Source organism: Shewanella sp. 10N.286.52.C2, from assembly GCF_002874545.1.
In the GTDB taxonomy this organism is placed as follows: domain Bacteria; phylum Pseudomonadota; class Gammaproteobacteria; order Enterobacterales; family Shewanellaceae; genus Shewanella.
In genome coordinates this window covers 972-58642 of sequence record NZ_MCTV01000012.1, presented here as the reverse complement: position 1 = coordinate 58642, position 57671 = coordinate 972, and the positions used below count along the sequence as shown (strand labels likewise).

Genomic DNA, 57671 nt, shown 5'->3' with positions numbered 1-57671 from the left:
AACGGAAAATTACCAACAAGGCCAACAACACAAAAAAATACCGCTAAAAAGTGCCATTTTTTGCTTAAACCTTGAGTGATTATGTACATGGGCCCCCCCTGCACATCACCATTTTCATCCTTGCCGCGATACATAATAGCTAAGGTACAGGTGAAAAATTTAGTCGCCATTCCCACAATAGCGCTAATCCACATCCAAAAGATGGCCCCCGGTCCACCCACCATAATAGCCACTGCAACACTACCAATATTACCCATACCAACGGTGCCGGCCATGGCACTGGATAACGCCCCTGCGTGGCTAATATGCCCCACAGCGCCTTTATCAGGATATTTACCACGGACAATATTTATAGCGTGGCCAATGTAGCGAAAAGGAATAAAACGTGAATAAATCAGGAAGAAAAGCCCACCACCTACCAGTAAAACCAGCATGTGAGGCCCCCATGCTAAATCAGCCATTTGAGCCGTAATTGAAACCAGAGACATAATAAAAGTTAATTTTTTGTTAATTGTAATTATTGAAAATACGGATAAAAACCACTTTGTGCAATGCTAAATAGGCGTAAACTAACCCTATAAGTAGTGTTTAACAGTAATCATCTAGGATAAAACATGGCAAAAATAGATATTTTAGTGGGCTCAACTCAAGGCGGAACCGAATATGTGGCCGACGATATGGCGGCTCAGCTTAACGAAATAGGCCACCAAACCTGCATTCATTTAGCCGCAAACTTGGATGATCTTGACCCTAAATCACTGTGGATCATTGTCAGTTCAACTCATGGCGCAGGCGATCTTCCAGACAATTTAGCACCCTTTTATCAGCAATTATTGACCTCAAATAGCGATCTAAGCGAGTTAAAATTTGCTTTGTGCGCAATTGGCGACTCAAGTTACGACACTTTTTGTCTTGGGCCTGAAAAAATAATTTCAAGACTCGATCAGCTCGGTGCAAAACAGTTTGTGAATAAGATCCAAATTGATGTTCAAAAGGATCCTGTCCCAGAAGATCCGGCACTAGCTTGGCTTTCAGAGTGGCAATCCTCCATTTAGATCCCCAAAAAGCCAGAGAGCTTGGTTAACATCTTTATTTATACCCACAATAACAACCTATCTTATCCACAAAAAGCAAAATACGATCATAACTTTGTGGATAAGCTATTATTTTCACCGATCATAACACTGTACAGATCTTAAGGTGATCTACTCGAAGATCACCCCTGTGGATAACTAGCCGATCTATCCCCAAGTTATATTGAGTTTGATCCTTCATTGATCACAGGATCGTTTTGTCGTTAACCTATGAAAATAAACAAATAAATGAGTTACCCACAGAAAAGTGCGATCCTAATAGTAATAGTAATAAAAAGATCTATTTAAAGATCTTAAGATCTATTAAGCGAAGCCCGTTAGATCGAAACTAGAAAATTGATCATTCCCGAAAAGCAAACCAAGTGCTAAAATACTCGGCTCAAGCAAGCCCTAGATTTGAAATCTAGTTAAATTTTGCAATATCGAATTTACTTTTATCCAAGGTCACAAAATGCATTTTCATGAACGGTTTGATGTAATTGTTGTTGGTGGTGGTCATGCCGGAACTGAAGCTGCCCTAGCAGCCGCAAGAATGGGGTCAAAAACATTATTGTTAACACATAACATTGATACTTTAGGTCAAATGTCTTGTAACCCTGCCATCGGTGGTATTGGAAAAGGTCATTTAGTTAAAGAAATTGATGCTCTTGGTGGTGCAATGGCTACTGCAACAGATTTTGCAGGTATCCAATTTCGAACATTAAATTCCAGTAAGGGCCCAGCAGTCAGAGCGACTCGAGCTCAAGCTGACAGAGCGCTTTACCGTCAAAAAATCCAACAGATTTTACAACACCAGCCTAATTTACGCATTTTCCAACAAGCAGTAGATGACTTAGTTGTTGAAAATAATACAGTAATTGGTGTAGTCACTCAGATGGGACTCGCTTTTGAAGCGCCAAGCGTAGTGTTAACTACAGGCACATTCCTTAGTGGTAAAATCCATATTGGTTTAGAAAACTACAGTGGTGGCCGAGCAGGTGATCCGCCAGCGATTGCCTTAGCAAATCGACTAAAAGAATTGCCAATTCGTGTTGGCCGCTTAAAAACCGGTACCCCACCACGAATTGACGCTAATAGCATTGATTTTTCCAAGATGGCTGAGCAAAAAGGTGATTCACCTTTGCCAGTTATGTCGTTTATTGGTGATGTTAGTCAACACCCTGAGCAAGTATCTTGTTATATCACTCATACCAATGAAAAAACTCACGATATTATTCGTGGAGGTATGGATCGTAGCCCAATGTATTCAGGGGTGATCGAAGGTATTGGACCACGTTATTGTCCATCGATCGAAGATAAAATAAATCGCTTTGCAGATAAATCATCGCATCAGATCTTTATTGAGCCTGAAGGCTTAACCACCAATGAGATCTATCCAAATGGGATCTCAACCAGTTTGCCATTTGATGTGCAATTGAATTTGGTGCGATCGATTCAAGGCATGGAAAATGCTGAAATCATTCGTCCTGGTTACGCTATTGAATATGATTATTTTGATCCAAGAGATTTAAAAAATTCACTTGAAACTAAAAATATCAATGGTTTGTTCTTTGCTGGACAAATTAACGGTACTACCGGTTATGAAGAAGCCGGTGCTCAAGGATTGCTAGCTGGTATGAATGCGTCATTGCAAGTTCAAGGCAAAGAGGCTTGGTGCCCACGCCGTGATCAAGCTTACCTAGGGGTGTTAGTTGATGACTTATCAACCTTAGGTACCAAAGAGCCATACCGTATGTTCACCAGTCGTGCTGAATATCGTTTGCTACTACGTGAAGACAATGCTGATTTGCGCTTGACAGAAAAAGGTCGTGAATTAGGTTTAGTTGATGATCATCGCTGGGCATTATTCAGTGAAAAAATGGAATCGATTGAAACTGAGTTGCAACGTTTACGCAGTAATTGGGTTCATAATAATTCACCTTTGCTTGATGTATTAAACCCAGAGCTTAATACCCCAATTTCTCGTGAAGCATCATTTGAAGATCTACTTCGTCGTCCAGAAATGGATTATAAGAAATTAATGAGTTTAGAAGGTTTTGGACCGGGGATTGAAGATCCACGTGCTGCAGAGCAAGTTCAAATTCAAGTGAAGTATTCTGGTTATATTCAAAGACAGCAAGGTGAAATTGATAAAGCGATTCGTAATGAAACCACAATCTTGCCGCTTGATCTTGATTATCAAGAAGTTCCAGGCCTTTCAAATGAAGTGATCGCTAAGATGAATGAGCATAAACCTGAAACCATTGGTCAAGCATCAAGAATTTCAGGAATGACGCCGGCAGCGATCTCAATCTTGCTGGTTCATCTTAAAAAGCGTGGTTTATTGCGTAAAAGCGCATAAATCCCAGCAAAAAGTTGTCTTTTGACCAATAAGGGAAGCTTTGAGGCTTCCCTTAGTCATTTTCGCCATTCATAATACCCGATGATTTTATTATTCCCATTGCTTTTCGAGGTCACCCAGCGTGCTAGCAACTCAACTTAAAACCTATTTAGCTGAAACAAATATTTCAGCCACAGATACACAGCAAAAACAACTGGTTGATTTTGTTGCCATGCTGAATAAGTGGAATAAAGCCTATAACTTGACCTCGGTTAGAGATCCTGAACAGATGTTAATCCGACATGTGATGGACAGTTTGGTGGTTTCTCCTTATCTTAAGGGGCAACGCTTTATTGATGTCGGAACTGGACCTGGTTTACCAGGGATCCCATTAGCCATTTTAAATCCGGATAAAGAGTTTGTATTACTCGATAGTTTAGGCAAACGGATCCGTTTTCAAAAACAGGTTCAATTTGAATTAAAAATAAATAACATCACTTCAATTGAAAGTCGTGTAGAAGCGTATGAGCCTGAGCAAAAATTTGATGGCGTCATCAGTCGCGCTTTTGCATCAATCGAAGATATGCTCAGCTGGTGCCATCACCTTCCTGCTGCAGATGGTATTTTTTACGCCCTAAAAGGTCAGCTTAGTGATACGGAGTTAGCGACAATTCCTCAGGGTTTTGAAATAGCAGAAACGATAGTGCTTAATGTGCCAAAGTTAGATGAACAAAGACATCTATTAAAGCTGGTTAATAAAAAATAACCATAGCTAATAATTTATATTATCGGACATCGTAAATCAGTCATTAGGGTGAACTTGTGGGTAAAGTAATTGCCGTTGCCAATCAAAAAGGTGGCGTAGGAAAAACAACAACTTGTGTAAATTTAGCAGCATCACTTGCAGCCACAAAGCGCAAAGTGTTGTTAATTGATCTTGATCCACAAGGTAATGCCACTATGGGCAGTGGCGTCGATAAATACGACGTTGAAAACACCGCTTATGAATTATTAGTCGAAGAAAAGCCCTTCGATGACATAGTGATCAAAAATACCTCAGGTAAATACGATCTGATCGCAGCCAATGGTGATGTTACTGCTGCCGAAATTAAATTAATGGAGTTTTTTGCCCGAGAAATTCGTTTAAAAAATGCCATTGCAGCTGTTAAAGATGATTACGATTACATTTTTATTGATTGCCCGCCTTCATTAAATATGTTGACCGTCAATGCTATGTCAGCTGCTGACTCGGTACTGGTACCAATGCAATGTGAGTATTATGCATTGGAAGGCTTGACCGCCTTAATTGATACCATCACTAAACTGGGGGCTATGGTTAATCCTAGCCTTAGCATCGAAGGGATTTTACGCACCATGTACGATCCGCGAAATCGTTTATCCAATGACGTGTCTGATCAATTAAAACAACATTTTGGTGAAAAAGTGTATCGCACCGTGATCCCCCGTAATATCCGTTTAGCTGAAGCGCCAAGTTTTGGGGCGCCAGCAATGTATTACGATAAATCCAGTGCAGGGGCGAAAGCTTATTTAGCACTGGCTGGTGAAATCATTCGCCGTGCTGAGCAACAAACAGAATCTAAGTAAGTATTAAGTGTAAGGGAATAAAATGACGTTAAAAAAACGCGGTTTAGGAAAAGGCTTAGATGCATTATTGAGTAACAGTAGTGCTGCGAGTCGCAAAGCTGAACTTACACAACCTAAAGCTGAAATCAGTGAGCCACAAGTGGTTACTGAAGACGGTTTACTGATGCTTGATCTCGACTTACTGCAATCAGGTAAATATCAACCTCGTAAAGATATGTCACCTGAAGCACTTGATGAACTGGCTGAGTCGATTCGCTCACAAGGGGTTATTCAACCGATTGTTGTGCGTAAGGTTGATGATACCAAGTATGAGATTATTGCCGGTGAACGCCGCTGGAGAGCCGCTCAAATTGCTCAATTAAACAAAGTACCTTGTATCGTTAAACAGGTTGCTGATGAAGCTGCCGTTGCCATCGCTTTGATTGAGAACATTCAACGTGAAGACTTAAATGCCATGGAAGAAGCCATTGCATTACAACGTTTACTCGAAGAGTTTGAACTGACTCATCAACAAACGGCTGATGCCGTCGGAAAGTCGAGAGCAAGTGTGTCTAATTTATTACGCTTAAACAGTTTAAATGAGCCTGTAAAACGTTTACTGGAATATGGCGATATTGATATGGGTCATGCCAGAGCCTTGCTTGCCATTGAAGGTGAGGAGCAAACTAGCTTAGCTAGATTGGTCGCATCTAAAGAAATGACAGTTCGTGAAACTGAACGATTAGTCAATAAAGCGCTAAATCCGGCTAAAGAGCCTGAAAAAGTAACTCAAGACCAGGATGTAAGCCGCTTAGAGCAACAGTTAATTGAACGATTAGGCGCAAAAGTTGCCATTAATCATGGCAGTAAAGGCAAAGGTAAGATTGTAATAAACTACCAAGATCTTGCTGAATTAGATGGTATTCTCAGTAAAATTCACTAAATTCCTCAACAAAATCATTTCAAAGGTAACTTAGCAACAAGGCGTATTTTTAACTTTTAGAATATTAAACGTTAAATATCAGCTTATATCACTGATAAACCACATATCAAAGTTGCAAACAAGGTGTGAAAAGGTATACTTTGCATGCTTTTTTTTCCCAATAGATTTGTTAATAAATACATTAATAAATTAAGGGAAAATTAAGTATTAATGCGGAGATAAAAAATTGAGTAAGGTTTTAGCGCGTCGTGGCCTATGGTCAGCCTATCGGATAGTGTTGCTACAGGCGGCGATAGCTGGGGGAACTTCAATTTTCTTTTTCGCTCTGTGGGGAGCTCAGTACGGATTTTCTGCTTTAGCAGGAGGTCTCATTGCTGTACTCCCTAATTTTGTATTCGCAACCCTTGCTTTCTCTCATGCGGGAGCTAGAGCATCAAGAAAAGTCGTTTGGTCGTTTTTCTTGGGGGAAGCGGTAAAGTTGCTGCTAACCATAGTGTTATTTGCCTGTGCATTTGGCCTGTTAAATACGTCATTTATGCCGTTATTCATCAGCTATCTGTTGGCATTATTAATACCTTGGACGGCCCCTTTATACTTCAAGCAAAATTAAGTGAGATTAATCATGGCGACAACTGGTGAAGCATTAAATGCTTCCGAGTATATCCAGCATCACCTGACTAATGCGAAAATGTGTTCTGCCGATGGCGGAATCGCTTTTAACTATGCATGTCAAGATGCCGGGTTTTGGACTTGGCACATTGACTCACTTTTGTTTTCAGTAGGTCTTGGGGTTCTATTTTTGTGGGCTTTCTACAAAGTAGGACGAAAAGCAACAACTGGCGTTCCAGGCAAATTTCAATGTTTCGTTGAAATGTGCGTGGAAGGTGTTGATAAAATCGTTAAAGACTCATTCCATGGGCGTAACGCAGTTATCGCACCATTAGGTCTGACTATTTTTGTCTGGGTTTTCCTGATGAATTTAATGGACTTAATTCCGGTTGACTTTGTACCTGAAGCCGCAAACAGATTATTAGGTGTTCCTTACCTTAAAATTGTACCAACAACTGACTTAAACGTAACTCTTGGCTTAGCTTTGAGCGTGTTTGCGTTGATTGTTTTTTACAGTATTAAAGTTAAAGGATTTGGTGGTTTCACAAAAGAAATGACCTTACAACCTTTCAATCATTGGGCACTAATTCCAGTAAACTTAGTATTGGAAACAGTAACCTTGGTTGCGAAGCCGATTTCATTATCGCTTCGTCTGTTTGGTAACCTGTATGCAGGTGAGTTGATCTTTATTCTGATAGCACTGATGCCTTGGTGGGCTCAGTTTGCACTATCAGTGCCTTGGGCTATTTTCCATATTTTGGTTATTGTGCTGCAGGCGTTTATCTTCATGATGCTTACGATTGTATATCTAAGCATGGCACATGAAGAACATTAATTTAATAAAATTAGTTATTTATCGGAGATAAAATGGAAACTGTAATTAGCTTTACAGCAATAGCTGTTGCAATCATGATTGGCTTAGCAGCGCTAGGTACTGGTATTGGTTTTGCTATCTTAGGCGGCAAGTTCTTAGAAGCTTCTGCTCGTCAACCAGAACTAGCTCCAGCATTACAAACTAAAATGTTCATCGTAGCTGGTCTACTTGATGCGATCTCAATGATTGCAGTTGGTGTTGCATTATTCTTCGTATTCGCTAACCCATTCGTAGGTCAGTTACAGGCTGTTGGTTAATCGTCCCTCTTAGTAAGGAGTTGTCGTTATGAGTATTAACGCTACCCTGCTAGGCCAAGCGATTTCTTTTGCTCTCTTCGTGTGGTTTTGCATGAAGTTTGTATGGCCACCATTGATGAACGCTATCGAAGAACGCCAGAAGAAAATTGCCGATGGACTAGCTGATGCAGGACGTGCTGCAAAAGATCTAGAGTTGGCTCAAGCGAAAGCAAATGAGCAACTAAAAGAAGCGAAGGCGACTGCTAACGAAATTATTGAGCAAGCTAATAAGCGCAAAGCTCAAATAGTTGAAGAAGCAAAAATGGAAGCTGATACAGAGCGTGCGAAAATCATTGCTCAAGGTCAAGCTGAAATTGAAAACGAACGTAATCGCGTTAAAGATGACTTGCGTAAGCAAGTTGCTACTCTTGCCATCACTGGTGCAGAGAAGATTCTTCAACGTTCGATTGACCCAGAAGCTCACAGTGACATAGTTAATAAACTTGTTGCTGAAATTTAATTAAGGAAGCGGAGTTATGGCTGAAATAAGCACCATTGCTCGTCCTTATGCAAAGGCAGCTTTTGATTTCGCTGTTGAGCACAAAGCAATTGAAGCTTGGGCAGAAATGCTTAACTTCGCGGCATTGGTAAGTGAAAACGAATCAATTAAGCCGTTGCTAGGTGGCTCATTAGCGAGTGCCAAGCTTGCTTCATTATTCATAGAAATATGTGGTGATCAAGTGAACGCGCAAGGTCAAAACCTTTTGAAGGTTATGGCCGAAAACGGTCGTTTAGAGATACTACCTACAGTATCGCTACTTTTTGCTGAATATCGCAATGAGTGGGCAAAAGAAGTTGAAGCAACTGTTGTTTCAGCGACTGAGCTAAGCTCTGAGCAACAAACGCAAATTAGTGTTTCTCTTGAGAAACGTCTCGCACGCAAAGTAAAGCTGAATTGTAGCGTAGATGCATCACTGATTGGTGGTGTAATTATTAAATCAGGCGACTTAGTCATTGACGGCTCTGTTAGCGGTAATTTATCGCGCTTGTCTGATAAGCTACAATCGTAATTGGGAGTTTGAGCATGCAACTGAATTCCACTGAAATCAGCGATCTGATTAAGCAGCGGATCGAGCAGTTCGACGTCGTTAGTGAAGCTCGCAACGAAGGTACAATCGTTGCAGTAAGTGACGGCATCATTCGCATTCATGGCCTAGCCGATGTAATGCAAGGTGAAATGATCGAACTGCCTGGTGGCCGTTTTGCAATCGCGTTGAACTTAGAACGTGATTCTGTCGGTGCCGTAGTAATGGGTCCTTATGCTAATTTAGCAGAAGGCGCAAAAGTTAAGACCACTGGTCGTATTCTTGAAGTACCAGTAGGTCGTGGTTTATTAGGCCGCGTTGTTAACACTCTTGGTGAGCCAATTGACGGAAAAGGACCTATCGACAACGATGGTTTCTCTCCTGTTGAAGTAATTGCTCCTGGTGTTATTGAACGTCAGTCAGTAGATCAACCTATCCAAACTGGTTATAAAGCCGTTGATTCAATGATCCCAATCGGTCGTGGACAACGTGAATTGATCATTGGTGACCGTCAGACTGGTAAAACAGCGATGGCTATTGATGCAATTATCAACCAGAAAGATTCAGGCATTAAATGTGTATACGTAGCAGTAGGGCAAAAAGCTTCTACAATCGCTAACGTGGTACGTAAGCTTGAAGAGCACGGTGCATTAGCTAACACTATCGTTGTAGTTGCAACAGCTTCTGAAGCTGCAGCATTACAATACTTAGCACCTTACTCAGGTTGTTCTATGGGTGAATACTTCCGTGACCGCGGTGAAGATTCTTTAATCGTATATGATGATCTATCTAAGCAAGCAGTTGCTTACCGTCAGATCTCGCTACTATTGAAGCGTCCACCAGGACGTGAAGCATACCCAGGTGATGTATTCTATCTACATTCTCGTTTATTAGAGCGTGCTTCACGTGTAAACGAGCACTATGTAGAAAAGTTCACTAACGGTGAAGTAAAAGGTCAAACCGGTTCTTTAACTGCGTTACCTATTATTGAAACCCAAGCTGGTGACGTATCTGCATTCGTACCGACCAACGTAATTTCTATTACAGATGGTCAGATCTTCCTTGAGACTGACTTGTTTAACTCAGGACTACGTCCTGCTGTTAACCCAGGTATTTCTGTTTCTCGTGTTGGTGGTGCGGCTCAGACTAAGATCATCAAGAAACTGTCTGGTGGTATTCGTACCGCGTTAGCACAGTATCGAGAGCTTGCTGCGTTCTCACAATTTGCATCTGACTTAGATGATGCAACTCGTGCTCAACTTGAGCATGGTGAGCGTGTTACCGAACTTATGAAGCAAAAGCAATATGCTCCAATGAGCGTTGCTGATCAAGCTATCTCAATCTTCTCAGCTGAAAAAGGCTACTTGAAGACTGTAGAATTAAGTAAAATCGGTAGCTTTGAAGCCGCTCTGCTTTCATATATGAACAGCGAACATGCTGAGCTTATTAAAACTATCAATGCAACTGGCAACTACAATGCAGACATTGAAAGTGAATTAAAAGCGGGCATGGACAAGTTCATTGAAACCCAAACCTGGTAATGAATAGAGGTGTCGTAAGACACCTCCGGTCCAGAATTGGAGAGTAAAGATGGCCAACGCTAAAGAGATTAAAACCAAGATCGCGAGTGTTAAAAACACTCAGAAGATCACTTCTGCTATGGAAATGGTTGCAGCCAGCAAAATGCGTAAAGCGCAGGAACGCATGGCTTCAAGTCGTCCATATGCAGAGCATATGCGTCAGGTGATCGGTCACGTTGCGCAAGGTACTCTTGAATATAAACATCCATATTTGGAAGTGAGAGATGCCAAGCGGGTTGGTTACATTGTTGTGTCAACCGACCGTGGCCTTTGTGGTGGTTTGAACGTTAACCTTTTCAAAAAGGTTGTGTCAGACGTGAAGAGCTGGAAAGACCAAGGGGCAGATGTTGAATTTTGTCCTATTGGTGCACGAAGTGTGCAGTTCTTCAAAAGCTTTGGTGGAGAAATCTCTGCCCATGCATCTGGTTTAGGCGATGCGCCTAAATTAGCCGATTTAATCGGTACCGTACGTGTGATGCTACAAGCTTACAACGAAGGTAAATTGGATCGTTTGTTTATTGTGTTCAACAAATTCGTTAACACAATGACTCAAACTCCTGTGATCGAGCAGCTGCTACCTTTGCCTAAGTCAGAAGAAGAAGTAGCTAAGTATCCTTGGGATTATATTTACGAGCCAGATCCAAAAGAAATTTTGGAAGTATTACTGACTCGTTATGTAGAGTCTCAAGTTTATCAAGGTGTTGTTGAGAATATTGCCTCTGAGCAAGCTGCCAGAATGGTAGCGATGAAGGCGGCAACAGACAACGCTGGCGAACTGATCAATGATCTGCAATTAGTCTACAACAAGGCACGACAAGCTGCGATTACGCAAGAATTGTCGGAAATTGTTGCAGGTGCTGCAGCGGTTTAGGTTAGGTAACGAAAACAAGTTTAGAGGATTAATCATGAGCACAGGTACTGTTGTCCAAGTAATTGGCGCGGTTGTGGACGTAGAGTTTCCACAAGATGCTGTACCTCAGGTATATGACGCTCTGAAGATCACAGGTGAAGGCGACTGTAATGGTTTGGTGCTGGAAGTTCAGCAACAACTAGGTGGTGGTGTTGTTCGTGCCATCGCTATGGGTTCTTCTGATGGTCTGCGTCGTGGTCTAGAGGTAGCAAACTCAGGTTCACCAATTTCTGTTCCGGTAGGGGTTGCAACCCTTGGCCGTATCATGAATGTATTGGGCGAGCCTATTGATGAATGTGGCGAAATTGGTGAAGAAGAGCGTTATGAAATTCACCGTGAAGCTCCTTCATATGAAGATCAATCAAGCTCAACTGAACTTTTAGAGACTGGTATCAAGGTTATTGACCTTGTATGTCCATTCGCTAAGGGTGGTAAAGTTGGTTTATTTGGTGGTGCTGGTGTTGGTAAAACCGTCAACATGATGGAATTAATCAACAACATCGCAAAAGCACACTCAGGTCTTTCTGTATTCGCTGGTGTTGGTGAGCGTACTCGTGAGGGTAACGACTTCTACTACGAAATGAAAGATTCTGGCGTACTCGACAAAGTAGCCATGGTTTATGGCCAAATGAACGAGCCTCCAGGTAACCGTTTACGTGTTGCATTGTCTGGTTTGACAATGGCTGAGAAATTCCGTGACGAAGGTCGTGACGTACTGTTATTTGTTGATAACATCTACCGTTATACCTTAGCCGGTACTGAAGTATCTGCACTGTTAGGTCGTATGCCTTCTGCAGTAGGTTACCAACCAACACTAGCTGAAGAAATGGGTGTTCTACAAGAACGTATTACTTCAACTAAGTCTGGTTCTATTACCTCTGTACAAGCGGTATATGTACCTGCGGATGACTTAACCGATCCGTCACCAGCAACAACCTTCGCTCACTTAGATGCGACTGTTGTACTGTCTCGTAACATTGCATCGCTAGGTATTTACCCTGCGGTTGACCCATTGGATTCGACTTCACGTCAATTAGATCCATTAGTAGTTGGTCAAGAGCATTATGATGTTGCGAACGGCGTTCAAACTGTACTTCAGCGCTACAAAGAGCTGAAAGATATTATTGCGATCCTAGGTATGGATGAATTATCTGATGAAGATAAAACAACTGTATTCCGTGCTCGTAAGATTGAAAAATATCTTTCACAGCCTTTCTTCGTTGCTGAAGTATTTACAGGTTCTCCAGGTAAATACGTTTCTCTTAAAGACACCATCCGTGGCTTTAAGGGTATCTTGAATGGTGAGTTCGATCACATTCCTGAGCAAGCGTTCTACATGGTTGGTTCAATCGACGAAGCTGTCGAGAAAGCTAACAAAGCAAAATAACTGAGCATTAGCTTAGTATTTTAGGAGAACTTGATGGCAGCCATGACAGTCCAACTTGATATAGTAAGTGCTGAAAACAGCATGTTCAGCGGTGAAGTAAGCTTCTTAGAAGTGAGCGGCACCGAGGGTGAGTTAGGCATTATGCCTAACCATGCTCCATTACTTACTAGAATCAAACCTGGCATGGCGCGCATGATCAAGCAAGATGGTAGTGAAGAAGTGATGTATCTTTCAGGTGGAATCCTGGAAGTACAACCTGCTTCAATCTCTGTTCTTGCTGACGTCGCTTTGCGTGCCGATGATATTGATGAGCAAGCTGCATTAGAAGCTAAGCAAAAGGCTGAAGCGAATATCGCTAATGCTGGTGCTGACTTTGATTATGAAGCTGCAACAATTGAATTAGCTAAATCATTAGCTCAACTTCGTGTTGTTGAAACCATCAAAAAGAACATTGCCAGATAAAGGTTATTGTTTTGAAAAGGCGACCCTAGGGTCGCCTTTTTTGTATCTAGAATTTGAATCAATTGCATCATAATAGTCGTGCTTATACGCCAATTTTTGACTAATAGTGTAATAATTTCCATGCTGATTTCCTGTCCCCCATAATCTAGGTTAAAATCAGCGTCAATAAACTGCATTAGCCAAAATTGAAAACTTGTATAAAGGAATCCCGATGTCATTAAATGTTGTAATTTTAGCTGCTGGTAAAGGAACACGGATGCGTTCAGACTTGCCAAAGGTACTGCACCCTATTGCCCACAAAAGCATGGTGCAACATGTTATTGATACTGCAAACTCATTAGGCTCAAACGCTATTCAATTGGTTTATGGCTATGGCGCAGGCAAGCTACAAGCTTCTTTAGGTGAGCAAGCGGTTAATTGGGTATTGCAAGCTGAGCAATTAGGTACAGGCCACGCCGTCGCGCAAGCCAATCCAAACATTAACGATGATGACACTGTGCTGATTTTATATGGGGATGTGCCGTTAATTAAGCAATCTACCTTAGAAAGCCTACTTGCTGCTCGCCCTGAAAATGGTTTAGCAATATTAACGGTTAATTTAGCTAACCCAAGCGGTTATGGCCGTATCGTGCGCGAAGGTGGCAAGGTTGTTGGTATTATCGAGCAAAAAGATGCTAATGCTGAGCAACTACTTATCAATGAAGTGAATACCGGCATTATGGCGGTACCTGGTAAGCAATTAAAAGCGTGGCTAGGGCGTCTTTCAAACAGTAATGCCCAAGGTGAGTATTACCTAACCGATATTATTGCTATGGCCCACGAAGATGGAGTGGCAATTGATACCGCGCAGCCACAATCAGCAGTGGAAGTTGAAGGCGCTAATAACCGCGTTCAGTTAGCGCAATTAGAACGTGCTTATCAAGCCCGTGAAGCTGAAGCGTTAATGCTGGCTGGCGCAAATTTACGTGATCCTAGCCGTATCGATATCCGCGGTGATGTGACCGTGGGTATGGACGTGATGATTGATGTTAATGTCATCTTTAATGGCAAAGTGACTTTAGGTAACAATGTCACTATTGGCGCAGGCGCGATATTAACTGACTGCGTTATCGCTGATAATGCTGAAATTAAGCCTTACTCAATCGTTGAAGGGGCAAAGCTTGGAGTTGCAGCCAGTGCTGGACCATTTGCTCGTTTACGTACAGGCGCTGAGCTAAAAGATAATGCCCATATTGGCAACTTTGTTGAAATGAAAAAGGCAGTGTTAGGTGAAGGTTCTAAAGCTGGCCATTTGGCTTATTTAGGCGATGCCAATATTGGCGCAGGGGTTAACATTGGTGCAGGTACTATTACCTGTAACTATGATGGTGCGAATAAATTCTTAACCACCATAGAAGATGGCGTATTTGTGGGGAGTGATACTCAATTAATTGCCCCAGTGACCATAGGTAAAAATGCCACTTTGGGTGCTGGTTCAACAATTGCTAAAGATGTCGCTGAAGGCGAGTTAGTTATTACTCGTGTTAAACAGCGCCATATCAGTGGTTGGGCAAGACCAGTTAAAAAAGCCAAATAGACTAAAAAACGATTAAATATCAAACGACAAGCATAGTTGCTTGTCGTTTTTTTTTACATAAAAAACACAAAGGTAAAGGCAATGTAAATAAACTTTAATAATAATCATTCTCATTTATAGTTGCGCCACATAAATACACAATTGCGAAACTTTAGAGGGTGAAGATGTTAACAAAGCTATCTTGTTTGTCACTTGCGGTAACGAGTGCAATTTTATCAATGTCTGTTATAGCAGAAGAGCAGAGCCATACCAATCAAGCCAGCTCTCCAGGTATCGAGCATATTGAAGTCACAGGTAGACAATTCAATGACTATAAAGTCGGTACGGCATCTGGCGCAATGCGCGGTGATATTAGCATTTTAGATACCCCTCAATCAGTTACCGTCATTCCTGATTTTATTACCGACGAGCAATTAGCCACGAATTTATCAGAAGTGTTAGTTAATGACTCCAGTGTGACTGGCGGCAGTGAAAAGTGGAATCGTCAGGTATTTAACCTTCGCGGTTTTGAGCTATCTTCAGGCTCAGGTTTCTTGATTAATGGTCAGCAGCAGTGGTCTCACTATGTACAGCCAATCGAAACATTACAGCAAGTTGAAGTGTTAAAAGGGCCTTCAAGCATGTTGTACGGTCAGTCAGGTCCCGGTGGACTGATTAATATGGTTACCAAAAAATCGACTTATGATTCAATGATCGATATCGGTTTTGACATTGATGAGCATGGTTCTACTCGTTTGCAACTTGATGCGGGTGGCAGTTTGAATGAAGCGCAAACGCTGCGCTATCGCACCGTGCTGGTGAAACAAGATACCCAGTATTGGCGAGAGTACCGCGATGACTCTAATCAAGAACGAGATCGTTGGTTAGGCTATTTAAATGTAGAGTTTGATGTCACTGATGATTTGTTGTTGTCGGTTAAATATGACCATACCCAAGACAAAACCGGAATCGATCGTGGTGGTTGGTTAGATGCTGATGGAGAACTTATTGGTGGACGTGACACGATTTGGGATATGCCTTGGGCATTTACCGATAACACCATTAGTAATTTAGGTGCTGAATTAACTTATCATTTAACTGATGATTGGAAAATTAAAGCTGGTTATAACGACCAACAATTTAACCGTCAGCGTTTAGATTCATCGCCAAGCCTATGTACTGCATGTGGTGATGATCCGCTAACAGATGGCTACTATATCAGTCCATTTGATCGTTATGATGATTGGCAGCATAAGACTGGCTTTGTTGATTTAACGGGTAATTTTCAAACTGGTAATTTAGGTCATCAATTGTTAATTGGCGCCAATATGCTTGATTATTATTACGGTCAGCTCAAAGAATCTGGCGACAAATATCAAGTTGTGATGCCTGGGCTGCCCATGCCTAACCCTCAACTTGATTATCGTAATGATGACACTAAATCTGAAAGTGAATACAAGCATTACGGCTTTTATATTCAAGATTTAATAACAATCAATGACTCATGGAAAGCGCTGGCTGGTATGCGTTATGACGAGCAAAAGAAAGAAGGTGCTGGTAACAATAGCTATGCAGTGTCACCTAAGTTTGGGCTTATTTACTCGCCAGTAGAAAGCGCAAGCATTTACCTTAATTATTCAAAAAGCTTCACACCACAAGGTATGGTTAACGATATTAATGATCTTAATGACCAAATGAACCTTGATCCTGAATACGGCGAACAGTATGAACTTGGTGCCAAGTGGGAGCTATTTGACGGCAGTTTATTGCTGACTGGCGCTGTATTTGATATCACAGTGAATAATGTCACAGTAAAAGAGCAGATTGAAAACTCTGAGCAAACCATTACCACTCAATCAGGTGAGCAGCGCCATCGAGGTTTTGAAATAGGTTCACAAGGCCAACTAAGCGATAAATGGTTTATGACCGGTTCAATGATGTATTTAGATGCAGAGTATATCCGCCCAGATCAAGATAGCTTGAATGGCAAAACCCCAGTAGATGCGCCTGAATTATCGGCGAATATCTGGACTCGTTACGAAATGACCCAAGACTTAGCCTTTAATTTCGGGGCAATATATGTTGGCGAACGTTTTGCTAATACCAGTAATGCCATTGTAAAAGACGACTATGTTCGTTTTGACTTAGGTGCTGCCTATTCAATGCCGGTAATGGGAAGCGATATTAGCGTACGCATGAATATCAAAAACCTATTTGATACCGACTATCTTGATGGTGGTTCAGAAACTGATGTCACCGTTGGAGAGGGACGGAACTTTAGCTTAGCATTTGAAGCAAAATTCTAAGTATTAATAAGGCATTAAGTAAATTACTGCCACAATTGTTACAGTGACACTGCTAGCTTACTTTAACTTTTGATTATCAATATCAAGCCCCTATATCAATGATAGGGGCTTTTTGTTGGGCTAAATTTGAAATAGCTAACTTTCAAAGGCTAGTAAAAAAGTTTCGTTTAGTTATAATATGTCTTTCGAACCGAAACTTAAGCTACTGAACATGAATAAAAGAAACACACAGCAGCGACGCCATAGCATTATTAGCCTGTTGAATAGCCAAGGTGAAGTCAGTGTTGATGAGTTATCCTTACGGTTCGAAACTTCTGAAGTCACCATTCGTAAAGACTTAGCCACTTTAGAAAAAACCGGACTGTTATTACGCCGCTATGGTGGCGCAGTTGCTATACCTGATGAAGTCACTCAGGCATTTAGCAGCAAAATAGCCCCTAATAAATTATCAATCGCCAAAGCTGCGGCTGAATTAATTAACGATCACAACCGCATTATCATTGATAGCGGCAGTACCACCTCAGGGTTAATTCAACAGCTCAATCATAAGCGCGGTTTGTTAGTGATGACGAACTCATTGCAACTGGCAAACGCTATTCATGAGTTAGAAAATGAGCCGACATTATTGATGACCGGTGGCACTTGGGATCCGCATTCTGAGTCGTTTCAAGGTCAAATTGCGGAACAAGTACTACGCTCATATAACTTTGACCAGCTATTTATTGGCGCAGATGGCATTGATTTAGCCCGTGGCACCACCACCTTTAACGAATTAACTGGCTTAAGCAAAGTGATGGCAGAGGTCTCAAGAGACGTTATCGTGATGCTTGAATCGGACAAGTTTGGCCGCAGGATCCCCAACCTCGAATTACCTTGGAGCAATATCAGTGTATTAGTCACTGATGACAAGCTACCTGCAGAGACTGTGGCCACAATTACAGAATATGGTGTGAGAGTCATTTTGGCTCCTCACAAAGAATAGTTTTTCATTTTTACTAAATTAAATAATTGGACATAAATTATGTGTGGAATCGTAGGCGCAGTAGCGCAAAGAGATGTGGCTGAAATTTTAGTAGAAGGCCTTAAGCGCCTTGAATACCGTGGTTATGACTCTGCAGGTGTTGCCATCATCAATAATGATCAACTTGGCCGTACTCGCCGCGTCGGTAAAGTACAAGAGTTATCAGATGCGTTAGCCGCAGCACCACTGGCTGGCGGCACAGGTATTGCGCACACCCGTTGGGCAACCCACGGTGAGCCAAGCGAGCGTAATGCTCATCCACATGTGTCTGAAGGCGATATTGCCGTAGTGCATAACGGTATTATTGAAAACCATAATAAACTGCGCGAAATGCTAAAAGGTTTGGGTTACAGCTTTGCATCAGATACTGATACCGAAGTGATTTGTCACCTTGTTCATCACGAGTTGAAAACACATGACACCCTAGTTGCCGCTGTGCAAACTGCTGTTAAACAACTAGAAGGTGCTTACGGAACTGTAGTTGTCGATCGCCGTGATAACTCTCGCATGGTTGTTGCCCGTAGTGGTAGCCCGTTAGTTGTGGGTTACGGTTTAGGTGAAAACTTTATCGCATCAGATCAGCTGGCTTTATTACCTGTTACCCGTTCATTTGCCTTTTTAGAAGAAGGTGATGTAGCCGAAGTGACTCGCCGTGAAGTGAATATTTTTGATGTTGATGGCAATGCAGTAGAGCGTGAAGTGAAAGAGTCAGAAGTCACCCACGATGCCGGTGATAAAGGTGAATACCGTCACTACATGCTTAAAGAAATCTACGAGCAGCCAACTGCCATCGCCCATACTTTAGAAGGCCGTATTGCTGGTGGTAAAGTATTAGATACTGCTTTTGGTGACAACGCAGCCGAGTTCTTAAAAGACATCAAACACGTACAAATCATTGCCTGTGGTACCAGTTACCATGCGGGTATGGCGGCGCGTTACTGGTTAGAAGACTGGGCAGGCGTATCCTGTAATGTTGAAATTGCCTCTGAGTTCCGTTATCGCAAATCGCACTTATTCCCTAACAGCTTGTTGGTGACGATTTCACAATCAGGTGAAACAGCTGATACTTTAGCGGCAATGCGTCTAGCAAAAGAAATGGGCTATAAAGCCACCTTAACCATCTGTAATGCACCTGGTTCATCATTAGTGCGTGAATCTGATATGGCTTACATGATGAAAGCCGGCGTTGAAATTGGTGTGGCTTCAACTAAAGCCTTTACCGTGCAATTGGCTGGTTTATTAATGCTAACTACAGCCATAGGTCGTCACAATGGCATGAGCGAAGAAATGCAAGCCGCTATCACCCAAAGCCTACAATCTATGCCTGCGAAAGTTGAGCAAGCCCTTGGTTTAGATGATGCCATTGCTGAGCTAGCCGAAGACTTTGCCGACAAGCACCATGCACTATTTTTAGGCCGAGGTGATCAATACCCAATCGCAATGGAAGGCGCACTAAAGCTGAAAGAAATTTCATACATTCATGCAGAAGCCTATGCCTCTGGTGAACTAAAGCACGGCCCATTAGCACTTATTGATGCTGACATGCCAGTTATTGTTGTCGCACCTAACAACGAGCTGCTTGAAAAGCTTAAATCAAACGTCGAAGAAGTGCGTGCTCGTGGTGGCTTAATGTATGTGTTTGCCGATAAAGATGCCGAGTTTGAGTCTGATGACACCATGAAGGTGATCCCAGTACCACACTGTGATGAGTTTATGGCGCCGCTGATTTATACCATTCCACTACAGTTATTGTCATACCATGTGGCACTAATTAAAGGTACAGACGTGGATCAACCACGTAACCTAGCCAAATCGGTAACGGTTGAATAAATCGAGAGTTAATTACTAGCATTTTAAAAGCCTCAACATGCAGATGTTGGGGCTTTTTTGTTTATGGGAGTTTGAATATTAGCTGAAACTTATCATTCTAAGCTCAAAATAAAACTAGAATATATGGTATTTCGTATATACAATCTTTTATATAAGTTTTGAATGGGTATAAATATGAGTATTAACAAACAACGAGTGTTATTTCTGTGTACGGGCAATTCAGCCCGCTCGCAAATGGCTGAAGTGTTGTTAAAGCATCGGGCGGGGGATCGCTTTGAGGTTTATAGTGCGGGTACTCAGCCTGAAGCTGTGGATCCTCGCGCTATTGATGCCTTGCACCGTTTTGGTATTGATGCCGCTGATACAGCTCAGCTTGTTGCAAACTCTATCAATGACTTTAAAGCGCAGCAGTTTGATTACGTCATTACCCTGTGTAATCGGGCTACTGCGGAGTGCCGCAGTTATGAAGCTGCCGGTAAACAACTGGCTTGGGATTTTCCCGATCCTAAAGCGCGTTCAGGTTGTCAGCCTTTTTCCGCGACCCTGAATGAAATCAATGATCGCTTGTCGATGTTTCTTTTAGTGGAAGCAGAGCCTATTAGCTCTACATCTATTAACTCTAAATCTATTAGTTCTGAAACTGCCACCAGCACTGAGCCAGTAAAGCAGCTCGAACCTAGCGCTTTTTATAAATGCTTAACTGATGACATTCGCTTAAAAACCTTAATGTTGACCCACTATCATGGTGAGTTATGTGTCTGTGAGTTGATGCAGGCATTGGAAGAAGATAGTCAGCCCAAGGTATCGCGTAATCTGGCGGTGCTTAAAAAAGCCAACATTATCAGCGATAGAAAACACGGGCAGTGGGTATTTTATCGGATTAATGCCGAGCTACCTTTGTGGGCCAAATCTGTGATAGCGCAAACCACAGAAAATAATATTTCCCTAATAGCCGCGCCGCTGCAAAGGCTAGCACAGATGCAAGGTCGGCCAAGCAAGGCAAACTTTAGCAAGGCGAACTTTTGTAACTAGCGCTAAGCAAAGAATTACAGAACAAATTTAATAATTAACCTTAAGAAACAGCAGAGGATTTTCTAATGACTATTAAAATCGGTATTAATGGTTTTGGCCGTATGGGACGTTTAACAATGCGCGCCGCATTTGATTGGGATGACATTGAAATCGTGCATATCAACGATCCCGCGGGCGATGCCGCAACACTAGCGCACTTAATGACCTTTGATTCAGTTCATGGCCGTTGGCATCATGAAGCAAGCCATACTGAAGTGAATGGCACTCAAGCCATGGTCATTAATGGCAAAACCATCCCATGTACTCAAAATGTGGCAACCCAAGATACTGACTGGTCACAGTGTGATGTAGTGGTTGAGGCGTCGGGTAAAATTAAAACCAAGGCATTGCTGCAAGCTTATTTAGATCAAGGCGTAAAACGTGTCGTTGTTACTGCGCCGGTTAAAGAAGATGGGGTGCTTAATATCGTTATGGGTGTTAACGAAGGCTTATATGATAAAGCGCTTCACCCTATTGTGACCGCAGCCTCTTGTACCACTAACTGTTTAGCCCCTGTGGTAAAAGTTATTCATGAAAAAATTGGTATTAAGCATGGCTCGATGACCACTATTCATGACATTACTAACACCCAAACCATTATTGATGCACCGCATCAAGATTTACGTCGCGCCCGTGCGTGTGGCACTAGCTTAATTCCTACCACCACAGGTTCAGCAACGGCAATTACCCATATTTTCCCTGAGCTAAAAGGCAAGCTTAATGGTCACGCGATTCGAGTGCCATTAACCAATGCCTCTTTAACCGATTGCGTATTTGAAGTTGAGCGTAAAACCGATATTGCTGAGATTAACCAAGTACTAAAACAGGCTGCAGAAAACGAGCTTAAAGATATTTTAGGTTATGAGGAGCGTCCGCTGGTTTCAATCGATTATAAAACCGACCCGCGCTCAAGCATTATTGATGCCTTATCCACTATGGTGGTCAATGACACTCAAGTAAAACTGTATGTGTGGTACGACAATGAGTGGGGCTATGCAAATCGCACTGCGGAATTGGTACGCATGGTTGGTTTGGCTGACAAAAACTAGATATAGGTTATGAGTTAATGGGGCTTTTATCATTAAGCAATTTATCACCACAGATTAAGCAGTACTTGGTGATAACCGGTAATTATTGGGCGTTTACCTTAACCGATGGTGCACTGCGGATGCTGGTGGTGCTGTATTTTCACCACTTAGGTTATAGCCCGCTCAATATTGCCATGCTGTTTTTGTTTTATGAAATCTTTGGGGTGGTCACTAACTTAGTGGGCGGTTGGCTTGGGGCGCGTTTGGGGCTGAATAAAACCATGAATATTGGTTTGGGGCTGCAAATTATCGCCTTAGCCATGTTAGCGGTGCCGGCTGACATGCTTAGTATTGGCTATGTTATGTTGGCGCAGGCACTGTCAGGTATTGCTAAAGATTTAAATAAAATGAGTGCTAAAAGCGCCATTAAACTCTTGGTGCCTGTAGGGGCTGAGGGCAAGTTATATCAGTGGGTCGCAATTCTTACCGGCTCTAAAAATGCCTTAAAAGGGGTGGGTTTCTTCTTAGGCGGCTTATTACTGACATTACTTGAGTTCAGAGGGGCGATTATCTTAATGGCGTCACTGTTGGCGCTGGTATGGCTATTTAGCTTAGTTACGCTTAAGCAGGATCTAGGTAAAGCCAAGAGTAAACCCAAGTTTAAAGAGGTGTTTTCAAAAAGTCGTTCAATCAACATATTGTCTGCAGCGCGAATGTTTTTATTCGGCGCTCGTGATGTGTGGTTTGTGGTGGCCTTGCCAGTGTTTTTGGCGGTGACCTTTAATTGGGATCACTGGTGGGTGGGCGGCTTTATGGCAAGTTGGGTTATTGGTTACGGCATTGTGCAATCCTTCGCACCTTACATTACTGGTAAAAAGCATGGCCAAGTGCCTAGCGGCCGTGCAGCGGTATTGTGGGCCAGCTATTTATGCGTCATTCCTGCGGCTATCGCACTGGCGTTACAGATGGACTTTTATGTGCAAAGCAGCATTATCATTGGCTTACTGATATTTGGCGCTGTGTTTGCGGTGAACTCATCACTGCATAGCTATTTAATCGTGAGCTATGCAGACAGTGATGAAGTGTCCCTTGATGTGGGCTTTTACTATATGGCTAACGCCATGGGGCGATTAATCGGTACGGTATTATCTGGGCTCGTGTTTCAGTTTTATGGTCTAGAAGCCTGCTTGTGGATCTCGGCGGCTTTTGTTGCCATCGCAGCAGGGCTATCGACCAAGTTACCTGTGACCAAACTGAGCACGCACTAATTTACGCACTAATTAATAGTCACAATTATTGCCGACAGTGATGAAGTGTCCCTTGATGTGGGCTTTTACTATATGGCTAACGCCATGGGGCGATTAATCGGTACGGTATTATCTGGGCAGTGTTTCAGTTTTATGGTCTAGAAGCCTGCTTGTGGATCTCTGCGGCCTTTGTTGCTATTGCAGCAGGGCTATCGACCAAGTTACCTGTGACCAAACTGAATACGAACTGATTTATCGTTACAGTTACCGCAGTGCTATTTAATGGTCATTCTAAATAAAAAGCCCGTTTAACGGGCTTTTTCATCTTCATCTATCTTATTTGAATCATTGTTCTTGTTTGAGTACTTCGAAAGTGAAGCATTTTGGGGCTAATTTTTAACGTTTTTTAGTGTTGTAAAATTACTTAATTGTAATCATTTGATCGGATAAAGTGACATTTTATTCTGTTTGAAATCACGCCGCTATTGATTCAGTTGGCCACCCTTGTGAGGTTGATGTTGGTGATGTTTTTAAGTTGTAATTTGATTGCTACCTGTCTGCTCCTTATGAAGGCGCTATTTAGGCTTTGTGTTGTTATTTATAAGGCGTTATCAGGCTTTTAATCGTCTAATAAAAATAATCATCCCGACTGGTATCTATTGCTTGAGTCCGTGCCATTGCTCGCTAAACTGCTCGTATCGTAGAGTTTAGTGAGTTAAAAATGTATGGATATTTTCATCAGTTTACTAGGCATGTGTGCCTTGATTGGTTTAGCTGTTTTACTGTCAGAACGAAGAAAGGCTATTAACCTAAGAACGGTTATCGGTGCGTTAGCATTCCAAGTCGCCTTTGGTGCATTTGTAATGTACGTGCCAATGGGTCAAACCATATTGGATAGCGCTTCTAATGGCGTGATGCACGTTATTAGCTACGGCAATGAAGGCTTAAGCTTCGTGTTTGGTGACTTAGCCAAATTCAGTGTTGGATTCATCTTCTTAATTAACGTGTTATTTATTGTGGTATTTATTAGCTCGCTCATCGCCGTGCTGTATTACCTTGGCATCATGCAGCTGTTTATTGGCATTATTGGCGGCGCATTATCAAAAATACTTGGCACTAGCCGCGCTGAGTCCTTATCGGCAACCGCCAATATTTTTGTGGGACCGATTGAAGCCCCTTCAATGGTGCGTCCTTTTGTAAAACACATGACCCGCTCAGAGCTATTTGCAGTGATGACTGGCGGTTTAGCCTCTGTTGCTGGTGGCACCATGATTGGTTATATCCAAATGGGCGTTGATATTAAGTACGTGCTGACCGCTGCCTTTATGACTGCACCAGCAGGACTGTTGTTTGCCAAAATTATGTGGCCAGAAACTGAAACGCCTCGCAATGACATTGGTAAGGTCATGGATGAGCAAGAAGACAAACCGAGCAATGTACTTGATGCTGCCGCCAATGGCGCAGCGATGGGCATGCAACAGGTGATGATGGTTGCTGCGCTACTGATTGCATTTGTGGGATTGATTGCAATGGTTAACGGTCTTATCGGTGGCGTAGGTAGTTGGTTTGGTATTGCAGATCTAACGCTACAAGCCATCTTAGGTTACTTATTAGCGCCACTTGCATGGTTAATGGGTGTGCCTTGGTCTGAAGCGACCCAAGCGGCTTCATTTATCGGCCAAAAAATGGTGATTAATGAGTTTGTTGCCTATCTCGACTTCTTAAAAGTGGCTTCAGAGCTGTCGCCAAAAACCCAAATTATTATCAGTTTTGCCCTTTGTGGCTTCGCTAACATTGGCTCACTCGCCATGGTGATTGGCGGTTTAGCGGCATTGTGCCCAGAGCGTCGTCATGACCTAGGTGAAATTGGCATGAAAGCCTTAATTGCCGCTGCACTAGCAAACTTAATGAGCGGTACTATTGCCGGTTTATTATTTAGCTTAGCCGGCTAATAACCTTAATTTTTTACGCCTGCTTATCAGTAGCAGGCTTTTTATTGGAGTAACACATGACCCCACATATTAATGCCCCAGAAGGTGCTTTTGCTAAGACAGTTTTAATGCCTGGCGACCCTCTACGTGCTAAATATATTGCTGAAAACTTCCTTGATAACCCTAAGCTAGTGACTGATGTTCGTAACATGCTGGGTTATACCGGTGAGTTTCAAGGTAAGCCGATTTCAGTTATGGGTTCTGGTATGGGCATTCCGTCAATCTCTATCTATGCTAAAGAGTTGATCACCGAATACGGCGTTGAGAACATTATCCGTATCGGTTCTTGTGGCGCTGTGAGCGATAAAATTAAATTGATGGATGTGGTTATGGCAATGGGTGCAAGCACAGACTCAGCGGTTAACCGTTCGCGCTTTGCTAATACCGATTTTGCTATGATTGCTGACTTTAACATGTTGCGTTTAGCGGCTGATGCAGCTGAAAAACAAGGTGCAAGTTACCATGTCGGTAACCTATATTCTTCTGACTTATTTTATAGTGCAGATGAAGAACGTTACGACCTAATGGAAAAGTACGGCATCTTAGGCGTTGAAATGGAAGCCGCTGGGCTTTACGGCGTCGCTGCGGAATACGGCGCTAATGCATTAGCAATGATGACAGTGACCGATCATTTAAGACAAGGTTTACACTTGAGCGCTGAAGAGCGTCAACAGACCTTGAATGACATGATCAAGCTGACATTAGAAGCGGTAAGCCATTTAGACTAATGATGATAAGTGCTTACCTGGATGTAAACGCTAGGTGAGACTGCTTGTTAGTATGAAACCGTTATGCCACCCAATACCTTATGGTAATGGGCGGCATTTTTTATGGGCTTTATCAGCAGCGGGTCGATTAGCTTGTTAAGCGATGACTTGAATAACGCAGCGACTTAATAGACTTTATTTCATGGTTACCTTGCCGCCAATCATCTTAAAGGCAGGGGTACCACGAACCAAGGTGTCTCTAGCAAAAGTGCTTTCACATTGCGGACATATACATGGGCTGGTGGTGTAATCATTTACAATGCGCTCTTTAAAGCATTTTACTAATGCGCCTTTACCCCCTTTGCGGTACTTAAAAAGTTGGGTTTTACATTTGCCACAGAAGATATCGACAGTGCGACTAGGGCCTTTAGGGTTGGGTTTTGCCATTAAAGTCTCATTCAGTAAGGTTAGCGACATCTTTTAAGCTGCTAATTGAGAAAGTGTGCAACGCACTTAGGTGCTATTTTAATGCTTGTTGCTGTCACTTATTATGAGTGCAGTGCTGTCAAACTTTTTGAATATTAATTAAGTGTATTTTACACACATAACAGCTTTTTGAGGTGGTTTGAAAGTGACTTTGTTTAATCTTCGTGAGTGAAATCTCTCTCTAAATAGTTAATAAATACTACAATTGGGTGGTTGTGGTGAAAGAGTAACTACTCTTAACTGTCATAATGTAATAATTATTTGTGTTTTTTCTTTAAGATAAAATGTGTGAACTCACTCACTCAAACTTGATATACTACTGTTTTTTATCGTTTTATTTTCTTTTTTGTTTTTGTTGAAAATGAATCTAAATCATAAAATGCGACTGCAAATAAAATAGCCGAATAACTATTATGTGTTTGATCACACATTTGCTATATTGTAGTACAATTAAATGGGGCTTTTAGATTATAGTCAACTCAAGCGTATTAGATTAAGGTTGAACAATGGAACTTAACACGATTGTTGTCGGAATATATTTCTTATTCCTGATTGGTATTGGTTGGATGTTTAGAACGTTCACTAACAATACAAGTGATTACTTCCGTGGCGGCGGAAACATGCTGTGGTGGATGGTTGGTGCATCGGCGTTTATGACGCAGTTTAGTGCTTGGACCTTTACCGGTGCTGCAGGTAAAGCGTACACCGACGGTTTTGCCGTCGCAATATTGTTCTTAGCCAATGCCTTTGGCTACCTGATGAACTACCTCTACTTCGCTCCTAAATTCCGCCAACTTCGCGTTGTTACCGTAATTGAAGCCATTAGAATGCGCTTCGGTAAAGTTAACGAGCAAGTGTTTACTTGGACTGGCATGCCAAACAGCGTTATTACCGCGGGTATTTGGTTAAATGGTTTGGCTATTATTGCCTCTGGCATCTTTGGCTTTGACATGACCACCACCATTATCCTAACGGGTCTTGTGGTATTAGTGATGTCAGTGACTGGTGGTTCTTGGGCGGTTATCGCCTCAGACTTCTTGCAAATGCTGGTGATTATGGCCGTAACCGTTACTTGTGCGGTAGTGGCAATTATTCAAGGTGGTGGCGTAAATAACATCATTGAAAACTTCCCAACTGAGTCATTCATTGTTGGTAACGACATGAACTACTTGAGCATCTTTGCTATGTGGGGTGTGTTTATCTTCTTAAAGCAGTTCAGTATTACCAATAACATGCTGAACTCATACCGTTACCTTGCTGCAAAAGACTCTAAAAATGCCCGTAAAGCAGCATTGTTAGCGTGTATTTTAATGACCATGGGCCCATTAATTTGGTTCATGCCAAGCTGGTTTATAGCTGGTGAAGGGGTTAACTTGGCACTGGCTTACCCAGATGCAGCTGGCAAAGCCTCTGATTTTGCTTACCTTTACTTTGTAGAAACTTACATGCCTGCAGGTATGGTTGGGTTATTGATTGCGGCCATGTTTGCAGCAACCATGTCTTCTATGGATTCTGGTCTGAATAAGAACTCAGGTATTTTTGTTAAAAACTTCTATGAGCCGATTGTTCGCCCAACAGCGAACGAGAAAGAGCTAGTGGTGGTTTCTAAGCTAACCTCTACTTTCTTTGGTGTTGCGATTATCTTGGTGGCATTGTTTATCAACTCGCTCAAAGGGTTAAGCTTATTCGATACCATGATGTACGTGGGCGCCTTGATTGGTTTCCCGATGACTATCCCTGCTTTCTGTGGCTTCTTTATTAAGAAAACGCCGGACTGGGCTGGTTGGGGTACCTTAGTTGTCGGTGGTTTTGTTTCATTCTTTGTGGGCTTTATTATTACCCCAGAAATGATAGAAACTGCGTTTAACTTAGACAATCAGTTAACCTCTCGTGAGTGGTCAGAGCTTGTGGTTGCCATTGGTTTAGTGGGTCACTTAGTGTTTACTGCTGGCTTCTTCGTGGCATCAACATTGTTCTACAAGCCATTAACTGCAGAGCGTCAAAAAGATGTAGATAAATTCTTCGAGAACCTTGATACACCGTTGATTTCAGAAGGTGAAGAGCAGCAGAAATTAGATAACAAGCAACGTAAAATGCTCGGTTCACTGATTTCGGTGGCAGGTATTGGGATCATGTCGATGTTCTTCATTCCTAACGAAATTACCGGACGCTTTATCTTTATCTTGTGTGGCGGCATTGTACTTACCGTGGGTCTAGTGTTGATTAAAGCGGTAGACGACAAGATTGAAGATGCAGCCCTTGAGGCAGAAGCAAGCAATAGCTAAGCTTTAAATATGGTTAGATTGAACCGTTAACTCAGTTCCCTACAAAATGTTGACCATGAAAACCACCTAGTTATCTAGGTGGTTTTTTTTTGGCTATTTGCCAATGGGAAATTGAGTTTTTCAAACTTGGTTTGCTGATTTAAAAAGATTAACGTTGTAATTAGAAGTGAGTGTTGGCCATTAAGCCTACTCGTTATTTCGATTTCGATTTTGATTTGCTAGAGTACTTATTAATCAATAGCTTTGCTGAATGTACAGTCATTGGCTGGCTATAAACGTTATGTTCTAAAGGGATTTAGATGCAAAGAAATAATTTACTTATTGTTGCTGCGTACTTAAGCTTTTTCGCTGCGTTATTACACATCGGCTGTATTTTCGGCGGGCCGGATTGGTACCGTTTTTTCGGTGCTGGAGAGGGGATGGCGCAGATGGCTGCAGCTGGTGACTCATACCCAACGATAGTCACGCTTATCATCGCTGCTATTCTAGCGGGCTGGGGCTTTTACGCCCTATCTGGCGCTGGGGTTATCTTCAAACTTCCTCTATTAAAAACCTGCTTAGTCTTAATCTCCGCAGTGTATTTAGTGCGCGGTATTGCAGGGTTAATTGTACCGTTTTTCACATCCGATCCCCTGGTGCACCAAAACTCGCTAACATTTTGGGTTGTCAGTTCTGTCATTTGTTGTATTTTCGGTGCTTATTACCTGCTGGGCACAATAAGGTTATGGCGATAGGTTTTTAGTTATCAAACTTCGTTTGCAGTTTAAAAAATCAAGATCTCAAGCTCGAAATTAACGATAAATGCTAGCTAATGAGTGTTATTTTTAGCCAAAAAAAGCCAGCTTGTCGCTGGCTTTTTTTGGCTTGTAGCTGGCTTAGTTACTGACTTAAATGACCCACAACACTACTGTTTCAAGTTCAGCTTATAAAAACTCACTTGGGTGTAATCTCCTGCGGCGACGCCGTTGTTAGTGCATCCCGTGCCCCAAACTGGGTGCGCAGTACCTTGATTACATTGGTTATAAGCACCGGCTTTAAAGTACATGTTGTCGCTGCCATAACCTTGGTCAATGGGGTGACCTGGGTAAGGCTGACTTAAATCGGTTTTAAATACCTTGGTTTGGGCGGCATCAGTACCGGGATTTTTGACAAAGGTTAGCGTCATCAAGCTGCCGACAACATTGACGTCATAGCTAAATAGCTCCCCTAGCTTGATGCCATCAACAGGGTCGTCACTTTGCTTGGTTAACGTATCGCTGCCCCAAATTGGAATAGGGATATCGTAGCGTTGGTCTATATCTGCTGGGTAAACTTCATAGTTCCAAAACAGTGAACCATATTCATGGTTTGGCATTTTGCGGTAGTAAATTTTAAGTGGTTCAACTTTACTTGATCCATGAATTTGGCCAACCACCACCGAGTGGGATGGGAATTTACTGTCATCGCCACTAACACTAACCCAATCAACCGCAACGGTGGCACTTAACTGGCCGCCGATAGCGCCATAAGCTTGCTTGTTAGGGTGAGTATCAATGACAAAGTTATTGCTTGGGTGCTTGGGGTTGACCTTGGTCCCTTCACCATTGAGCATGATCCGCAGTTCAGAGCGGGCATTGGCGCTGTTTTTAGTAGTGGGTGCTGTGTTAGGTGATGCCATTACCATGGCGCCAGTTTCAGGGTGGCTGTAAAACCAAAAGTGGTTAGTGTACGGGCGCACGCTATCGTTAAGTTCATCCACTTCAATTTCCATTACTTGACCTTGGCGCGCAGGGCGATGATCAGGAATAGGCAGATTGATTTTCATTTGCGATAAATCAAAATTTTGCGCAGGTGCCAGCGTCGGGCTTAATGCTTGGCTGAGTTTGGCTTTGTAGGCTTGCTGCTGAGTGGCTAAGTCTGTGGCGGCATAGGCGCTTGAACAAAGCCCTATTGTCATCGCTGTAGCAATGGTAGTTTTTATTAAACGGTGTGGCATCTTGCCTCCTGTTTGACACTATAAATAACACACCCAGTAGCGTTTGCGACTGGGTGTTAGGATTTTATTAATGATTATTGCTTGTGATAAAGCAGCTCAATGTCACGCTGCTCCCACACTTCGGCTAAGTTCTTTTTAACGCTGAACTGGCTAAAGTCGGTGTCTTTGGCAAGCTTTATCCACTCAGGTTTATTCAGTGACTCACCGGCTTTTAAGTAGATGCTAGTCATGCGCTCAACGCGGCGACGGTCATCTTTTTGTGAGTAAGGCCATTTCACTGCGGGATCATGGTAGTTGGCCATTAACTGGATACCTTGAGCCATCGAGCCGCCTTTGTCGTTTTCATAGTTCCACAAATCAACCCCGACTTTTTCACCGAGTTCAGCAATGCCCACTAATGGCACAATACTGAAATAGTGATAATGGTAGGCACGAGTACGCTCAATCTCATGGGGTTGTGAGCCGTCAGCTTCAAACTGGGTATCAACCCGCATTTTTCCTTTTTGCACCATCTGTTTAGTCAGGTGATCATTACCAATAAAGTAAGCGATGCTGGCCACTTGGAAGTCATACCAAGTGCCATGGTTATTAGCCGCTGCCGCCTCACCTTTAGGGCCGCCAGACAGATCATCAACAATTAGCCAATCTAAGTACTCGCTGTACCACTGCTTAATTTGCTGCTCATCTTGTTCAGTCCAATGCTTTGATTGCGACAAAATAGCAATGGCATCTAGCATTCTGTCGGCAAGGGTGCGGGTATCAATAATACCGCCTCGACGTCCTTCTGCTCTGCCGGGAACCCCTTGACCGTAGTTGACGTTAGGGTTCATTTTAGTGGCTTCATTCAAGAACCATGTACGCACAAATTCGATGCCTTTTTTGGCATAGGCTTCATCTTGGCTAAAGTAATACGCTAAGGCGACCGCGCGGGTTGAGCGGGTAAAGTTACCAATGCGTCTAGAGTCAGTTTCTGTGGTTTTTGAGGCTGGGTTGGTTTTGCCATCGTGGCGGATCCACGGCAAACCATCAGCTTTGGTTTCATCTGGCCACCAATAAGGGCTGATACTCATGTAATCATGTTTGTCGCCACTTGGTGGAGTCATGCCTTTTTCAGCCACACTAAAAGGCGCTTGTTTCATGGCGATGTCGGCTTCTTCAAGCAAGCGTTCATAAGCTTGCTTCATTGAGGCGCTAGCATCTTTGCTTTGAAGGATGGTGCGATTTTGCTGCAAAACATCTTCATTTAAGAACACAAAATCGGCGGCTTGTACTTGGTGACTGAGTGCTAATGCACTTATAAGTAGTGCAATTGGGCGTAGGGTCATTTGGGTCACAATATCATCCTTCATAGAATTTGTTATAAAGATTAAATAATACAAATAGGGTAGTTGTCTAGCGGTTTCGATGCTGTGATCCAGATCTTATTGTATTGTGTTAATGGCAAACTATTGCGCCATTTGCTACTAACTTAGGTTTATTTGGTTTTTAATTAATGGTTTGAGTGTAGTCTTATATGGCGTCAGCCACTGCTTATATAAGGTTTATAGTAAATAGTGCTGCTAACCCTTATTGTAAATTTGTCATACATTAATGCGGCGTTTGGGCTGAATGGAATTAACGCTTATAAGTTAATGGCAGCCTTATATTACGGCTGCCATTTACGTTTAACGCTACTGGTGCTGGATTGTGATCTTGTCAAATGACACTTCAAAAATCTGATTTTGGTAGTCTTCGTCAGGTTGGATTTGCGGATAAATTCCAGCTTTGAAGTAGTAAGTCTCCTCTAACCAAGCTTCTGTTAAGCTGTAATACTTACCGTCTTTTGCCAGTACAGGCTCGCCCCAAGCTAGGGTTCTTGCTGTGGTGGTATTATTGATCTCAGTGGTGATTGTTAATCCTTGCTGGTTGGCCACAATGTCATAGTGCCACTGAGTACCGGCATCCACTGTGCCTAGTTCAACACTGAACGACTGGCAGCTATCACAGCTGTCGTTATTAGGGGCAAAGCTATCGTTCAAAATGGCGCGGATTGGTTTGTTTGGTCCATCCCATTGCAGTTTAACCAGTGCTTGTTTTATTTGATAAGCGTGGATTTGGCCGACAATCACTTTAGGATCTTGGCCATTTATCTGTGGGTATTGCTCTATGCGCAGGCTGCTTGATAGTTGATGTTGTTGATTTATAGCCCAGTTTTGATTGCTGCTACTGCAAGGGTCTTGGGTTTGATAGTGATATAGCTCTCTTAATTCTGAACGTACATAAGATGAATTGATGGTAGTCGCGCCACTATCACCTAAGTTGACCTGAAAATACATGCGCTCATCACTGTCATCAACCCAGAAGTAGGGTTCGTTGGTGTCGTTTGATAGTCGAGTTTTACCGCTACAATCAGCTGGAATTAGCTCTGCGGCAGAGTCGCCACCCGTGCCGTAGTAATCATCTTTACTCACAGGTAGGGTGAGTTTCCATTGATCTATGTTCCAGCTGCAACTTTCACATTCTTCGGGCGGAACCGTTTCTTCAGGCGGAACCGTTTCTGAACTGCCACCTCCGCAAGCAATTAGCATAAAAATAACACTGGTTAAAAGCGGCACTGATGTCTTTTTAGTCATTTTTTATCCAAATCCCCTCTAATTAATAAATAATACAATAGATCCAGTGCTTTTTGATTGCTATTATCCGAACCATAAATGTGACCCGCGTCAAAAAACAAGATTAACGTTTTTTGACTTAAATGGTCAAGTTTTTTAAGTTGCTGTTTTTTATGGTTTATATGGTTTAATTTTGATTGTTGCACTTTTGATAATAAAAAAGTTTAAAAAAGTTTGCGCAATATCACAGATATGATGCGACAAAAATAAAACAATAACATAATACAAATAAGGGGGCGGTTTAATGAAGATTAGCTTAATTGCAGGTTTAGTTACGTTAAGTTTACTGGGCGGATGTGCCACCGAAAACTATTCAAAAGTTGATGAGGGTACACAGACTAATAAGGTCGCAATAGACAATATTGTTGCTCACGAAAAAGCAGTGATTACTTCAGGCTCAATCAAGGCCATTGATAGCGCAGCGTTAAAAAGCAAGCTGGCTTCACTTGCTGATGGGGAAGAGTTAATTCTTGAACCGGGCAAATATGCTGATTTAGGTCGTCTCGATATCACCGCGAGTAACGTTGTTATTAAAGCAAAAGTACCAGGGCAAACTTGGTTTACCGGCTTAGTGCAGCTAAACCTTGTGGGTAACAATATTACCCTCGATGGTGTGGTCTTTACCGAAGGTGGCCCTGCTGAGCGTATGGGCGGCATCACTTTCCGCGGTAATAACAACACTCTACAAAACTCGATGTTTTACTTCTTCAATGATAAATACGCTTATCAGCCAGATTCTAAGCGTGATGAATATCCAAAGTATTTATGGTTATCGCTTTACGGCAAAAACAATCAATTATTGAACAACACCTTCGAAGGTAAGCATAAACGCGGCACCTTGATAGGTATTCAGAAAGCTAAAGGTGACGAAACTGCAGATAACCATGTCATTAAAGGTAATTTGTTTTATGACCAAAAGCATAACCAGTATGAAGAGTTCGATATTAGCGATGCGATCCGTTACAACTCAAATAGTTGGGAAGCCATTCGTGTCGGCGATTCAAAAAGCTCAATCTATCCATCAAAAACCACCATTGAAGGTAACCTATTTTACGAGTGTGATGGTGAAACAGAGTTAGTGTCATTTAAGTCAGCTGGCAACGTGCTACGTGGTAACACCATTATTAACAGCGCTTCAATGGTGTCATTGCGTCACGGTATCAACAATGTGGTTGAAGACAATGTCATCCTTGGTAATGGCAAACGTTACTCAGGTGGTATTCGCTTATATGACGAAGGCCATATTATTCGTAACAACTACATTGAGCGAGTCATGGGTACCGGCAATGTCCGTGGTGGCATCGCCATTAATACCGGCATTACCGATGTGCAACAAGGTGAGCGATTAAGCCAAGACGTCAAAGGTAAAGGCTTAAACAAACAAGCGACGCCAAACAAGGTGTTAATCGAAAACAACACTGTTATTAACTCGCGTCAAAACGTCTTATATTCAGACAAAAAACACCGCGTAAGCCTCTATGACAATCAAAAAGTATCGACGGTATTTGCTGGTGTCGATATGACCTTTAATAACAACTTATCTTACGCCGCAGTGAAAAAGTCTTTAGCCCTAAAAGGTAATGATGAAGTAGCTAAGCTGGTTAACCCTACCTATAACAACGAAGTCTATTTTGGTCCTATCCAAGCGGTAGATTTACCAGCAGAAGGTATTAGCACTGCTGAGCCAAAGCTTATTGTTGCACCGAATGGTTTGCTTGAAGCGGCAGATTTAGATGTGGGCGCGAAGGGCTTAAAAGTACTGACCATGGCAGATGTTGGTGCCAGTTACACAATCCAAAAGTAATGCAAAAAAGAATTCGATTAAAATAATAAACTTAGAAAAAAGGAAGTTGTATGAAACTTAATAAATTATCGTTATTTATTAGTGCTGTTTTCGCTGTAACAACGCTATCTGCCTGTGATTTTTATGATAAGCCGATAACTGAAGATCCAACAGACCCTACTGATCCAACAGATCCAACCGACCCAATTGAACCGGTAGGGGATTTAGTCCCTGATTTGGTATTTAGTGATGCTGATTTGAGCACTCTTAAAGCGGCTATTGACGGCGCGACTGACGTTAATGAAGATGGTCAAATCGTTATCTTATTAGATAATACTGCCAGCTTTAGCGGTTTAAGCAATTTAGTCTTAGACAGTGAAACCCCATTAGTATTATTAGGTGGTGAACCGACTTATGATGGCCTAGAAGGCTCTGAATATGGCGCGGCGGCACAAATTACAGGTGGCGAAGGTTGTGTGGTTATCTCTGCTGATAACATTCAGTTACGTAACATTACTTTTAAAGACGTTACTCCAATCTGTAAAGACAGTTCAACCACCACCCTAATCAACGTAGGTACTTCATCATCAATGGGTGAGGCTTATGAAACCGTTGAGAGTAAGCCTGCTGGCGTGGTGTTATCACAACTGACCATTGATGGTGAAAACCTTGCATCAAATGGCCAGGATGATCCATTAGATTGGATTATGGTGCGCGGTGAAGGCACTCAAATCATCTATAACGCCTTTACTAACAAACCGACAGAAGAAGGCTCTTTCATTACTGTTCAAGGTACGAGTTCATCACATAAAGATGTGGTTATTAGTCACAACCATTTCAGCAACTTAGCCCTTGATAACCCTTTTAGCGGCACCAATGACGTGTTTGCGATTCGTTTAGGCACTTCAAGCTCATCTAAAACAGACTATGTGACCAATACACTCATCAGCGACAATCTATTTACTGACGTAAATGCATCACGCCGGATGATCTATGTGCGTTTAAGTAGTAACACTATTGAAAATAACACTTTTATTAGCAGCAATGGCTTTGTGTCATTAGAAGGTGGTGAAAACAACACTGTAGCTAGCAATATTATGATCAACGATGGCTCAGGTGAAGATGATGGTAAGTACGAAGCGGGTATTCGTATTATCTCTAAAGGCCACACAGTGACTAATAACTATGTCTACAACAATAGCCGTTCTAAAACCGGTAATGAAGTGGGCGCTATTTCAGTACTAGATGAAGAAATCGATGCTGGCGTAACGCTCAAAGCCCCATCAACAGTTGCTAACAACACGATTGTGAGTGCCAAACAAGGTTTCATCTTTGGTAAATCTGGTGCATGTACCGATGACTCAGTGGTTAATCTTACCGACAACCTAGTGGCAAACGGTGTTGACGGTGTTGATTCTAGTGACAAGGGTGTACGTGATGACTGCTTACTTGGTGAAGGTTCTACTTGGTCTGGCAACATGTTTGCGGTAACCACGTTATCAAGCAATAGTAACTACGAAGAAGTGACAGGAGAGCGTGAAAACTTAGGTAATGGCACTGCTGAATTAACAGAATCTGCTGAAGATTCAAAATTATTCCTTGCAACTCCAGAAGGTAATGTTGCTGGTAAAGGCGCAACAGGCTTAGTGATCCTTACTGAAGCAGAGGTTGGCCCAGAGTCAGCTGAATAAGCTCGCGTTATTAACTGGATTTGATTAAAAAAATAATTAGGAATATCAGAATGAAAAAGTATTTAGCAATTGCTGTTTTAGGTGCCTTAAGCTTTAACGCTGCAGCAGAAGATGATGATGATCTACGCCCTGGTAAAAGTACCATTGCCATTAAATGGGAACATAAACTGCTTGATGGTCGTACCGACCGCCCTAAAGTCGAGTTTGGCCATCGTATGCGCAACGGCTTTAAGTTTGGTGTTGAACAAGCGTGGCAATATGATCGCAGCAAGTCTGAAAAAGAAGTGGGTTTTGCCCCTGAGCAGTACGAGTTGACATTCAAAACAGATTATCAAACGCGTTGGGGCGATAATAACGAGCACCAGGCGGGCCCAGTATTAGATTATCAAACCAAAGAAACTGCCAACAGTATCCGATTTGGTGGTTACTATGGTTATAAAATTAATAGCGATTGGCAGGTAAAAGTGCGTGCACGTTATAGTCAGCACCTTGACCGTATCTCACTAAAAGATGATCCGGCCGATAGCTACTACCGCGATGACAAAAACAAAGAAATGCGTTACGACATGTGGCTGACGTACCGTTGGGATAACTTCCGCTTTGTTTATAACTTGATCCACTATAGCAAAATCTCATCATACAAGAACGACAGTGGTGTAGAGCAGCATGTATACAGTAATGGTGATCGCAGTTTATTTGAGCACGAGTTTACCGCGAACTACCGTTTCCCACATGCGAAAAAGCACACAGTATACGGTAAATTTAAGCTGAAAACTGAGATGCTTAAAGACAGCCATATGGTAGAAAACAGTGGTTACGATTGGTACGGTAAGCGTGATAACGCTATCGAGCTTGGTTATAAATACAGCTTCTAATGTTTAGCTGTTAATTTAATGAATAAATAACTATTGGGATTTTATCTAATTCCTTGGTTTTTAGTGATTAATTAACAAGAAGTCTGACTTGAAATGCTGCTTTGTCCTTGGTGACAGGCAGCATTTTTTTTACCCTTAACACTGAAATAAAGATTATTTTTGATTTTTGTGAGCTTGTCAGTATTAACTATGAACAAGGATTAAGTATTAATCTTCAATTAAGGTTATTATAATTACATTAATATTATTACTGGTCTAAAACTGGTGAATGTTAAACGATGCCATATACTAGCTAAAAGAGTATCAGTCGGCGTTATAGTTCATTGTAAAAGACATAGTTTAACAAACTTTATTGGCTGACAAGTGTAATAGATTTCACTGTTATTACTTGCTAATCATCTAATATATAGAGTAAAAATATTTTATACTGCTGACTTTAATATTTGCGTCAAGGCCTAACTTAGCTAAAATGTTGTGGTTATCAATTGCCATTGTTAAACCTCTGCTTATCAGCAAGGCTCCTTTGCTTTGTATCTTTGTGATACAAGTTATTATGTCTTTTGTATTAATTAATGTGTAAATCATAGGTGGGTATTACTACATGAGCACAAAATTTACACCAATTGGTGGCGAAAAACGCAGCTTACATGTGCAAGTGGCATGTGAAATGGCTCGTAGTATTATTTCTGGTGATTTGCCACAGGGTGAGATTATCCCTGGGGAAATGGACCTTTGTACTCAGTTTGGTGTCAGCCGTACCGCATTGCGAGAAGCGATTAAGCTATTGACCTCTAAAGGTTTGTTGGAGTCTAAGCCCAAAGTCGGTACCCGAGTGCGAATGCAAGAGTATTGGAATTATCTTGATTCTCAATTACTTGACTGGCTCATTGACATGGAAAAAACCGAGCATCTCTATCAAGAGTTTTTATCGCTGCGTAAAGCGATAGAGCCTGAAGCCTGTGCTTGCGCCGCCCGCAATGCCACGGTTGAGCAGCGGATGCAGTTATCCGCACTATTTCAAGAAATGGATCGAATTTCTAAAGGGTTTGACCATGAAGGTTGGGTCGATGCCGATTTAGAGTTTCATCGGTTAATCTTTATTTCGACTGGTAACAGCTTCTTTTTACCGTTTGCCAATGTGTTGACCACCATGTTTAAGAGTTTCTTCCACCATGCCTCAAAGCGTGGCACTACCTGTATTGAAGAGCATCGTTTAATTTACGAAGCGATTATGGCGGGTAATGCAGAAAAGGCTCGTCAAGCCAGTGAAGAGTTGCTAAATCAAAGTGACCAAGAATTAGAAGCGATTCAGCAGTAAGCTTTAATCGCTAAAAAAGGCCAACTTGTTACTGACAGGTTGGCCTTTTTTTGTGAGCTGTTCTATAAGTTAAAAAGTAGCAGTTTTTCGCAGAAGATTGCTGTCTGGTTAACGTTTTATTCCTCAAAATGCGTTAATATTAAATCATACAAATGCCAAGGTTTTTGACCTTGGTATCTACCCGTCGCTGATTGAGAGAAGATAATGGATGAATCGCTAATTCCTAATATTGTTGATTTTATTGGGCAAATTGACCCGTTTGATCAACTGTCAGGGGACGTTTTAAAAGATGTTGCCAGCTGCATTAGTATTACCTACCTTGGCCGTGGTGAGCAGATCCAATTCAGCGACGGTTCGAATGAAAAATATTTATATATTATTCGTACCGGCTCCATGGAGCAGCGTAAGCCTGACGGGGTGTTGCGTTCAAAAATGGGCCCTGAAGACTTATTCGGGTTTACCTTTTTAGAGCCCCTAAAGAATATCCTCGATGGTTATACCGCGACCGCCATCGAAAACACCTTGCTGTATTTAATTCCTCATTCAAAACTGCTTAAACTGACCGCCCAACATCAACAGTTTAGTGAAAGTATCTCCTCAGCGGCGCAACTGCGCTTACGTTCGGCCTTAAATGTGGTGTGGTCCAATAAAGAGAAAGGCCTATTTTTAAAGAAAGTTTCTGAAGTGGCCAGTGGTCATGCTGCAGTGGTTGATATTGATATGAGCATTCAAGATGTCGCCAAAGAAATGCGTGATACCTGCCGCACCTCAACCGCAGTTATCAAAAAAGACGCTAACATTGTTGGCCTTATTACCGACCGAGATATGACCAAGCGAGTCATTGCAGATGGCCTTGATATTAGTTTGCCTATTCATACGGTAATGACTACGCCTGCTATTACCATTGGCCCTGATGATTTAATTTTAAAAGCGGCATCTTTAATGATGCAGTCGGGTATTCGCAGCTTACCTGTGGTACGTGGCAATGAAGTTTTGGGGTTACTAACCTCGTCGCACTTGGTGCAAAAACATCGGATGCAGGCGATTTTCTTAATTGAGAAAATCAAATACACCGAGACTACAGCAGGGTTGGCAGAGTTAACTTCAGAGCGGCAAGCGATTTTTGAGGCCCTAGTTGATGGCAAGGTAAGCGCCGAAATTATCGGCCAAGTGATGTCGATGATCATGGATGCCTATAATCGCCGCTTAATTCAAATGGCCGAAGAGCAATTTGGCGCACCACCTTGTGATTACAATTGGGTGGTTGCAGGCTCCCACGCCCGCAATGAAATTCATATGCTGTCAGATCAAGATAGCGCCATTATTATGGATGACAGTGCGACAGAAGAAGATAAAGTTTACTTTATTAAGCTTAGTGAATTCGTTAATCAAGGCTTGGATGGTTGCGGCTATCCCACCTGTACCGGTCATTACATGGCATCGAACCCTAAATGGTGTCAGACCTTATCTGTATGGAAACAGTTTTACCGCAAGTGGGTCAGCAATCCCCAATATGGCATGCTGATGAATGTCAGCGTATTTTTAGAGGTGCGAAGCTTACATGGCAATGCTAATTTTTCCGCTGAACTGCAGCAGCACTTACATCAATTAATTGCCCAAGATCATCAGTTTTTGCATTCGCTGGTTACTGATGCCGTTCGAGTGCAGCCACCTTTAGGGATTTTTAATAAATTGGTGGTAGAAAAAAGCGGTAATAACACTAAGGTGCTTAATATTAAAAAGTATGCCTTGAATTTAATTGTCGATTTAGCACGTATTTATGGGTTAGCTGTGGGGTGTTCAGAGTCAGGGACTCGACATCGTTTTGAGTATGCCGTGAATCAAAAGCTACTCCATGAAGATGACTTTAAAGATATTATTGAGGCCTTCTATTTTGTGACTCAAGTGCGTTATAACCATCAACTATCGGCATTGCGTCAGGGGCAAAAACCCAATAATCACATGGAGCCGAGCTCGATCAGCTCATTTGAGCGTAAACATTTAAAAGATGCTTTTAGAATTATCAGTAACCTTCAGGATGCGGCCAAGCTTCGCTTTAGTGGTAATTAAATGATAAAAAAATGGCTAAACCACTTTCACCCACTAACGCGACTCAATAAAGCCAGGCAGGATTATATTGCTGCGCATCCGCAATTACCGGATTTTTTATTGGCGTTATTAACCCAGCCGTTGCCAGAGCTTGGAGCTAAGGTCACTGAACTCACCTATTTATCGCTAGACATTGAAACCAGTGGTTTGGATGCTAAGCAAGATCATATTTTGAGTGTTGGTTACGTTACTATGCGTGGCAAGCGAATTGACTTAGCCAGTGTCGGCCATACCTATATTAAAGGTGTGGTGAGGCCAGAAACCGCGGTGATAAACCACATTATGCCGCAGATGGTTAATCGGGCGCAGAAGTTGGATATTGTTATGGAGCATCTGTTTCGGCAGATGCAGGGTAAGTTACTGTTAGTGCATGGTAAGCAAGTTGAGCAGCAGTTTATTGATCATTATTTGATGAAAAAATATCAGCTACCACCCATGCCACTGTTGTGGCTTGATACCTTAGCGATTGAAAAGTCGATGACCTTGAACAAAGCTAGTCAACAAGATGGTGATTATCGACTGATATCGATACGACAGCGTTACGGTTTACCTGAATACCATGGTCATAGTGCCTCGGTTGATGCAGTGGCTACCGCAGAGCTTTATTTGGCCTTATGCACGAAATTATTTGGCAATCAAACAGGAGAGATTAAGCAGGTCTATCGCCCTTAACGTTGTGGTTTAATCGTGGTTTAGTTAGCTGCAGGCATAAAGCGAAAAATCCCCAATATCCATATTGGGGAAAGAATACCACCGGAGTGGGAGTATGATTTTTTTATTATTATTTGAGCATGGGGATTAGGTTTTCGCTAGTTTCTGCACTAGCTTTTATATCGGATTTAAAATGATGATTTGGTCTTTCTGTTAATCTTTTAATAAGCGCTGCAACTTGCTCATTTGCAGCAACTCATTATATTCACCACAGGTATTAGTTTAGTGCAGCTACCGCTTCACGAACTAAACGGCCAATTTCATCCCATTGCTGATTATCAACTAAATTCGCTGGCACCATCCAAGTTCCACCACAGGCAACCACAGCATCAACAGCTAAGTAGTCATTGATGTTTTTTGGTGAAACGCCACCAGTAGGCATGATTGTTACTGGGTAAACAGCGGTTAATGCTTTTAGCATTGATATGCCGCCAGAAGGCTCTGCTGGGAAAAACTTAACTGTGTCTAAACCCATTTCCATTGCTTGCTCAACTAATGATGGGTTGTTTACACCAGGGATAATCGGCATACCGCGTTGCTGACAGTATTTAACCGTGCTTGGGTTAAAACCTGGGCTAACAATAAAATCCACGCCTGCATCAATAGCCGCATCTACCGTTGCTGAATTTAATACCGTGCCCGCACCAATTAACATATCAGGGTAAGCTGCGCGCATATTCTTAATGGCTTGAGCCGCCGCTGGAGTACGGAAGGTAATTTCCGCACAAGGCATACCATTTTCAACTAAAACTTGGCTGAGTTTCACCGCATCATCGGCATTTTTTATGGCAATGACCGGGATAACTTTTAGCTGTTTTAGTCTTTCGTTTAGCGTGCTCATATTGTTTCCTTTTGAATAATAACTAGCGGTAATTCGCCCAAATGGATTACCTAAAACTGTTGCAGAAAATACTTAGCGCTATGAATCAAAGGCCATTGGTATTGCTGGCATTACGCTGATATCAATGATGGCACCTTTGTGCTGGATCACTTCACTTGCTAATGCATGACCGGTAAGCGCTGACTGTTGTTGGCTTGCGCCCAGTAAACGTTGTGACAAATACCCAGCAGCAAATGAATCGCCCGCTGAGGTGGTATCAACCACAGTTTCTACTAAGGTGGCTGGCACACTAACTTGGCCGTCTTTGGTGACGATGAGGCACTCTTCTGCACCGCGCTTAATGACTACTTCGCTCATGCCTGCACTGAGGCTGCGATCGATACAGGTTGCCAGTTGCGAGTCACCAAACAAGGCTTGTTCGTCTTCAAACGTGAGTAAGCCAATATCGGTTAGGGCCAACATTTTAAGATAGCTTTCTTGGGCCTGTTGATGTGACTGCCACAATCTGGGACGGAAGTTATTATCAAAAATAATCTTGCCGCCATTGTCTTTACACTTTTGCAGGACGTCGAACAGTATTGCTCGGCTTTTAGGGGTTAAAATCGCCAAGCTAATACCTGATAAGTACAACACATCGTATTGACTGATCGTTGTTAGCAGTGTTGCTGAAGCGTGTTCTAACCAGAATTTTGCCGCGGCATCATTACGCCAGTAATGGAAGCTTCGCTCACCTTCGTCATCGACTTCGATAGCGTATAAACCTGGCAGCTTTTCAGACATAATTTGAACGTGCTGGGTATCTATGCCTTCTTGTTGCCAGCTTTTAAGCATGTTTTGGCTGAAGGGGTCTTGACCTAAGGCACTGAAGTAGCTGATGGTCATATTTTTATCTTGAGTTAATCGAGATAAATACACCGCAGTATTCAGGGTGTCACCACCGAAGCTTTGGACAAGTTCGCCATCACGTTGTTGCAGTTCAATCATGCATTCGCCAATGATACCGACCTTTAACATAGACATATCAGCTCCTATTTGGTTTTATAGAAAATCTTGACGAGCAGGATTGAACATATCAATTAAAATGCTGTCTTGCTCTAACGCGACGGCACCATGCATCACCATTTTAGGCGCAATATAAGCATCGCCAGCTTTAAGCACTTTTTTAACACCATCGATTTCAGCTTCAAAGCTGCCTGCAGCCACATAACCAATTTGATCGTGAATGTCGTGAGTATGCGGGTGGCCGATGGCACCTTTATCAAATTTTACAAATACAGCCATTAAATCAGGAGTATAACCAATTATTTTGCGGCTCAAACCATCACCTAGGTCTTCCCAAGCGGTTTTGTCGTCTTCATAAAATGCGTTCATTACAATCTCCTTTTATTGTCGATAGCAGCAAGTAAGCTATATTCATCAGGCCTTAGTGCTTGATTGAACTTTGTGGTATCGACTATTTATCTTGGCTAAAGTTGCCGCTCAATTTGTACGTTAATCGAACGCCACCTTGTTTAGTATGATCTAAGTGTACTAGTAAAATACTTTTATTTGTAATACAAATCTACCGTAACTGTGATCGGCTTCGTATTTGTTTTATATTATTTTACAGGTCATACATCTATCTGATTGATTTATCGGGTTAAAAATAAATTATGTAATTTATTCATTATTTTAATAAGCACAGTTGATAGTGAAAACTAAAACTAATAGTCAGTGATCCAAGTCTATTATTAGTTTATATATGCTGAAATTTTTGTTTATTTGTATTATTTTAGATTCAGATGAGCACTTTTAGTTTGAGGTTAATATGTCGCAAGCCATTAAAGCGGTACTTTTTGAACAGTCGGAAATCACATCAATCGCCAATGAATTAGGTAAAGATAGCCTAATGGGTAAAAGCTTAACCAAGTTAATTGAAGATACTGACGCGTTTATGGCGTTAGGGGTTGAAGTCCCTGGCCATAGTGAAGCGGGTGGTTATGCACATAATCGTCACAAACAAAACTATCAATATATTAACCAAGCAGGACGTTTGTTTCTGGTAACAGGTGAAGACAAGTACGCTCAGTATACAGCTGACCTGTTACTTGCTTATGCAGATAAGTATTTGAAGCTTGATTATCATGAGCAATTGAACACTAACCCACCGGGTCGTTTGTTTCATCAAATCCTCAATGAACATGTCTTCCTGCTTTATTCTAGCTTAGGTTATAGCTGTATTCGCCATTGGTTATCTGCTGAGCAGCAGCAAACCATTATCGATGGTTTATTCCAGCCAATGTTAGATATGTTTACTGATAAGTATGCATTCGATTTTGACCGCATCCATAACCACGGCATCTGGGCTGTAGCAGCTGTTGCCATGTGTGGTTTAGCCATCGATAAGCCTGAATATGTTGAAATGTCTATTCACGGTCTTAAAGGTGATGACATTGAAGGCGGTTATTTAGCGCAAATCAGTAAGTTGTTTGCTCCTTCTGGTTACTACATGGAAGGTCCTTACTATCATCGTTATGCCATTCGTCCACTATGTTTGTTTGCTGAGGCGATTCACCGTCACCGTCCTGAGCTAGATATCTTTAACTTTAACGGTCAAGTCATTGGTAAAACCGTTAAAGCAATGCTGGCAACAGCTTATCCAAATGGGGTATTCCCTGCATTAAATGATGCTTCACTGACCATGGATATTTGCGATGCGGGTGTGATTGTGGCGCTGAGCTTATACGCGAAACACTATGGTATTGATGATGACATCTTAGGCATGGCGCAGATTCAAGATACAGTGTGGGTTAATGCTTGTGGCCAAGCACTTTCAAGCGCTTTTGATAACAATGATGCTGCTTTAAACCCTTGCTGGGCCAGTGTTGAGCTAAACGAAGGCCCAAATGGTGATCGTGGCGCGCAGGCATTTTTACGTATGCAAAGTAATAAAGGCGATGTGAGCCAGTTAGTGATGAACTACGGTCAACACGGCATGGGCCATGGTCACTTTGATACCTTAGGAGTGAGCTTCTTTAACAATGGCCAAGAAGTATTACGTGAATACGGCTTTGGTCGCTGGGTTAACGTGGAGCCAAAATTTGGTGGTCGTTACTTAGATGAAAACAAATCTTATGCTCGCCAAACTATTGCCCATAATGCGGTAGCGGTAGATCAAAAGTGTCAAAACAACTTTGACGTTAAATTAGCTGATAGCCGCCACGGTGAACCACACTTCTTTAGCGGTGATGATAAAGAAATTCAAGGTGTGAGTGCATTTTGTCGTGACTTCTATGAAGGGGTTGATCAGCAACGTAGCTTGCTCATGATAAACGACGAGCGTTTAGCACAACCCATCTTGGTTGATTTATACCGTTTAACCAGTGAGGTGGCGCATCAATATGACTACGCACTGCATTACGATGGTCAAATCGTGCGGACAAACTTTGATTATCAAACTCACGCCGAGTTATCGACGCTAGGTGATGATTTTGGTTATCAACATCTTTGGAATGTTGGTCAAGGTAAAGCAAAAGACACCACTTTAGTGAGCTGGTTACAAGGTAGCAGCTATTACACTTGGCTTACGGCATCAAGCGAAGAAGACGAAGTTATCTTTACTCGCAGCGGCGCCAATGACCCATCATTTAACTTACGCAGCGAGCCAGGCTTAGTATTACGTCGCAATGCAAAAGACACGCTATTTGCCAACGTACTTGAGACTCATGGTTACTTTAATGAAGCCATTGAAGCCAGTACTGAAGCCCGCGGCCAAATTACCGAGGTTAAGGTTATTGGCACCAATGAGCAGGGATCGGTCATCGAAATTATCGCTAAAGATTACTCAATCATTGTGATGGTCAGTAACCAAGTTGGCGTGACTGACGAGAGCAAAACTAGCGTGACATTTAACAATCAAGATTTCCAATGGCAGGGTTACTTTGCTGTTGAAGTAAGAGGTTAATACCATGAGTTACCAACCATTATTAATGAGCTTTGAAGAAGCTGCCGAGTTACGTACTCATCTAAATACAGACAGCTTAATGGGCCGCTCTATTGCTACTGAAGTGGCAGCTCTAGAAGCTTATTTACCTGTCGGCATTGAAATTCCTGGCCACGGTGAAGCGGGCGGTTATGAGCATAACCGCCATAAGCAAAACTATATTCACCTGGATTTAGCAGGGCGTTTATTCTTGATCACTCAAGATAAGCGCTACCTTGATTACGCTAAAACCATGTTGGTTGAGTACGCTAAGGTGTATACCAGCTTTGAGCTGAACACTAGCCGTGACTCAAACCCACCGGGGCGTATTTTCCATCAGACACTGAATGAAAACATGTGGATGCTGTATGCATCTTGTGCTTATTCGTGTATTCGTCATGAGTTAACCACTGACGAACAACAGTTAATCGAAAACGACTTATTCCGTCCTATGATTGACTTGTTTGTTGATACTTATGCCCACGATTTTGACATCGTCCATAACCATGGCCTTTGGGCTGTGGCGGGTGTGGGTATTTGTGGTTACGCCATTAACGACCAAGCCAGTGTTGATAAAGCACTTTATGGCTTAGCGGGTGACAGCGTATCAGGTGGCTTTATTGCTCAGCTTACGCAACTGTTCTCGCCAGATGGTTACTATATGGAAGGTCCGTATTATCACCGTTTCTCGCTTAGACCGATTTACTTATTTGCTGAGACTATTCAACGTCGTCAGCCTGAAATCGATATCTATAACTTAAAAGATCAAGTGATTAAAACCACCACTTACGCCGTGATGTCTACCGCGTTCCCTAATGGTGTGTTGCCAGCGCTTAATGATTCATCTAAAACCATGGACATTAAAGACGAAGGGGTACTGATTGCCACTAGCGTGTGCTTTAAGCGTTACTCCCAAGATGACAACCTTAAATCAATGGCTGTGCATCAAGATAAGGTTTGGGTACATGGTTCAGGTGCCGCATTATCTGACGGTGTAGCAAACTCTGAAAAACTCGCCGGTTTTAACTGGGGTAGTTTACAACTCACTGACGGCCCACAAGGCGAGCGCGGCGGTATTTCAATTTTACGTCATCGTGATGTTAAAGCTGACGATAGCATGGCGCTACTATGGTACGGCCAACACGGCAGTGACCATAAATTGCATTCAGCATTAGATCACGGTCATTTTGATGGTTTACACCTCAGCCTGTTTAATCACGGTCAAGAAGTGACTCACGATTATGGCTTTGGCCGTTGGGTTAACGTTGAGCCAAAATTTGGCGGTCGTTATATTCCTGAAAACAAAAGCTACTGTAAGCAAACTGTTGCTCACAATACAGTTGTGGTTGATGAAACCAGTCAAAACCAAGGTGACACCGCCACTGCTGAAGCACGTTGGGGTGAACCGCACTTCTTTGTGGCAGGTGATAACAACATGCAAGCCATGAGTGCATTTGTACGTGGCTACTACCCAGGGGTTGATCAACAACGCACAGTAGTGATGTTCGAAGTTGCCGGCATTGCTAAGCCAATCGTATTGGATTTATTCCGCTTAACCAGTGACGAGCAGCATACCTATGATTATGTAATGCATCACAGCGGTCAAATTATCCGTACTGATTTTGAGTACCAAACGGCGTCTAAGCTTAAGCCTGTCGGTGAAAAATCAGGTTATCAGCACTTGTGGAACATTGCTTCAGGCAAGGTTGATCAGCAAGGCAGCTTGGTAAGCTGGTTAATGGGCAGCAGCTACTATTCAATGGTGAGCAGCGCAACCCAAGACAGTGAAGTCATTTTTGCCCGTACTGGCGCCAATGATCCTGATTTTAACTTACGCAGCGAGCCGGTAATGCTGTTACGTCAGCAAGGCAAGACGCATTTATTTGCTAACGTCTATGAAACCCATGGCTATTTCAATGAAGCGATTGAAGCGAGCACTGATGCTCGCGGTCAAGTGAGCAAGGTTGAAGTACTCACTCACACAGCTGATGCATCAGCTGTGAAACTGACGCTGGTGTCAGGCCAAGAGGTTAATGTGTTTGTATCAAACAAAGCTGATGTCAATGCAGACAGCCACACAAGCCTTGAAATTGCTGGTAAAACAGTAAGCTGGAAAGGTGAAGTGCATATTGGTTAATGGCCAATAAGGCTGCCTAATAAGCAGTCTTATTTATTACCAATCAAAAAAGCCCGAGCTAACCATGTTAGTCTCGGGCTTTTTGTCTTTAGCGGGCAGTATAAGCAGGCTTGGATAAACTATTTAGTAGACAGCTTAACCAAATTCACCGCTAACATAACCTTGAGTGCGGCTATCAACAGGATGTTGGAATAAGGTGGCGGTATCTGCATGTTCAACTAACTCGCCCATCCAGAAGAAGGCGGTTTTATCTGAAATCCGTTTTGCCTGATTCATTGAGTGAGTCACAATTACGATGGTGAACTTTTTACGTAGCTCGTCCATTAACTCTTCAATTTTATGGGTAGCTATCGGATCAAGCGCACTGGTTGGCTCGTCCATCAAAATCACTTCAGGTTGCATAGCAATAGCACGTGCAATACACAAACGTTGCTGCTGACCGCCTGATAAACCAAGTGCTGGACTATGAAGGCGTTCTTTCACTTCATCCCAAAGGGCTGCACCACGTAATGATTCTTCAACCATATCAGCAATGACTTGCTTGTCTTTTTCGCCTTGCGCTTTTAGGCCAAAGGCAACATTGTCATAAATACTCATTGGGAATGGGTTGGGTTTTTGAAATACCATCCCCACGCGCATCCGCAGTTGTTTTACATCAATGTCTGAATATATGTTTTCGCCTTCAAATAACACATCACCATCAATTTTTACCCCAGCCACTAAGTCGTTCATGCGGTTTAAGGTGCGCAATAAGGTTGATTTACCACAACCTGACGGGCCAATTAACGCCGTGACCTGTTTCGCAGGAATAGGCAATGAAATATTCTTCAGCGCTTGGTTTTCGCCGTAGAAAAGGTTGAGATTATTGACTTCAAGCTTGTTCATTTTAAATTGCCTTAATGTGAATGTTTATCAAATCGAGCTGCGATAATTTTGGTGGCTAGATTGAGTACTAGCACTAATACAATCAAGATGGTGGCAGTGGCATAGGCCTGATCCCACTCATGTTGAGTAAATAATTCTTGGGTGAGTTTATATAAATGCACGGTTAAGGTGCGGCCAGAATCTAATACTGATTCAGGAATTTGTGTCACCATGCCCGCGGTTAAAAATACCGGTGCCGACTCACCAATAACGCGGCCTGTACTCAAAATAATTGAGGTCACAATACCCGGTAATGCGTTAGGTAAAATGAGGCGCCAAATGGTATAAATCTTTGAACTGCCCAGTGCATAACCCCCTTCACGGTAGCTCATAGGTACCGCCATTAACGCTTCTTCAGTGGTACGAATAATTACAGGTAAAATCAGCATTGACAGTGTCAGTGCGCCAGCAAGGATAGAGAACCCAAGGCCGAGTACTGTCACAAAGAAGGTCATACCAAACAGACCGTAAACAATCGATGGTATACCGGCTAATGATTCAATACAAAAACGGATCACTTCAACCAATTTACTGCCAGGTTTGGCGTATTCGGTTAAGTAAATAGCAGTCATAATCCCCAGTGGCGCTGCGATACCCAGTGACAATCCAACCATATAAACGGTTGATACAATCATCGCCCAAATACCTGATGCTTCGCCAATGCGAGTGTAGCTACTGGTAATAAACTCCCAACTGACATGGCTTAAGCCGTTAGATAAAATGTGCCATACGACCCAAAGTAAAAATATGATGGTGAGCGCTGCAGATGCCCAAACGCCTGCCAGTGCAGCCTTGTCTTTAAGGACTCGGGATTGCTTGTTTGATACTTGAGTCATTATGCATGCCCTCTTTTACGGTTTAGATAAAGTAGTCCAGCATTTAAACAAACGATAAAGGCCAGTAATACAATGCCTGTAGCGTATAAAGCACTTGAGTGGATGCCGGTTGCATAAGACATTTCCATAGCGATGTTAGCCGTTAATGAACGTGCAGGTTCAAGTAGTGAGCCTGGCATAGCAGGAGCATTACCCATCACCATGATAATGGCCATGGTTTCACCAATGGCGCGGGCGACACCTAAAGCCACACCGGTATAAATTCCGCTTTTAGCTGCAGGAATTAACACATTAAAAATACTGTAAATGTGCGATGCCCCTAAGGCTAAAGCACCTTCTTTGTAAGTCGGGGTGAGTGCTCTTAACGATGTTTCTGAAATCGTAATAACGGTTGGCAAAATCATAATCGCCAACACGATAATCCCCGCTAATAGAGTGTTACCTGCAGGAATATTAAAAATGCTTTCAATAGCTGGCACGATAACAATCAAACCGAAAAAGCCATAAACCACCGACGGAATACCCGCTAATAGCTCAACAGCAGGTCTAACAATGTTGGCGAGCCACTTTGGGGCAATTTCCGCTAAGAAGACTGCGGTTAATATTGCGACTGGTACGCCAATCATTACCGCGCCCATGGTTGAAGCAAGCGAGGCGACAATCATGGCGGCGATACCGTAAAGCGCAGGTGGTAGCCATTCTTTACCAAAAATGAGGTTTAACACTCCCGCTTCTTTAAATGCGGGTAATCCTTCATAGAAAACGAACCAGCCAATAGTGATGACCGATACCACGCCGACCATGGCGCTGAGAAAAAATAACCCGTGAAAGAGTAGTTCTACCCAATCAATTTTCTTGGCAGGAGACAGTGACACCTTTGTCGTCATGTCTATTTTGCTAGCCGTTTCCATGTTACAACCTCTATATAAACAAAAAGCAGCATAAGAAGGTCTAGGCCTTCTTATGCCATGCATTCAATCAGTAATTACTGAACGCGGATGTAGCCTTCTTCTGCAACGATACCTTGACCGTCTGCAGACATAATAAATTCAATAAATGATTTTGCTGTTGCTGGTGCGTCTTCATTTATTAACGCAATGAAAGGGCGGGCAATTTGATAGTCGCCAGCGGCAATGTTGCTATCGGTAGCTGCAACACCATTGACCGATAAAGCATTAAGTGAGTCATCAACACTACCGAGCGAGATATAACCAATAGCGTATGGGTTGTTAGCAACGATGGTTTTAATCATGCCGTTACCGTTACCGACTTGAGCGGAAGGAGTAATAGCAGTTACTGTGTGGCCATTAACTTTACGTTGTAGCTGCATGATTTCTTCAAATGCGCCACGAGTACCTGAACCATTTTCGCGAGTAACAACAACGATTGGACGTGCTTCGCCGCCAACTTCGCTCCAGTTTTTGATTTCGCCACGGTAGATTTTAGAAATTTGTTCTTGAGTCAGGTCTTTAACTGGGTTTGCTTTATTTACTGCAGCAGCAATACCATCACGAGCGATAACGATTTCTTTTGTTTTTGGCGTTAATTCATTTGGTTTGATATTACGAGATGACATACCAATCATACTGGTGCCATCTTTAGCGGCGCGAATACCTGCTGATGAGCCGGTGCCCTGTACTTCAACATTTTTGTTTGTCGTATTTTGATAATTCTCTGCCAGCACTTCCATAACGTGGGCAACAGAGGTTGAACCAGACACTGTAACTGTACCAGCTTGAACAAGAGGTGCTGCCATTAAACCAACAGCTGTTAGTAAACCAATCACTTTTTTCATCACAAGTTCCACTTAATATAGGTAGTTCGTTTAATCCATTTGGATATCAACATTAGGGCGCTTCTCTTTTAAGGTTCGATTTGAAGCGAGTGCATTAAGACAGATCAATATGACAGTTAAGTTACAGTCAAAAGCGAGCAAATTAATTTGGATTAATTGTGGTTAGGTTATTGTTTTGTTGGTGTTAATTGGTTGTTACCGGTAACGGGTGGTCGAGTGAGGCATTTTGGAAGTTGGCTTTTAATTTCTTAAATTTGCAGGCTTTATGTGGATATAGTTGTAGTGGGTGCTTGGGTGCGTTCGGGGCTTGTCAGCTAGTTGTTTTGCTGTGTTAAGTTAATTGTGAATTAAGTTTATTTTAACCTTGTGTCGATATTTGGGTTTTTCTTTATGCAGTGGTTATTAACATTTGGGCTAATATGAAAGTTTTATGACAATCAATTAAGGCGCTAAAATAATATACAATTAGTAAGCTAAACCGCCGTTTGAGTGGGGTTAAGTCATCGCAATGTACACTGCAACATCGTCTTTTTACCTTTTCATTGCCAAGTTTACGAGCAACTAAGATATGCACACCGCATGCAACGCCCACTCTTACAGCAGAGTGCATCGACATTATTCACACTATATAAGGTAAATGTATGACAACAGAAATGGTCATGATTGGCATCTCAGTACTCATTGTTATTGGCATTTTATTGCACCATCCATCTCGCACCTTAGGCATACCTTCGTTGCTGATATTTATGGGGGTCGGTTTATCCTTGGGTAATGGTGAGTTTAATTTCGTGTATGACAATCTCGACCAAACTGCATGGATAGGGGGGTTGGCACTTAATGTGATTGTATTTGTCGGTGGCTTAAATACCTCCACCGATAAAATTAAAGTGGCCTATAAAGAAGGCGGAGTATTAGCGTCATTTGGGGTGATATTTACCACGCTCATCTTTGCGGCAATTCTTTATGGACTGCTGGATTTTAATCTAATCACCTGCTTGTTATTTGCCGCTATCGTATCTTCAACTGATGCGGCGGCAGTATTTTCAATTTTAGAGTCTAAAAAGCTTAAGTTAAAAGAGCAAACCGATACTGTGCTGGAGTTCGAGTCAGCCACCAATGACCCTGTGGCAATGCTAATGGTGATTGTATTAACCGATATGACACTGGCTTCTCATCAAGCGGTTGCTATTTCAACCTTATCACTGCACCTAGCGAGCCAGATTTTGGTTGCCATTGTGGTGGGCTTCTTAATTGGTAAATTAGCAGTATTACTGCTTAATCGAATTAGTTTGGCTGAATTCGGGCTTATTCCGGTATTTGTGTTAGCGAGCTTTATTATTGCTACTTATAGCGCCGAGATGCTTGGCGGTAATATTTTACTGGCGTCTTATATTGCTGGTGTGGTGATAGGTAATGGCATTAAGCGCGGCCAACTGGTTAATTTACACTTTTTTAATAGTTTATCTTGGTTGGCGCAGGCGTTGATGTTTATCGTGCTCGGACTGCAGATATTCCCGCAGACATTAATGAACGTCTTTTGGATTTCTATTATTCCGGGGCTATTACTTATCTTGGTCGCGAGACCGTTAGCGGTGCAGTTATGTTACTTGCCGTTTGTGAAGGCCAGCTGGAAAAAGCGTTTATTTATTTCAATGATAGGCCTAAAAGGGGCAACTCCGATTGTGTTTGCCTTAATACCTGCAGCGGCAGGCGTACCAGGTGCGATAGAAATCGTCCACATGGTGTTCTTTTTTGTATTGATGTCTGTGTTTATTCAGGGCGGCGCTATTGCACCCTTGGCCAATAAACTTGGGTTAGAGCAAAAAGAGCAGCATAAAGCAGAGTGATCGATCAGATCATTTGATATTGTAATTGGCTAAGCCATTATAAATGGGGGTTAAGCTGCGCTGAGTTGTTGCAAGGTATCTTCAGCTTTAGCTTGCTCAATGCGTTTCCAGACTTTCTCATGAAAATAGAATACTACGGTATTTACAGCAGGTTCTAATAGTGCGATAGCGCCGCCGATAACAATACTGCCTGTTAATAGATAAGTGACAGTAAAAGCGACACAGAAATGTAAGATGGCGAAAGTGATTGTTTTTTTCATGATAAATGACCTGTTTTATTAACTTGATGCAAATGATAATTGTTATCATCTAGGTTGTAAAGGTCAGTTTATCGATAGGCGTTATTTGATTTTTCAATTAAGCCGACCGAGAAATGGTCGGCTTAATTAGCTGTTATTACTATGAGTGACTGACACCTTCTAAGTTAACGATAGTAAGCAACAGTAAGCAACAGCAAGTATTAGTAATGCCAAGGGAACTTAGAAAAGTCTTGGTCGCGCTTTTCTAAAAATGCATCACGGCCTTCTTGCGCTTCGTCTGTGCCATAAGCTAAACGAGTGGCTTCACCAGCAAATAATTGCTGCCCAACCAAACCATCATCTGGCAAGTTAAAGCCATATTTGAGCATACGCATCGCGGTTGGGGATTTACTGTTGATTTCTTTCGCCCAGCTTAATGCTTCAGTTTCAAGTTCAGCATGGGGGATAGAGCGGTTAACCATGCCCATATCAAACGCTTCATCAGCGGTATAATTAAAGCCAAGGAAGAAAATCTCACGAGCACGTTTTTGGCCGATCATTTTCGCTAAATAAGCACTACCATAGCCTGAGTCAAAACTGCCTACATCAGGATCCGTTTGCTTAAATACCGCATGTTCTTTAGAAGCTAAGGTGAGGTCGCACACAACATGTAAGCTATGGCCGCCGCCAACAGCCCAGCCAGGTACTACAGCAATAACCACTTTAGGCATAAAGCGGATAAGGCGTTGTACTTCTAATATGTGCAAGCGGCCCATGCGTGCCACATCAGGTTTACCTTCTTCTGCGCCTTCATATTTATAGCCATCTTTACCTCGGATACGCTGATCGCCACCGGCGCAAAAAGAGTGCTGACCTTTTGCTGATGGGCCGTTACCTGTAATTAATACACAGCCGACATCAGACCATTGGCGGGCATGATCTAACGCAGTGTAGAGTTCATCAACGGTTTTTGGGCGGAATGAATTAAGACAGTCGGGGCGGTTAATCGCGATACGCACCGTACCTTGATCTTTTGAGCGATGATAAGTGATGTCTTCAAAATCGAAGTCAGTTACAGTGTCCCAAAGTGTTGGGTCGAATATGTCGGAAACCTGCTGAGTCATTTTTTGCTAGCCTTTTTCAATAGATTATCCAAAGGCTAGGCTGAAATAATTCTCAGGTCAATTGACATAGGGCAGGAAAGCCAAAAATTATATTTTATCGCAGATAAATTGCAGGTTTTGTTTACTAATAGCAGGATGTGTCAGCCCAAAACCGCAATACTCATCTTTAAATGCACTCACAGACTCATTGTCAGTAAACACGCTTTTCAGTTCAGTGAGTTCTTTAGCTGTCAGTCTTTCAATCACCTCACTGGGAATGGTGGGGATGATATCTTCCTTTCTGGTGATCTTAGTGCCCGTCATTGATTTTAGTTTTTTTTCTGTATCGTTGAATACCGACTCAACTGCAGCAATAGGTTCATCTAATTTGTCGGTTTCGGTGGCAAAGTAGTAAATAACGCCGCCAATCAGTGCTATAAGGATCCAGCCTCTCATCTTTTAGTCCAATTAAAGTGAATAAGTTTAAACAATGCGAGTATAATACACTCAATTAACACTCTATAAACGAGTGCGTAGCAGTTACAGGCTATTTTTATCTAAATTAATAACGTTTTCTGTAACCTAAACAGAATTTGCCCCTTTTTTGAGTAGTAAGGCATCAAGATGACACAAGAATCTCAAACTAAAGATTACGCTAAGCAAACCCGGATCAAGATTCATCAACCCGACGCCAGTAAAGCGGATCGCTTTAATCCGAGTAACAGTATCTATGTCCGTGCTGTCACAGGACTGTGGACCACGGTAAGACGCCGTATTGGCTGGGCGACTTTATCTTTCTTTCTTATCCTGCCTTGGTTGCCTTGGGGTGATAGACAAGCCGTGTGGTTTAATTTGGGTGAACAGAAGTTCCACATCTTTAATCTCACTATTTGGCCGCAAGATTTAACCCTATTGGCAGCACTCTTTACTATTGCCGCATTTGGACTGTTTTTTGTTACCACCTATCTCGGGCGAGTTTGGTGTGGCTACACTTGTCCGCAAACCGTGTGGACATTTATCTTTATCTGGTTAGAAGAGAAGTTTGAAGGTGCGCGAAATAAACGTATCAAGCTAGATCAGATGCCCTGGAGCTTTAATAAGCTATGGCGTAAAACCGCCAAACACACTTCTTGGTTACTCATATCATTACTTACAGCGATGACCTTTGTGTCGTACTTTGTGCCAAGCCGTGAAGTCTATATTGATGTATTTACCCTTAATGCCGATATTGGCATTTATTTCTGGGTAGTATTTTTTACCTTAGCAACCTACGGTAATGCTGGCTGGATGCGTGAGATCATGTGTATTCATATGTGCCCTTATGCGCGCTTCCAAGCAGCCATGTTTGATAAGAACACTTATATAGTCGGTTATGACGCAAAACGTGGTGAAACCCGTGGCCCACGTTCACGCAAAGCAGACCCTAAAGAAATGGGCTTAGGTGATTGTATTGACTGTGACCTATGTGTCCAAGTTTGCCCTACCGGTATTGATATTCGTAATGGGCTGCAATATGAGTGTATTAACTGCGGCGCCTGTATTGATGCCTGCGATACCACAATGGAGCGAATGGGTTATGACAAGGGACTTATCAGCTACACCACCGAAAATAAATTAGAAAACGTTAAAGAAAGCATCATAAGACCGAAATTGGTGGGTTATGGTGTGGCGTTAACAGTCATGATCTTAGTGTTTATCTATGCCAGCGCCACAATTGCCCCTGTGCGAATGGATGTTATCCGAGACCGAAATGCTTTATATAGAATAACCAACGATGGCTTAGTGCAGAACACCTATACCTTAAAGCTACTTAATAAAACTGAGCAAGCACAGCAATATGCACTTTCGATGGATGGTATTGAAGGATATGAATGGAGCGGTCCACAAACCGTATCAGTGCAAGCGGGTGAAGTGCTCACCTTACCTATTAGTATTGCTGTCGATCCAGGGGTGTTAGAGCGAACCGTGACTAAAATTAACTTAATCGTAGCCGCGACCATTGATGATAAGGCCGTTGTCATCAAACAAGAATCAAGATTCTTTGGTGAGTAAAGCCTGATATAGCGCCTTAAAAGGGACGGTTAGTCCCTTTTTTGTGCGTTTCGTTTGAAATAGCAACGAACAAGCCATTTTCTATCGTTTTCTTCATAAAAGCCCTTGCGCTAAATCTTAACTTGCCTATAATGCGCATCCACTGACACGGCGACAGGCCAATAGCCTCAAGGTGTTAGCGTTAATTAAGCTGCTTTTAAAGCGTCATAATT

Annotated in this window: 50 protein-coding genes and 1 pseudogene (1 of these 51 only partly in view); 36 read left to right on the top strand and 15 right to left on the bottom strand. The window is 42.4% G+C overall.

Going from position 1 to position 57671, the window contains the following annotated elements; all coding sequences use genetic code 11:
* Nucleotides 1–434: the 5' portion of an alanine/glycine:cation symporter family protein gene (locus BCU94_RS05615; RefSeq protein ID WP_241904960.1), read on the bottom strand. It extends 874 nt beyond the left edge of the window; the window shows 434 of its 1308 coding nt (coding positions 1–434); its start codon is at nt 432–434; its stop codon lies off the left edge, out of view.
* Between the two features lie 180 nt (nt 435–614).
* On the opposite strand from BCU94_RS05615, the gene mioC reads away from it, so the two are divergent.
* From mioC to deoD, 24 genes and pseudogenes are all read left to right on the top strand, one after another.
* Complete coding sequence (gene mioC / locus BCU94_RS05610; RefSeq protein WP_102436396.1) at nt 615–1055, top strand: FMN-binding protein MioC; 441 nt, start codon at nt 615–617, stop codon at nt 1053–1055.
* A 490-nt stretch (nt 1056–1545) separates the two neighbouring features.
* Nucleotides 1546–3435, top strand: a complete 1890-nt coding sequence (mnmG, locus tag BCU94_RS05605; RefSeq protein ID WP_102436394.1) for a tRNA uridine-5-carboxymethylaminomethyl(34) synthesis enzyme MnmG — start codon at nt 1546–1548, stop codon at nt 3433–3435.
* 121 nt (nt 3436–3556) lie between these two features.
* Nucleotides 3557–4180, top strand: a complete 624-nt coding sequence (rsmG, locus tag BCU94_RS05600; RefSeq protein ID WP_102436392.1) for a 16S rRNA (guanine(527)-N(7))-methyltransferase RsmG — start codon at nt 3557–3559, stop codon at nt 4178–4180.
* A 56-nt stretch (nt 4181–4236) separates the two neighbouring features.
* Nucleotides 4237–5019 carry a ParA family protein gene (locus tag BCU94_RS05595; protein ID WP_076541796.1) on the top strand — a complete coding sequence of 261 codons (783 nt, stop codon included), beginning with the start codon at nt 4237–4239 and terminating at the stop codon, nt 5017–5019.
* Between the two features lie 22 nt (nt 5020–5041).
* Nucleotides 5042–5941 carry a ParB/RepB/Spo0J family partition protein gene (locus BCU94_RS05590; RefSeq protein WP_102475858.1) on the top strand — a complete coding sequence of 300 codons (900 nt, stop codon included), beginning with the start codon at nt 5042–5044 and terminating at the stop codon, nt 5939–5941.
* A gap of 226 nt (nt 5942–6167) precedes the next feature.
* Nucleotides 6168–6551: an ATP synthase subunit I gene (locus BCU94_RS05585; protein WP_102436388.1), complete on the top strand. Its 384-nt coding sequence runs from the start codon at nt 6168–6170 to the stop codon at nt 6549–6551.
* Nucleotides 6552–6563: 12 nt separating this feature from the next.
* Nucleotides 6564–7385 (top strand): F0F1 ATP synthase subunit A, encoded by an 822-nt coding sequence (gene atpB / locus BCU94_RS05580; protein WP_076541877.1) that lies wholly within the window; start codon nt 6564–6566, stop codon nt 7383–7385.
* A gap of 32 nt (nt 7386–7417) precedes the next feature.
* Nucleotides 7418–7681, top strand: a complete 264-nt coding sequence (gene atpE, locus BCU94_RS05575) for a F0F1 ATP synthase subunit C (RefSeq protein ID WP_076541802.1) — start codon at nt 7418–7420, stop codon at nt 7679–7681.
* A 28-nt stretch (nt 7682–7709) separates the two neighbouring features.
* On the top strand, nt 7710–8180 hold the full coding sequence (atpF, locus tag BCU94_RS05570; RefSeq protein WP_076541804.1) for a F0F1 ATP synthase subunit B: 471 nt from the start codon (nt 7710–7712) through the stop codon (nt 8178–8180).
* 16 nt (nt 8181–8196) lie between these two features.
* Entirely contained in the window at nt 8197–8730 is a 534-nt protein-coding gene (atpH, locus tag BCU94_RS05565; RefSeq protein WP_076541805.1) for a F0F1 ATP synthase subunit delta, read from the top strand.
* Between the two features lie 14 nt (nt 8731–8744).
* Nucleotides 8745–10286 carry a F0F1 ATP synthase subunit alpha gene (gene atpA, locus BCU94_RS05560; RefSeq protein ID WP_102436384.1) on the top strand — a complete coding sequence of 514 codons (1542 nt, stop codon included), beginning with the start codon at nt 8745–8747 and terminating at the stop codon, nt 10284–10286.
* A gap of 49 nt (nt 10287–10335) precedes the next feature.
* On the top strand, nt 10336–11196 hold the full coding sequence (gene atpG, locus BCU94_RS05555) for a F0F1 ATP synthase subunit gamma (RefSeq protein ID WP_102436382.1): 861 nt from the start codon (nt 10336–10338) through the stop codon (nt 11194–11196).
* 34 nt (nt 11197–11230) lie between these two features.
* On the top strand, nt 11231–12622 hold the full coding sequence (gene atpD / locus BCU94_RS05550) for a F0F1 ATP synthase subunit beta (RefSeq protein WP_102436380.1): 1392 nt from the start codon (nt 11231–11233) through the stop codon (nt 12620–12622).
* A 33-nt stretch (nt 12623–12655) separates the two neighbouring features.
* A complete protein-coding gene (locus tag BCU94_RS05545) occupies nt 12656–13084 on the top strand; it encodes a F0F1 ATP synthase subunit epsilon (RefSeq protein ID WP_076541813.1) in 429 nt (142 codons plus the stop codon).
* 211 nt (nt 13085–13295) lie between these two features.
* Nucleotides 13296–14660, top strand: coding sequence for a bifunctional UDP-N-acetylglucosamine diphosphorylase/glucosamine-1-phosphate N-acetyltransferase GlmU (gene glmU / locus BCU94_RS05540; protein ID WP_102475857.1), 1365 nt, complete (start codon nt 13296–13298; stop codon nt 14658–14660).
* Nucleotides 14661–14824: 164 nt separating this feature from the next.
* Complete coding sequence (locus BCU94_RS05535) at nt 14825–16945, top strand: TonB-dependent receptor (protein ID WP_102436376.1); 2121 nt, start codon at nt 14825–14827, stop codon at nt 16943–16945.
* Nucleotides 16946–17156: 211 nt separating this feature from the next.
* Nucleotides 17157–17927 (top strand): DeoR family transcriptional regulator, encoded by a 771-nt coding sequence (locus BCU94_RS05530; protein WP_102436374.1) that lies wholly within the window; start codon nt 17157–17159, stop codon nt 17925–17927.
* Nucleotides 17928–17966: 39 nt separating this feature from the next.
* Nucleotides 17967–19796 carry a glutamine--fructose-6-phosphate transaminase (isomerizing) gene (gene glmS, locus BCU94_RS05525; RefSeq protein ID WP_102436372.1) on the top strand — a complete coding sequence of 610 codons (1830 nt, stop codon included), beginning with the start codon at nt 17967–17969 and terminating at the stop codon, nt 19794–19796.
* Nucleotides 19797–19970: 174 nt separating this feature from the next.
* Nucleotides 19971–20828, top strand: coding sequence for a metalloregulator ArsR/SmtB family transcription factor (locus BCU94_RS05520; protein ID WP_102475856.1), 858 nt, complete (start codon nt 19971–19973; stop codon nt 20826–20828).
* A gap of 65 nt (nt 20829–20893) precedes the next feature.
* Nucleotides 20894–21916 carry an ArsJ-associated glyceraldehyde-3-phosphate dehydrogenase gene (locus tag BCU94_RS05515; RefSeq protein ID WP_102475855.1) on the top strand — a complete coding sequence of 341 codons (1023 nt, stop codon included), beginning with the start codon at nt 20894–20896 and terminating at the stop codon, nt 21914–21916.
* A 17-nt stretch (nt 21917–21933) separates the two neighbouring features.
* A complete protein-coding gene (gene arsJ, locus BCU94_RS05510; RefSeq protein ID WP_102475854.1) occupies nt 21934–23163 on the top strand; it encodes an organoarsenical effux MFS transporter ArsJ in 1230 nt (409 codons plus the stop codon).
* Between the two features lie 30 nt (nt 23164–23193).
* A pseudogene (locus BCU94_RS19745) lies at nt 23194–23393 on the top strand (hypothetical protein); the annotation flags it as partial.
* 474 nt (nt 23394–23867) lie between these two features.
* Nucleotides 23868–25094 (top strand): NupC/NupG family nucleoside CNT transporter, encoded by a 1227-nt coding sequence (locus BCU94_RS05500; protein WP_102475853.1) that lies wholly within the window; start codon nt 23868–23870, stop codon nt 25092–25094.
* A gap of 56 nt (nt 25095–25150) precedes the next feature.
* Entirely contained in the window at nt 25151–25861 is a 711-nt protein-coding gene (deoD, locus tag BCU94_RS05495) for a purine-nucleoside phosphorylase (protein ID WP_102436360.1), read from the top strand.
* 174 nt (nt 25862–26035) lie between these two features.
* Here the strand turns inward: deoD and BCU94_RS05490 are convergent, their stop codons facing one another.
* Nucleotides 26036–26287 carry a hypothetical protein gene (locus BCU94_RS05490; protein ID WP_102475883.1) on the bottom strand — a complete coding sequence of 84 codons (252 nt, stop codon included), beginning with the start codon at nt 26285–26287 and terminating at the stop codon, nt 26036–26038.
* A gap of 545 nt (nt 26288–26832) precedes the next feature.
* Between BCU94_RS05490 and BCU94_RS05485 the strand changes: the two genes are divergently transcribed.
* Nucleotides 26833–28611, top strand: a complete 1779-nt coding sequence (locus tag BCU94_RS05485; RefSeq protein WP_102475852.1) for a transporter — start codon at nt 26833–26835, stop codon at nt 28609–28611.
* A gap of 299 nt (nt 28612–28910) precedes the next feature.
* A complete protein-coding gene (locus BCU94_RS05480; RefSeq protein ID WP_102436356.1) occupies nt 28911–29345 on the top strand; it encodes a hypothetical protein in 435 nt (144 codons plus the stop codon).
* A gap of 170 nt (nt 29346–29515) precedes the next feature.
* Here BCU94_RS05480 and BCU94_RS05475 read toward each other — a convergent pair whose 3' ends face one another.
* From BCU94_RS05475 to BCU94_RS05465, 3 genes are all read right to left on the bottom strand, one after another.
* The gene (locus tag BCU94_RS05475) at nt 29516–30586 is read right to left on the bottom strand and encodes a polysaccharide lyase family 7 protein (protein ID WP_102436354.1); all 1071 of its coding nucleotides are present in this window, start codon (nt 30584–30586) and stop codon (nt 29516–29518) included.
* A gap of 74 nt (nt 30587–30660) precedes the next feature.
* A complete protein-coding gene (locus BCU94_RS05470) occupies nt 30661–31911 on the bottom strand; it encodes an alginate lyase family protein (protein WP_102475882.1) in 1251 nt (416 codons plus the stop codon).
* A gap of 345 nt (nt 31912–32256) precedes the next feature.
* Nucleotides 32257–33198 (bottom strand): polysaccharide lyase family 7 protein, encoded by a 942-nt coding sequence (locus tag BCU94_RS05465; protein ID WP_102475851.1) that lies wholly within the window; start codon nt 33196–33198, stop codon nt 32257–32259.
* A gap of 283 nt (nt 33199–33481) precedes the next feature.
* Here BCU94_RS05465 and BCU94_RS05455 point away from each other — a divergent pair, with 283 nt between their 5' ends.
* The 6 genes from BCU94_RS05455 (at nt 33482) to BCU94_RS05430 (ending at nt 41685) form a co-directional block, all read left to right on the top strand.
* Nucleotides 33482–35041, top strand: coding sequence for a polysaccharide lyase 6 family protein (locus BCU94_RS05455; protein ID WP_102475849.1), 1560 nt, complete (start codon nt 33482–33484; stop codon nt 35039–35041).
* 50 nt (nt 35042–35091) lie between these two features.
* On the top strand, nt 35092–36711 hold the full coding sequence (locus tag BCU94_RS05450) for a chondroitinase-B domain-containing protein (RefSeq protein WP_102475848.1): 1620 nt from the start codon (nt 35092–35094) through the stop codon (nt 36709–36711).
* Between the two features lie 50 nt (nt 36712–36761).
* Nucleotides 36762–37586: a hypothetical protein gene (locus BCU94_RS05445; RefSeq protein WP_102475847.1), complete on the top strand. Its 825-nt coding sequence runs from the start codon at nt 36762–36764 to the stop codon at nt 37584–37586.
* Between the two features lie 601 nt (nt 37587–38187).
* Nucleotides 38188–38904, top strand: coding sequence for a FadR/GntR family transcriptional regulator (locus BCU94_RS05440; RefSeq protein WP_076541842.1), 717 nt, complete (start codon nt 38188–38190; stop codon nt 38902–38904).
* A gap of 204 nt (nt 38905–39108) precedes the next feature.
* Nucleotides 39109–40974: a DUF294 nucleotidyltransferase-like domain-containing protein gene (locus BCU94_RS05435; RefSeq protein ID WP_102475846.1), complete on the top strand. Its 1866-nt coding sequence runs from the start codon at nt 39109–39111 to the stop codon at nt 40972–40974.
* Complete coding sequence (locus BCU94_RS05430; protein WP_102437249.1) at nt 40975–41685, top strand: 3'-5' exonuclease; 711 nt, start codon at nt 40975–40977, stop codon at nt 41683–41685.
* Nucleotides 41686–41941: 256 nt separating this feature from the next.
* Here the strand turns inward: BCU94_RS05430 and BCU94_RS05425 are convergent, their stop codons facing one another.
* From BCU94_RS05425 to BCU94_RS05415, 3 genes are all read right to left on the bottom strand, one after another.
* Nucleotides 41942–42565 (bottom strand): bifunctional 4-hydroxy-2-oxoglutarate aldolase/2-dehydro-3-deoxy-phosphogluconate aldolase, encoded by a 624-nt coding sequence (locus tag BCU94_RS05425; protein ID WP_102437247.1) that lies wholly within the window; start codon nt 42563–42565, stop codon nt 41942–41944.
* 78 nt (nt 42566–42643) lie between these two features.
* Entirely contained in the window at nt 42644–43585 is a 942-nt protein-coding gene (locus BCU94_RS05420; protein WP_102475845.1) for a sugar kinase, read from the bottom strand.
* An 18-nt stretch (nt 43586–43603) separates the two neighbouring features.
* Nucleotides 43604–43936: a cupin domain-containing protein gene (locus tag BCU94_RS05415; protein ID WP_102437243.1), complete on the bottom strand. Its 333-nt coding sequence runs from the start codon at nt 43934–43936 to the stop codon at nt 43604–43606.
* Nucleotides 43937–44372: 436 nt separating this feature from the next.
* Between BCU94_RS05415 and BCU94_RS05410 the strand changes: the two genes are divergently transcribed.
* The gene (locus BCU94_RS05410) at nt 44373–46508 is read left to right on the top strand and encodes a heparinase II/III family protein (RefSeq protein WP_102475844.1); all 2136 of its coding nucleotides are present in this window, start codon (nt 44373–44375) and stop codon (nt 46506–46508) included.
* Nucleotides 46509–46512: 4 nt separating this feature from the next.
* Nucleotides 46513–48663: a heparinase II/III family protein gene (locus BCU94_RS05405; protein ID WP_102475843.1), complete on the top strand. Its 2151-nt coding sequence runs from the start codon at nt 46513–46515 to the stop codon at nt 48661–48663.
* A gap of 135 nt (nt 48664–48798) precedes the next feature.
* Here BCU94_RS05405 and pstB read toward each other — a convergent pair whose 3' ends face one another.
* The 4 genes from pstB to BCU94_RS05385 all read right to left on the bottom strand — a co-directional run bounded on the left by pstB (nt 48799) and on the right by BCU94_RS05385 (nt 52218).
* Entirely contained in the window at nt 48799–49548 is a 750-nt protein-coding gene (gene pstB, locus BCU94_RS05400; RefSeq protein WP_102475842.1) for a phosphate ABC transporter ATP-binding protein PstB, read from the bottom strand.
* An 11-nt stretch (nt 49549–49559) separates the two neighbouring features.
* Nucleotides 49560–50423, bottom strand: a complete 864-nt coding sequence (pstA, locus tag BCU94_RS05395) for a phosphate ABC transporter permease PstA (RefSeq protein WP_102475841.1) — start codon at nt 50421–50423, stop codon at nt 49560–49562.
* On the bottom strand, nt 50423–51334 hold the full coding sequence (gene pstC, locus BCU94_RS05390; RefSeq protein WP_076541861.1) for a phosphate ABC transporter permease subunit PstC: 912 nt from the start codon (nt 51332–51334) through the stop codon (nt 50423–50425). Before pstC ends, pstA begins: the two co-directional genes overlap by 1 nt.
* 74 nt (nt 51335–51408) lie before the next feature.
* Entirely contained in the window at nt 51409–52218 is an 810-nt protein-coding gene (locus tag BCU94_RS05385) for a phosphate ABC transporter substrate-binding protein (protein ID WP_102475840.1), read from the bottom strand.
* 641 nt (nt 52219–52859) lie between these two features.
* On the opposite strand from BCU94_RS05385, the gene BCU94_RS05380 reads away from it, so the two are divergent.
* Entirely contained in the window at nt 52860–54065 is a 1206-nt protein-coding gene (locus tag BCU94_RS05380) for a potassium/proton antiporter (RefSeq protein WP_102475839.1), read from the top strand.
* A gap of 50 nt (nt 54066–54115) precedes the next feature.
* Here BCU94_RS05380 and BCU94_RS05375 read toward each other — a convergent pair whose 3' ends face one another.
* The 3 genes from BCU94_RS05375 to BCU94_RS05365 form a co-directional block, all read right to left on the bottom strand.
* Nucleotides 54116–54325 (bottom strand): DUF2061 domain-containing protein, encoded by a 210-nt coding sequence (locus BCU94_RS05375; protein WP_102439900.1) that lies wholly within the window; start codon nt 54323–54325, stop codon nt 54116–54118.
* Between the two features lie 200 nt (nt 54326–54525).
* Nucleotides 54526–55428 (bottom strand): 1,4-dihydroxy-2-naphthoyl-CoA synthase, encoded by a 903-nt coding sequence (locus tag BCU94_RS05370; RefSeq protein WP_102475838.1) that lies wholly within the window; start codon nt 55426–55428, stop codon nt 54526–54528.
* 87 nt (nt 55429–55515) lie between these two features.
* A complete protein-coding gene (locus BCU94_RS05365) occupies nt 55516–55863 on the bottom strand; it encodes a hypothetical protein (RefSeq protein ID WP_102475837.1) in 348 nt (115 codons plus the stop codon).
* Between the two features lie 168 nt (nt 55864–56031).
* Between BCU94_RS05365 and ccoG the strand changes: the two genes are divergently transcribed.
* On the top strand, nt 56032–57459 hold the full coding sequence (gene ccoG, locus BCU94_RS05360; protein WP_102475836.1) for a cytochrome c oxidase accessory protein CcoG: 1428 nt from the start codon (nt 56032–56034) through the stop codon (nt 57457–57459).
* Nucleotides 57460–57671 lie beyond the last annotated feature (212 nt).

Bases quoted from the DNA above. Each gene is read 5' to 3' on its own strand.
- BCU94_RS05415 (WP_102437243.1), bottom strand. From the start codon at position 43,936: ATGAACGCATTTTATGAAGACGACAAAACCGCTTGGGAAGACCTAGGT.
- BCU94_RS05445 (WP_102475847.1), top strand. From the start codon at position 36,762: ATGAAAAAGTATTTAGCAATTGCTGTTTTAGGTGCCTTAAGCTTTAAC.
- BCU94_RS05375 (WP_102439900.1), bottom strand. From the start codon at position 54,325: ATGAAAAAAACAATCACTTTCGCCATCTTACATTTCTGTGTCGCTTTT.
- BCU94_RS05590 (WP_102475858.1), top strand. From the start codon at position 5,042: ATGACGTTAAAAAAACGCGGTTTAGGAAAAGGCTTAGATGCATTATTG.
- ccoG (WP_102475836.1), top strand. From the start codon at position 56,032: ATGACACAAGAATCTCAAACTAAAGATTACGCTAAGCAAACCCGGATC.
- BCU94_RS05435 (WP_102475846.1), top strand. From the start codon at position 39,109: ATGGATGAATCGCTAATTCCTAATATTGTTGATTTTATTGGGCAAATT.
- BCU94_RS05365 (WP_102475837.1), bottom strand. From the start codon at position 55,863: ATGAGAGGCTGGATCCTTATAGCACTGATTGGCGGCGTTATTTACTAC.
- BCU94_RS05380 (WP_102475839.1), top strand. From the start codon at position 52,860: ATGACAACAGAAATGGTCATGATTGGCATCTCAGTACTCATTGTTATT.
- BCU94_RS05455 (WP_102475849.1), top strand. From the start codon at position 33,482: ATGAAGATTAGCTTAATTGCAGGTTTAGTTACGTTAAGTTTACTGGGC.
- atpD (WP_102436380.1), top strand. From the start codon at position 11,231: ATGAGCACAGGTACTGTTGTCCAAGTAATTGGCGCGGTTGTGGACGTA.
- arsJ (WP_102475854.1), top strand. From the start codon at position 21,934: ATGGGGCTTTTATCATTAAGCAATTTATCACCACAGATTAAGCAGTAC.
- deoD (WP_102436360.1), top strand. From the start codon at position 25,151: ATGACCCCACATATTAATGCCCCAGAAGGTGCTTTTGCTAAGACAGTT.
- BCU94_RS05470 (WP_102475882.1), bottom strand. From the start codon at position 31,911: ATGACCCTACGCCCAATTGCACTACTTATAAGTGCATTAGCACTCAGT.
- BCU94_RS05530 (WP_102436374.1), top strand. From the start codon at position 17,157: ATGAATAAAAGAAACACACAGCAGCGACGCCATAGCATTATTAGCCTG.
- BCU94_RS05515 (WP_102475855.1), top strand. From the start codon at position 20,894: ATGACTATTAAAATCGGTATTAATGGTTTTGGCCGTATGGGACGTTTA.
- BCU94_RS05410 (WP_102475844.1), top strand. From the start codon at position 44,373: ATGTCGCAAGCCATTAAAGCGGTACTTTTTGAACAGTCGGAAATCACA.
- BCU94_RS05520 (WP_102475856.1), top strand. From the start codon at position 19,971: ATGAGTATTAACAAACAACGAGTGTTATTTCTGTGTACGGGCAATTCA.
- pstB (WP_102475842.1), bottom strand. From the start codon at position 49,548: ATGAACAAGCTTGAAGTCAATAATCTCAACCTTTTCTACGGCGAAAAC.
- atpA (WP_102436384.1), top strand. From the start codon at position 8,745: ATGCAACTGAATTCCACTGAAATCAGCGATCTGATTAAGCAGCGGATC.
- mnmG (WP_102436394.1), top strand. From the start codon at position 1,546: ATGCATTTTCATGAACGGTTTGATGTAATTGTTGTTGGTGGTGGTCAT.
- BCU94_RS05430 (WP_102437249.1), top strand. From the start codon at position 40,975: ATGATAAAAAAATGGCTAAACCACTTTCACCCACTAACGCGACTCAAT.
- mioC (WP_102436396.1), top strand. From the start codon at position 615: ATGGCAAAAATAGATATTTTAGTGGGCTCAACTCAAGGCGGAACCGAA.
- pstC (WP_076541861.1), bottom strand. From the start codon at position 51,334: ATGGAAACGGCTAGCAAAATAGACATGACGACAAAGGTGTCACTGTCT.
- BCU94_RS05405 (WP_102475843.1), top strand. From the start codon at position 46,513: ATGAGTTACCAACCATTATTAATGAGCTTTGAAGAAGCTGCCGAGTTA.
- BCU94_RS05545 (WP_076541813.1), top strand. From the start codon at position 12,656: ATGGCAGCCATGACAGTCCAACTTGATATAGTAAGTGCTGAAAACAGC.
- BCU94_RS05500 (WP_102475853.1), top strand. From the start codon at position 23,868: ATGGATATTTTCATCAGTTTACTAGGCATGTGTGCCTTGATTGGTTTA.
- BCU94_RS05420 (WP_102475845.1), bottom strand. From the start codon at position 43,585: ATGTCTATGTTAAAGGTCGGTATCATTGGCGAATGCATGATTGAACTG.
- BCU94_RS05480 (WP_102436356.1), top strand. From the start codon at position 28,911: ATGCAAAGAAATAATTTACTTATTGTTGCTGCGTACTTAAGCTTTTTC.
- atpG (WP_102436382.1), top strand. From the start codon at position 10,336: ATGGCCAACGCTAAAGAGATTAAAACCAAGATCGCGAGTGTTAAAAAC.
- pstA (WP_102475841.1), bottom strand. From the start codon at position 50,423: ATGACTCAAGTATCAAACAAGCAATCCCGAGTCCTTAAAGACAAGGCT.
- BCU94_RS05490 (WP_102475883.1), bottom strand. From the start codon at position 26,287: ATGGCAAAACCCAACCCTAAAGGCCCTAGTCGCACTGTCGATATCTTC.
- atpB (WP_076541877.1), top strand. From the start codon at position 6,564: ATGGCGACAACTGGTGAAGCATTAAATGCTTCCGAGTATATCCAGCAT.
- BCU94_RS05440 (WP_076541842.1), top strand. From the start codon at position 38,188: ATGAGCACAAAATTTACACCAATTGGTGGCGAAAAACGCAGCTTACAT.
- atpH (WP_076541805.1), top strand. From the start codon at position 8,197: ATGGCTGAAATAAGCACCATTGCTCGTCCTTATGCAAAGGCAGCTTTT.
- BCU94_RS05385 (WP_102475840.1), bottom strand. From the start codon at position 52,218: ATGAAAAAAGTGATTGGTTTACTAACAGCTGTTGGTTTAATGGCAGCA.
- BCU94_RS05370 (WP_102475838.1), bottom strand. From the start codon at position 55,428: ATGACTCAGCAGGTTTCCGACATATTCGACCCAACACTTTGGGACACT.
- atpF (WP_076541804.1), top strand. From the start codon at position 7,710: ATGAGTATTAACGCTACCCTGCTAGGCCAAGCGATTTCTTTTGCTCTC.
- glmS (WP_102436372.1), top strand. From the start codon at position 17,967: ATGTGTGGAATCGTAGGCGCAGTAGCGCAAAGAGATGTGGCTGAAATT.
- glmU (WP_102475857.1), top strand. From the start codon at position 13,296: ATGTCATTAAATGTTGTAATTTTAGCTGCTGGTAAAGGAACACGGATG.
- BCU94_RS05485 (WP_102475852.1), top strand. From the start codon at position 26,833: ATGGAACTTAACACGATTGTTGTCGGAATATATTTCTTATTCCTGATT.
- BCU94_RS05465 (WP_102475851.1), bottom strand. From the start codon at position 33,198: ATGACTAAAAAGACATCAGTGCCGCTTTTAACCAGTGTTATTTTTATG.
- BCU94_RS05535 (WP_102436376.1), top strand. From the start codon at position 14,825: ATGTTAACAAAGCTATCTTGTTTGTCACTTGCGGTAACGAGTGCAATT.
- BCU94_RS05475 (WP_102436354.1), bottom strand. From the start codon at position 30,586: ATGCCACACCGTTTAATAAAAACTACCATTGCTACAGCGATGACAATA.
- BCU94_RS05425 (WP_102437247.1), bottom strand. From the start codon at position 42,565: ATGAGCACGCTAAACGAAAGACTAAAACAGCTAAAAGTTATCCCGGTC.
- BCU94_RS05450 (WP_102475848.1), top strand. From the start codon at position 35,092: ATGAAACTTAATAAATTATCGTTATTTATTAGTGCTGTTTTCGCTGTA.
- atpE (WP_076541802.1), top strand. From the start codon at position 7,418: ATGGAAACTGTAATTAGCTTTACAGCAATAGCTGTTGCAATCATGATT.